This window comes from Coprococcus sp. AM97-35 (assembly GCF_027697525.1).
GTDB classification, from domain to species: Bacteria; Bacillota; Clostridia; order Lachnospirales; family Lachnospiraceae; genus Allocoprococcus; species Allocoprococcus comes.
Map to the genome: position 1 here is coordinate 1 of NZ_JAQESL010000022.1, position 48,091 is coordinate 48,091.

Here is a 48,091-nt window from a genome sequence, read left to right on the forward strand (position 1 = left end):
AACTTCTAAATCAACTGTTTTTTGAAAGGTCGTTTCATCAGATTCTTATAGCAATCCAGCAAATAATCTCATAAATAATTGTCCCAGTCGCAAATATGCACTTCGTCCGGTTTGATATTGGTCTGTCACATCACGACATTCTCCCATCGTTCTTATCAGATCATTTTTTATTTCCACAACTGCCTGACAATCTGCCATAAAACAGCCGTTTTCAAAATGGTGATATAAACTTCGATAATCCAGATTAATTGTTCCACAGGTTGCCATACAGTCATCTGCCACACTCATTTTTGCATGACAGAAACCAGGAGTCCACTCATAAACACGAACACCATGTTTAACCAATCCATGATAAAAAGAACGAGTTATATTATAAATGAATTTTTTATCAGGGATACCAGGTGTGATAATTCTTACGTCTACCCCTCGCTTAGCAGCCAGACATAACGCATGCGTCATTTCATCTGTTATGATTAGATATGGAGTCATAAACCAACAATATTTTTCAGCTTTATTTATCATACTGATATAAACTTCTTCTCCTACTTGCTCATTATCCATAGGGCTGTCTGCATAAGGTTGAACAAACCCAGTTTGCTGTGCCGCATAATCATAGTGGAAAAGGTATTTACTAAAATCAGAATCATTAGCATCCTTATCACTTACTGCATTCCACATTTCCAAAAATGTCACCGTAAGCGACTGAACAGCATCTCCTTCTAAACGAATACCTGTATCTTTCCACTGTCCATACGGGTGTGTGTAATTAAAATATTCGTTTGCTAGATTATATCCACCTGTAAATCCGACTTTTCCATCAATAACTGTTATTTTTCTATGATCACGATTGTTCAAAAACAGATTTAAACCTGGCATAAACGGATTGAATACACGGCAATGAATTCCTATTGCCTCCATCTTTTTCACAAAATCTGTGTTAATAAAGCCTATAGAACCCATATCATCGTAGAATACTCTAACTTTCACACCTGCTTTTACTCGCTCTTCCAGAACATCTTGAATCTTATGCCATGCTTCAGCGTCTTCTATCGCATGATATTCCATAAAGATAAACTTCTGTGCTTTCTCCAAATCCTTAAGCTGTGCCTCTAATCCTTTCACTGCTTCATCAAAATACACAATATCCGTATTCTGATAGATTGGATACTGCGAATTTCTTTGTATGTAACTTGCTATATTTCCTGCTTTCGGAATTGTTTCTTTTATTCTGCTCAAACACTCCTGACTGTCCGGAAGCATTGGTAACAATTTGCTATCAATTTCTGCATATCGCTCACGCATTTTATGTGTGCCACCATTCAAACCAATCAACAAATACAGGCCTACACCCATAATTGGGAAAATTAGAATTAAAATGACCCAAGGCATTTTCATAGAGGATGTCTTATTTGATGCGTACAATCCCAAAACCAAGATCCCACTCAAAATCCTTGTAAATAAATTTATAATTTCTGCATATTCATTCAAGCGTGTTACGATAGTAATAATAAAAATTACTTCCAGAAGAATGCAGACTATGGAAAAACACAGCCGTTTTACCCCATTTTTTGTTTTTGCTTTGCCCTCTAAAGTATCTTGCTTCATATATATTCCACCTTCCTACTTGCTCAGTTTTCTGCCTAAATTTCATGAAACATACCAATTTTGTCTTTTATTCTCTGCATTTCATTATCCGCTTCAATGATAGCTCTTGCAGAATGAAGTAATTCTTCACTTATCTCATCATAACCAGGCATTTCTTCAATTCCTTTTTTATAGCGAAGTTGATGTTCCAATGTTGCCCAGAAATCCATACCATTGGTTCGGATCTGTAATTCTACACGCATAGGTGTTTTACCCTTAGCAAAAAATACTGGTATTTCAACAATCATATGATAGCTTCGATAACCATTTGGTTTTGGATTTTTTATATAATCTTTTATTTCAATAACTTTAATATCATCCTGTTGGGTAATCAAATCTGATATCATATAAATATCGTCAATAAACGCACAAACTATTCGAACGCCTGCTACATCATTTAAATATGTCTGTATATTTTCTGTTGTAAAATCATGTCCCATTTTCTGCAATTTATTGTAAATACTATTGGGCTTCTTAATCCTTGTTTTTATAAAAGAAATAGGATTTCGATTGTTCTCAACTGAAAATTCATCATCCAAAACCTCAAGTTTAGTTTGTATCTCCCGAATAGCACAACGATACATCATCATTAAATTATAAAATTTTGTAGCATTATTTAAAAACTGTAGTGATTCCGGACTGTCCATCCAGAGTTTTTTTACTTCATCCTTTGTCATGGTACTTTCCTTTCTACTTCATCCCCGTATTCAAAACATTATTTATTTTGATAGTTGATTCGTTCTCCTTGAATTACTGGATAACAAGGCTATCTATATAATTTAGATATTTCTCTTTGGTCATGACTCTTTTACAATAGAAATTTCTCGATCGTATCTATCTTCTCCATTCCACTTTAAATGATTATTTAGAACAGCTACTTTGCTTGTTGTATGAAAATATGATGAATGATGCTCAAACTGGGAATATTACTGGTCATAATACAATTGCATCTGCTTTGACCAATATTGTTACTGGGAAGGAAGATGCAAATTTTTCATCACCAAATGGGAAATATAATTTCTTTACTTGCTCAAGTAATACATTGAAATGTGATGAATATGCGTTCAATGCTTCATCTATTTTGATAGCCGGCAATGGAGAGTTTAATGTTAAGCATTATACAGGAAAATTTAATGCTTATCAAAGAACATATGTGTTAATACCAGACCTAGAGTATTATGCTCTTCTGTATTTAGCAAGCATGTATCAAATAAAGTCATTTAAATCTGCAGCTTCAGGTTCGATTGTAAAATTCATTACCAAAGGAGATATTGAAAATATTCCAGTTTTTATTCCTGATAATAAAGCTATTTTAAACAAGTTTAATTGTTTGCTCATGCTTCAAGAACAATATCAGAAAGAAAGTGATGAATTAGCCTCAATAAGAGACTGGTTACTTCCAATGCTCATGAATGGTCAAGCTGCCATCGAAGATTGATATGATAAATAATCATTTATCTTATTATTAGTCCTTATCTTAGCGTCGATTTTTTCTAATACTGCAACCATTTTTTTCTGATTCTTCAATGAAATCACGGGAATAGTGTAATTTGGAAACTCCTCTACCGAAATACGATCAACAGTACTTCCTTTATCTGCCTTGTAGCTGGCAATAATCTCCGTCAGTTTTGCAATCTGTTGCGGAAAATTCCTTGCAATGTCATCTTCCAGGCGGTACTGGTTATTCATGTGATTAGCTTTTAAAAGCTTTAATTTTGCCACATCCACATCTAATGCCATCTTCTCTTTTACTGCCGGATTTCCGGTTGCAAGTGCTTTGACCTCTGCATAGGACAGCGCCGCTTCGTCCACATCTTCACAACTTCTGACCGGTGCTTTGCTCGTCATAATCTGGGAAATGAATTTCTGCTTGTTCTCGATCAACTGCCACATATAACTGTCGAAAGTGGATTCTGTTACATACCGGAAGATATGAACCTTTTTATTATGGTTTCCCTGACGGATAATACGTCCTTCCCTCTGTTCCAAGTCAGATGGTTTCCAACCAATATCCAAATGATGCAGGGCAATCAAACGGTCCTATAGTGATAGATAATCCTTTGATGTTATCGCCAGACTTTCCCCCACTTCACACCGGACATGAGAGTTTCCCCTCATCCGGCGTTCCATCATCAGTAACTTCTACTTTTTAACATCGTAACTTACAGTTCCTTATCAAGTGCTTTTATATATCAGTCGCCTTACTTCCATAACATTCCCGATAACCACATAATATACCACATAATTCCTCACATAAATCCGATAATATGGATACTCTCTCCTTTTTGCAGAACGATAAGGTTCAAACGCAAGAGGATTTTCCAGCCTTTTCAATATGGCACTTTCAATATCATCAACCAACCGATGTGCTGCATCTTCATTTTTCAAGACATTTGTAATGTAATTTACCGTACTTAGCAAATCAGTTTCAAATATTGGCAAGTAGCGAAGCTGATAAGATTTATTTTCCATGTATTGCACTCCTTGCATTTTTGAACACGCTTTCGTGAGAAAGTCTTTCATCGGTTCCCGCAGCCTGCCTGTCAGCTTCATCAAGCTTCATTTCAATATTATCTGTGAGACTTGCATACTCTTCTAAGCTTAGAACAACCATAGCGCCATATCCATTTTTAGTTAAATACACAGGATTTCCACTATTAACAAGAGTCTCAATTTCAGGAAATTTATTTCTAAGATCAGAAACTGGGCGAATTTGTATCATTTTCACCTCTCCTTTCGCATTTTACTATCTTTATTTTATCCTAATTTTATCGCAATTGCAATAAACAGCAACACATTTCTCATAAATTCTACCATCCGCTTATACTGCGTACTCATCAGTCATAACTATTTCTCTCAATATAATATTTTGCCGCTTCCTGTAAAGACATCCCTTTCTTTCTCGCTTTATCTCTCACACTGCTTACAGAGATACTTTTCATTCTGCAAAAGGAATTGATTGATTCATATACACTTCCATCCTCCCAGATAAATTGCCGATTTTCCGTAATCTTTCTAATATAATCAATTGCCTCATCGTAATCGCTGTCTTTATTCCGAAACCTATAAGAATGCACAGATTGAACATTAATATTGTATTTTTCACAGCACTCTTTCAAATTTTTATACTCATCACCTCTATAGTAAAATACATCCGTTTCCAGACTTTGCTTCCTTCTCAGACAATGTCGGAAAGCTTCTTGGATCGAACAGTTCTTTCGCCACGCTCTATTGCGTACTGCTTTTAATGACACATCAAATTTTGTACAGCATGCCGACAAAGACGAGTATAAAACCGACTCCCATTCAAAATAATCCTCCATCTTTTTATTATAGTAATATTCAACCGCCTCTACTTTACCCTTTTTCGTTCTCCACATATAACCATAAACGCTGCTGACATTTATACCAAGTTTGCGGCAGCAGTCACTCAAATCATGATAAATACTATCCCGGAATACAAATGTTCTGGAATCTATTTTTTGTCCTTCCTGCTTTTCAATACGATTGATATAAAATTTCAAAGCTTCTTCTCTGGATATTCCGTGCCGTTTTGCGTATGCCGACACATAAGATGCATTGCATCCAAATGCTCTGCAACATGATGTAAATGTAATATATTCCTGTCCGCAGAAATACATTTTTCGTTTATTATGATAATTCAGATAGCTGGCAAATGCATGCCGCAATAGAAAATGTTTTTTTCTCGCATATCTTCTGACGCAAACCGATTTAATATTGTAAGCCTCACAACAAGCTGCAAAACTATCATAAGTCACATGGTTATATGTAAAACGATTATATTTATAATACTGATAATAATGGCTGAGCGCCTCCTCTTTTGATATTTTATTTTTCTGCATATAAGTACATAGGGATTTATAGTTTATATTGTAATAATCGCAGCATTCTTTTAAATCTGTCCACCTCACTTTCCTCCTTTATTACAAAATATTACAAAATGTTATAGAATCAAAAAGTCCTTGCCGGACATCTCTGCCTGACAAGGATTTTTTTGATACTTTTTATTACTTCTTCTTTAAGAGGACATTTATTTGATTTATTTTTGAGAAATTTCCTACGCTTCTCTTTCCATTCCCATTCCTTCTGCAAGCTTCTTGCTGAAAGCGAGTACGACTGCACCAAGGATAGCTACAACTGCACCGATTCCGATGAAGAACGGCACTTCGCTTCCTTCTTTATAGAAGTTAACGAGGATCATGTTAAGAGCAGCTCCTACTGACTGAGACATTGACCATACTGTCATCATCTGTGTTACAAAGGCTTTTGGTGCTGCTACTGCTGTAATGGAGTAACCGATCGGGCATGTAAATCCTTCAGCAACCATCAGTACTGCATAGAACAACACGATCCACCATGCATTTACTTTTGCATCGCCTGGGTAGATGACATAAAGGAGTGCAATGATCATTGCGCCAAGTCCCCATAAAATCGTTCCGAATCCCATCTTTGTTGTTCCGAATGGCTGTTTCTTGCCAAGTTTTGTCCAAAGCATGGTAAGAAAACTACCGAAGCAAACCGCAAAGATTGCCGGGATTGTCTGGAATGAAGCTGCCGGAATTTCTACTCCGAAGATCACACGGTTTACTTTTTCTTCATAGAAGATAGCAAGGATTGAAATTGTCTGTGTCCAGATCAAAAGTGTAACGGCGTTACAGATAAATGGTGGAAGCAGACAAAGTACTTTCTTTTTCTCGTGCTTTTCTGTCTTCTTGCTGGAATAGATGAAGACAAGATAAGCAAGCGGGATAAAGATGGAAATAGTACTTACTACGTTTGCAAAGGAAGATATTTTCAGCTTTCCTGTTGCAAATGAAACTGCTAAAACTGTTCCTACGATAGCAACAACAATAAGCATTTTTACAACAAAAGAACGTTTCTTATCTGCCGGAAGCGGATCATCCGGTTCCAGACCGATATTTCCGAAGAATTTTTTGTAAGTAGCAATATAAGCAACAGTACCTAAGAATGAGAGAACTGCTGATAATGCGAATGCTGCGTGATATCCGCATTTCGCTGCGATTACACCTGCAAGGGCCGGAGCTGCTGCACCGATATTGGAAATTACGTAAGAAATTGTGAAAGCACTGTCACGTCTTCCATCGTTCTCATCGTAGAATTTACCGATCAGAGTTTCGATACATCTTCCTGCGAAGAGTGAACTGAATACCATACATCCCATAGCAGCTGCATATCCAACTACCCCAAGTGGAAATGCAAGCAAGGTATAACCGATAAATCCGGTAACTCTGGCTACAAGCAGTGACCTACGACATCCAAGAATACGGTCGCAGACATAGCTTCCGATGATGGTTGTCATTCCGACTACAGTTGCATATAAAGAAATCAACTGTGCTGCATCTGCTTTATCGAATCCAAGACCTGCAGGTGCATTTGCATACAGGTAATAGATCATTACGGCATTCATTGCATAGTTTGAAAAAGACGAACAAAGCTGTACAAAGCTGAGAGTCCCCACCCCCCTAGGCTGACCCAAAAACGCGGTCTCCTTTTTTAAGGCTTCATCATATTGATTCATTTTTAGTTTTCCTCCAAATAACATATACTTCTCATTCAATAAAAAACAGTTTATATTTTCCCCGATTTTTCCTGCTGCCCTCCTTTTTCCATGATTATACTCACTTGTTTTTTATCTTGAACCTTTCTTGTATCTTACTTAATTTTCCTAGAATTGTTAACATTTTACATTTAACAAAATGCATTTATGCTCATTTTTGTAACCATCCACAAAAAAAGATGAAAAGAGTTTGGTTTCCCACGACTCTTTTCATCTTAATTTCATCATTTTTCACATATAAAAAATGCTTAAGTCCCTTTTACAACACATGAAACTCCGGCTTTTCCTCCCCATATACGCCCCAGAGCACCACTCCTCCAAGCACGATCGCAAGACATAAAAGTCCTGAAAACATCACCATAAATGGCAGGCAGATCTGGCCACACAGCTGGAACGGCTGATCCCGGTAATCCCAGATCCCGATCTTCAGCCATTTATTACAGATAATCCCCGTCATAAATTCCAGGGATGTCAGGAAAAGCACTGCCCGGATAATCTGAATCCACATCGGCTCAGACCAGTGCATTACCTCGCCCTGAAAACTACAAAATGTCAATGCAACTCCCCCAAGCACAAACATGGTCCAATGAGAAAATCCACGAAACCAGATCTCGATCAGATAATAGGTGCTTCCCCCTGCTGCTATCAGAAAGACTATCTCACTTACCCTTTTACTCACTCTTTTCACCATAAAAAACGCCCTCACTATGCAAATCTCTTACATAGCATGAGCGTTTCTTTTGGATTTTATCACAAATCATTGGATTTATTTACAGAGTTCTCCCATATAATAGAAGCCTTTTGCCTCTTTTAAGTAAACTGTCACGATCTTACCGATCATGCTTTCATCTCCCGGGAAATGTACCAGGAGGTTGTTGCTCATTCGTCCTGTCACCAATGACGGATCATGATCGTTGACACTTTCTACCAGCACATCCTGTGTGGTTCCCTGATGTACAGAGCATACTTCCGCTGAAATCTGCTGCACCTCTTTTAAAAGGCGATCAAAACGGCCTTTTACCACGTCATCAGGAACCTGATCTTCCATTGCTGCCGCAGGGGTTCCTGTTCTCTTGGAATAGATAAAAGTAAAGGCACTGTCATAACGCACCTGTCTTACAATATCCAGAGTATCCTGGAAATCTTCCTCTGTCTCCCCAGGGAATCCGACGATAATATCCGTTGTAAGGGAAATATCCGGCACTGCTTCGCGGATCTTTCTTACCACCTCAAGATAATGCTCCTTGGTGTAATGGCGGTTCATCTTCTGCAGGATCCTGCTGCTTCCTGACTGAACCGGAAGATGCAGATGCTTGCAGATTTTCTTGGAATGTGCCATCACATCAATCAGTTCATCTGACAAATCCTTTGGATGGGAAGTCATAAAGCGGATTCTCTCCAGTCCTTCAATCTTCTCAATCTCCTGAAGAAGCTGTGCAAATGTCATCGGCTCTTCCAGATTCTTTCCATAAGAGTTTACATTCTGACCAAGGAGCATAACTTCTACCACACCATCTGCCACAAGTCCTTCAATCTCGCGAATGATATCTTTTGGATTACGGCTTCTCTCACGTCCACGCACATACGGTACGATACAGTAGCTGCAGAAATTGTTACATCCGAACATGATGTTAACACCGGATTTGAAGGAAAATTTACGTTCGCTTGGAAGATCCTCCACAATCTTATCGGTATCCTTCCAGATATCGATCACCATTCTCTCAGATTCAAATCTTGTCACGATCAGTTCTGCAAATTTATAAATATTGTGAGTTCCAAAGATCAGGTCAACAAACCGATAACTCTTCTTGATCTTCTCTACAACAGTCGGTTCCTGCATCATACATCCGCAGAGTCCGATGAACATATGCGGATTCTTTTTTTTCTTTGCACCAAGCTGTCCCAGACGTCCGTAAACACGCAGATTCGCATTTTCACGGACAGTACAGGTGTTGTAGATAACGAAGTCTGCTTTCTCTTCATCCGGCTCTTCCTTGTATCCGATCAGTTCCAGAACACCGACCAGCTTTTCGGAGTCACGAGCGTTCATCTGACAACCGAAAGTCGTCACGCAAAAAGTCAGATATCTTCCGATCTCCTGTGCTTTTTCGCTTACATACTTCCGCGCTTTGGCAATGTAATAGTACTGTCTCTCCGGCTCAGTGACCGGAGCTTCTTTGGTAAGATCTATTGCATCAAAATCAATATTATTCATATGTTATTAACCTCTCTATACAAACTGGTTCAGCCCTGCATCATATTCATAATCAATGGATGCCAGTTTCTCTGTCAGTTCTTTTTTCTCAATCTGCATCTCCTGGCAAAGAGTATCCAGATCTGTATAAAAATCTCGTAATTTTGTATTGACCACACTCAGAAGGATCATTGGATCCTTTGGTAAATCTGCCATGTTTTTATCCTCTTTTTCTAATAATCTCTCGTTTTCAACACGGTATTCCGGATATAATCAAAAGTTTTCTCTTCCCCGTCTGCCGCGAGCATATAGAGAAGTTCTTCCAGAAGTGCCCTGGTATCCTTATGCATCCAGTCCCCTGCAATACCGTGAAGATAATATTCAAGCGGTGACGTATCCGTATATTTATCTTTCATATAAATCTTGGATGCTGCGATCCGGTCCATTAACATCTCGACCACATACTTTTTGGGCATCTTCATCCCGGTAAGCATTGGTTCCCCTTCCAGTCCGTAGTCAATCCAGTATTCATAATGATGTTTATTGCGCCCTTTATGGTGCAGCCATGCCGAAGAATAGCCCTTTTCTTCTCTTTCTGCGTTATTCGGGCTCCGGTTTCCCTGGAAATACCTGCACCCAACCCAGAACTCCGCCGGAGAGTACTTCGACATATCATGCAAAAGTCCCTGTCTGTAAAGTCCTACCTTAAAGCAGTTCTTCATAACCAGATATTTGTGATGTGTTATGGTGCAAAAATGTTTCCAGATTTTCATTCTTTAGCCTGCCTTCCAACAAAAACTTTGATCGTTCGCTCCTCCAGCTGAACCTTCTTATCTTTTACCGGAACTGCTTCTTTTTCACCCAGGACTCCTTCTTTTGTCCCTGCTATGCACACCCATTCCATTCCTTTTGGAAGGGAAGGAAGTGCAAATGAATGAGAAAGCCAGTGCATATTATATGCAATATAAAAGTCCTTCTCTGTACTTTCTTCATGATAGAATACACCAAGCTGTCTGCTTGCACGCCCTGCCGGCATCTGCCACGCATCCTCCCCATGATAGGAAATCTGAGGGATTCCGCTTCTGCCCATCGTGTCTTCTGATTTTTTCGCTATCTGCTTCATACAGGCTTTGCGAAGTGCAATCAGTCGACATACAAATGTATATAATTCTTCCTGTCTGGAAAGCTGGTTCCAGTCAAGCCATGATATCAGATTATCCTGACAGTATGCATTATTATTCCCTTTCTGGGTATTCATAAATTCATCCCCGGAAAGGATACACGGCATTCCCTGTGCAAATAAAAGTAAAAAGAACGCATTAAATATCTGATTCTTCCGCAACTCGTTAACCGCCTTTTTCCGGCTGTTCCCTTCTGCCCCACAGTTCCAGCTGTAATTGTAATCCGGACCATCCAGATTATTCTCACCATTTGCTTCGTTGTGCTTTCCGTCATAGGAAACTACATCACAGAGCGTAAATCCGTTGTGGCTTGCAATATAATTATACAGCTGTGTATCCTGATTCTTCAGCTGGCAGATCACATCCCGGATCATGCCCTCATCTCCCTTTAAGAAACGGCGCATCACATTCTGGAATCCGTCTTCTTTTTTGAGGATCTTACTTTTCGCAAGCACAGGATCCTTTGCAAGTTCATCCGGATTGCAGATATATGGATTCACAATAAATCCATCCACATGATACTGCATCACCCAGTAACGCAGACAATCTAAAATCAGAGAAAACGTAGTTCCCTCTGTGAAAGGCATCTCAAGAATAACTTCAATCCCTGCAAGATGCATCTGACGAACAAGTGACTTCATCTCATTCACCGGATCTCCTGCCGCATATGATGCTTTTGGTGCAAAGAAATATGCTTTTCCATATCCCCAGTAATTCACATGCCTCTGATTCTCATCAAATTCATAAACCGGCATCAGATGGATCTGGTTAATCCCCAATTTTTGAAGATAGGGCAGTTTCTCCGTAACTCCGTCAAACGTTCCTTTGTGTGCGACTCCGGACGAACTGTGTTTTGTAAATCCACGGACATGAAGACTGTAGGCGATCACATCTTCCTTTTTCAGATGTGGAAATTGCGACTTTCCCCAGTCAAATGTATCTGTTACGATCCGGGTACGCAGTTTTCTCTTTTCCTTTCCCTTTGACACAGACCAGTGTTCTCTGCCTGAAAATGCTTTTCCATATGGATCCGGAACTATCTTTCCACCGATTTTATAACAATATTCATAATCTTCCGGTTGTTCCAGCACCACGGAGAGAAAGTGCAGATTTCCTGCCACATCAGAGTATGGCATCTCCTGTGAAAATGCTGAAGCCCTGGCACCTTTTTTATAAATGATCAGTTCACATGTCTGTCCTTCCGGAACTGCTACCGAAAAATTCGCTGTCTGTCCTTCCACAGTACATCCCTGTGGAAACGGAAATCCCACTGCTGTCTTCATATCCACTGTTCCCCCTGTTACTGCCATCCGTCAACTCCATACATATCTACATTCGAGGCATCAATAAAAAATACATCCAGATACGTTGTCTTTTCATAATCATCCCCGTTTAAAATAGCAAAACCAATTTTGGCCGATTCTTTTCCGAGTTTAATCGGTGATTGCGCACTTGTTCCGCGAATCAGGGAATCCGTCTTCTGAAGTTCTTTTTTCAGATCTGGAGAACCATCTACCCCGTAAATCTTTACATCAGTAAGACCGGCTGTTCTTGCTGCAACCAGTGCCCCAAGCGCAATCTGGTCGTTCCCGCACATTACTGCCGTAACATCCTTATTCTCTGCAAAAATCTTGTTAGCTGCTTCTCTTGCCTCGTTCAAATCTCCACTGACATCTGCTCTTCCTACAATCTCAAATCCCTTTCCGGCAATTGCTTCCTCAAAGCCTGTAATTCTCTCTACAATAGAATTCTGTGTAAGACCTTCAAGAATTACAATCTTTCCACCATCCGGACTCTGCTGTATCAGATCTTCTCCACAAAGCTGTCCGGCAGCTTTATTATCCGAACCAATAAAAGCTTCAATATAATCCGTATCCTTAACTTCCGTATCAATATTGATGATCTTAACATCGGCTTCCTTAAGCTCTTCCAGAGCAGGTGTGATCGCATCTCTTGATACCGGACACAGAAAAATGGCATCCAGTCCGTCTTTGATCATCTGATGGATCTGCTCGATCTGGGTGTCTACATTCAGTGCCGGATCTTTTGTCACCAGCGTACTTCCCTGTGCTTCGACTGCTTCTCTCAGTGCCTGCTCAAGTGTAATATAGTATGGATTTTCCATGGTAATACAACTAAATCCAAAACGATAGCTTTTTGCCTCTTCCTTGCTGTCATCGTCCTCTTCTGCTATTGCATTGTCCTGGCTTGTCCCAACATTCTTCTTACAGCCTGCAGTCATGCCAATACAGAGAACCATCACAAGAAAGATAGAAAAAATCTTTTTCTTCATATAGATAAACCTCCCTGAAACCTTTCTTTTATTGTATCTTTTTTACCGCTAATGTCAATACTTTTCCCCTTGCAAATATCCTCATACTCTGTTAGAGTGATAGTATCAGATTGAAAGGAGAACTGAACAATGGAAAAGGAACATAATCTGCTTGAATCCGATGTTGTCACACTGACACTTGATGACGATGTGGAAATCGAATGCGCCATTATCACAACTTTTAATATGGATTCTACCGAATACATTGCACTTCTTCCGCTTGATGAAGACGGTGGAAATGAGGACGGAGACGTATGGATCTATCGCTTTATCCGTGATACCACAGGCGGCTCCGATCATGATCTTCAGAATATCGAAGATGATGATGAGTATGACCGCGCTGCGGATAAGTTTGATGAATGGCTTGATACACAGGAATTTGAAGGCTTTGATATTGAAGAATAATTATTTTATTCTCTGACCTAAAAGCTCTTCCACAAAACGGGACGGTTTGATACTGTTCCCGTTTTTTTGTGTAATATAGGAAATACAGAGATTATTCTTCGCACGGGTTAATGCTACATAAAAAAGTCTTCTCTCTTCTTCAATCTCGTCTTTCTTTTCTGCCTTCTGATGCGGAATCTCACCCTCATTGGCATGGATCACAAATACATCCTCAAATTCCAGTCCTTTCGCTGAATGGATCGTCATCAGCTGTACCTTATTCTCCCGCTCTCCTTTGATCTTCCTTGCCTTTGCCTGCTGTTCTTCCAGCTCCTGCGTATATTTTGCAATATGGATTTCCCATTCATCATAGGATTTGAAGTTTTTACTCCTCTCCTCAAGCTCTGCCATCACATCCATCAGCTGCTTCCACGAAATCTGATGTTTTTCGGCATATTCTTTCAGGAAATCATCATATCCGATCTTTTTTCGGATATACTGGATTGCCGCATAAGGTGCCATATTCTTCATCATACGGACATCCACATCAAACTGGTCAATAATATCCAGCATCCAGTCCTTATCGCAATAAAATTTACGCAAATCCTCAAAATTTACCTGCCGGTTCTCCATACTATTCCGTGCCAGATACCTGAGTGGTCGGTTACAGATTGTCAGGAAAAGCGACCTGTCCCGCTTTCCTGCTGCCAACTGCAGATATGCCATCATATCTTTTACAATAAAATGCCTGTAAAAATTGGTCACATAATCTCGCATTTCAAACGGGATACGGTGTTCGCTTAATATTTCCGAAATCATTCGCGCCTGGACTGCTGCCCGGAAAAGTACAGCAATTTCTCCCGGCTTTATTCCCTGGTCCAGTTTTTTCTGGATCTCTTCCGTTACATACTGCGCCTCTTCCTGTTCATCCAAGACTTCCTGCACATGAACATTCTGTCCTCTTCCCCGAAATGACTGTACACGCTTGTAAAAACGGGTATCATTATGCAAAATCACTCTTGCCGCTGCTCCGGTAATAAATTCGGTAGAACGATAATTCACCGTCAGCGAAATGGTCCGAAGTGACGGGAATTCCTGCTTCATATAAAGCATCAGCTCCGGCTTTGCTCCACGAAATCCATAAATGGACTGATCATCATCCCCGACTACAAACAAATTGTACCTCGGTGCTGCAAGCATCCGGATCACTTCATACTGCACACGGTTGATATCCTGGAATTCATCGATCAGGATATACTGGAAACGCTTCTGCCATCCTTGCAGAATCTCCGGCTTTTTCCGGAAAAGTGCATAACACTGTACCAGCATATCATCAAAATCAAATTTTTTCAGTTCTTTTTTCTGATGCTCATAGCTGCGGAACACTTCTGCAAACTCATCTTGTGTAAGATACTTACTGTGAAAATCTTTCAGATGACAAAGTCCGTTCTTTACCATGCCGACTTCCCGCAGAAGTTCTCTCACCAGTTCCTCTTCATCTTCTACCTCAGGTGTTGATTCGATATCGGTCTGATCTAAGACCTCCTGTAAAAGTACAGAGGACTCTTTTTCAGACATCAGATTATTCGCACCAATCCCATAGGCACATTTTAGAATCCCATAAAAAATACTGTGAAAGGTCCCAAACGTTACCGGATAATTTTTTCCGGCAGTCAGCCTTTCAAAACGTTCTTTCATTTCACGTGCTGCATATCTTGTAAAAGTAATTACAAGAATCTGATCCGGGCGTACTCCGCTCTCCTCAATCAGATAACGGGTACGTTCTGTGACAATAAGCGTCTTTCCCGAACCCGGAGGTGCCAGCACCATACACGGTCCATTCCCGTGCTTTATCGCTTCATCCTGTCCTCTGTTTAGTTTCATGAACTCCCCTTCTCATATGTAATACAACAGAACGGATTCCTCTTCCGCATTACGCGAAAAAAGAAATCCGTCCCCCATGCATACTTTTATATCTGTATATTATCTGCTTAATAATTCTATTGCATTCTTGATTCTTTCTACAGATTCTGCCTTACCAAGAACTTCCATGATCTCAGTTGCTCCACCCGGAGTATTCTGCTTTCCTGAAACTGCAGTTCTTACCGGCCACATCACATATCCGTTCTTATAACCTTTTTCTTCTGCAAATCCCTTCAGCAGCCCGAATAATGCGTCATTACTGTAATCATCCCATGCTTCCAGTCTTGGAAGAATTTCTTTTAATACTTCCAGAGAAGTCTCTTCGTTAGTCTTCATCTTCTTATGGCAATACATTGCAGTATCATATTCCGGAACAGCTTCAAAGAAATCAATCTGGTCTTTGATATCCGGAAGGATTTCGATACGGCTCTTGATCAGAGACGCAACCTTTTTCAAATCATAATCCTTTGTGATCACTTTCTTGATATACGGCTCTGCAAGTTCATAGAATTTATCAAAATCCATAGCCTTCAGATATTCCCCGTTCATCCACTTCAGCTTATTGATATCAAATACAGCCGGTGATTTGCTCATATGATGATAGTCAAATGCTTCAACAAGTTCCGGCAGTGAGAAGATCTCTCTGTTATCCTGCGGACACCATCCAAGAAGTGCCACATAATTTACAATTGCTTCACTTACAAATCCCTGATCCAGAAGATCTTCGTAAGAAGAATGTCCACATCTCTTGCTGAGCTTTTTGTGGTTCTCATCTGTAATCAGCGGGCAATGTACATAGACCGGTACTTCCCATCCAAATGCTTCGTAAAGACGGTTGTACTTCGGTGCTGAAGAAAGATATTCATTTCCTCGGACAACGTGTGTAATATTCATCAAATGATCATCAATAACGTTCGCAAAATTATAGGTCGGATATCCATCTGATTTGATCAGGATCATATCATCCAGTTCCGCATTCGGGACGGTAATATCTCCATAAATTTCATCATGGAAAGTTGTGGTTCCCTCTGTCGGCATATTGATACGGACAACATATGGCTTTCCGGCTGCAAGGTTTGCTTCTATCTCTTCTTTACTCAGATGCAGACAATGCTTGTCATAATTCACAATCTGTGTTCCATCCTCTGATACAGAAGTCTTCAAAGATTCCAGACGTTCTTTATCACAGAAACAGTAGTATGCATCTCCCTGTTCAATTAACTGCTTAGCATACTTCATGTAAATTCCTGAAGCCTGTCTTTCACTCTGAACGTATGGTCCGACACCGCCATCTTTATCTGGGCCTTCATCATGAACAAGGCCTGTCTTCTCCAGTGTTCTGTAAATAATATCCAATGCACCTTCTACATATCTTTCCTGATCTGTATCTTCAATACGGAGCATAAAATCTCCGCCTTCATGTTTTGCGATCAGGTATGCATATAATGCAGTACGCAAATTACCGACATGCATTCTACCTGTCGGACTCGGTGCAAATCTTGTTCTGACTTTTTTCATTTTAGTGTTCCTCTCTTTAACTTCTGTTTTATTTTCACTGTGAAAATAAACTATTCACAGTTCTCTATGACATTCAAATATATGTTCATCTTTATTATACTAACACATTCCCTTTTTTACTTCAAGCATTCCGAAGCCACTATTTTCCCCGTTTTTCTGTATTTTGCGGTTCCTCAGCTCCAGGAACGATCTTTCGGACATACTTCATGGAATTCTGCTTCCACTCACTCTTCTGAAAAGCCTGGAAAAAGGTATCCACGACAAAAATTGCAAGAGAGATCACGCCTGCGATCTCTAATGTCTGGATCAGATAAAATTCGGACATCGCCTCGTTCCCGTCGATCAGATAATGAACCGTCTGGTACATCCCGTTTCCGGGAACAGTCGGAAGAACCCCGGCAATCAGAAACAACGTAACCGGTGTCTTATAAACTCTCGCAAAAATATGCGAAACAACTGCAGCTGCAACTGCTGAATATAAAGATGCCATCAAATCTCCTCTGCCAAAATGTATTGCAAGCAGATAAACAAATCCACCAATTGCTCCTACAATACCAGCCTGAAGAACAAAGCGGCGCGGAACCTGAAGGAGAACCGCAAAACTGTAAATAGATAAAAACGCTCCAAATACCCGGATGATCATTTCAAAAACAGTACTGTTCATTTTTTGCTCTCCTTCCTGCTAAAAAATCTTTGCGCAAAGCGCCAGCCCAATACCAATTCCAATTGCAATCCCAAGTGCTTTTAAGAAAGCTTCCATCACTCTTGCACCACCGGAAAGATAATCCCCCCGCAAGGTATCCCTGACAGCATTGGTGATTGCCATTCCCGGTACAAGAGGCATGAAACTTCCGATCATAACAGTATCCATATTCATCTGATCACCCAGACCTTCTTTTAGAAGGCAGCAGGCAAATGCAACACCAAATCCTGCGAAAATATCCTGAATAAATGGGTGAAATTTCAGATCCTGTCCCGCTGATACAAAGGCAACAAGAAAAAGTCCTACAACGATGGCTGCCCCGGTATCTGCAATGGATCCACCAAAAAAAATTGTAAATCCCACACCAACCCCCATCATTGCCAGGTTGGTTGTCTTGCGGCTGAACTCGAACTGTTTTAACGTCGAAAGCTTCTCATATGCCTGCTCTAGTGTCAGATCATCTCCACAATACTGCCTGGAAATCTCATTAACATCTACGACGAGCTTTAGATTGGTATCCCGTTCTTCTACTCTCTTTGTAACAGTAACTGCCTTTTCGTTCTCCAGTTTGATCGTCGCGGAAATTCCGGTCATGATCACCAGAACTTCTGCCATCTCGATGTGATCCGCCGTCTTCAGTATATGATGCATGGTATCTTCCACACGATACGTTTCCGCTCCGCTTCGCAGCATTATTTCACCGGCAAGCATCGCCGTTTTCAGTAATAATTGCGTATCCATGACTTTCTCCCTCTCACTTTTTCGGATTTATAACTGTCATGATACTATTTCCTATTCTAAAAATCAACCAAAAATTTTTCGTACACAAAACAGTACAATCATTACTGTTCACAGTATCTGTGACAAATAATGTATAATCTTTCTGCAAAAACAGTTTTTCGCAAGGAAAAAGGCTTCCCGGTCTTATGACCGGAAAGCCCATCTTCCTGAATTAGAGTGAGAGTGTTTATAAAAAGGCAGATTTTATTAGTTAATATATCCGCTCTTTTTCAGTTCTTCCTCAGCTTTTGCGAGGTTTGCGTCTGATACACGGATGATTGGTCCTGTGCATCCCATTCCGCTTTCTGCGTAAATGCCGAGTTTCCACAGTACTTTAACTGCGTCTTCCAGATCCATAACTTCAATTCCAGGGATCTGTGCTGTTACGATTTCCTTCGGTGGCTCTTTAACTTCTTCTTCAGCCGCTGCCGGTTTCTGAGAAGCTTTGTGCTCATCAAGGATTTCTTTTAATCCAGCTTTCTTAACAGCTGCAAATTCTTCTTTCGCTACTTCAAATACTTTTCCTCTTACCAGCTGTGCTGCGTAACGGATCGCATTTGCGATAACCGGTGCTCCGGATGCTCTGGATACGATCATAACAAGCTGTTCATATCCTTCTCCGATTCCAGGTCCGTATCCGAATCCTGTTGCTTCAAAGCTTCCACCTGTTGTGAAAGAAGAAAGCATCTTCACCATGATATTTCCGGTAAGGGAATCTGTTACCATGATGTCCGGGGATGCCTGAAGGACGTCATTTCCTCTCATAACGCATCCGCCATCTGCTCTTCCTGATTCTGCAAATTCGATCGGATACCCGTTCTCCTGCAGTTTCTTCAGAGCTTTCTCTGTCTGACGTGCACCGTCTACATTCAGGATACCAACGGTCGGATTCTTCTTGCCACAAGCTTTTGCAGCGATGATTCCGTAGATCGCATTTTTGATCATTCCTTCAATACGGTCTGTGCTGGATGTTCCTGTTGTATTAGCGATGAACATTTCTTTTGCAGTTGCCGGTGTTACACAGCGTCCTACTGTAGATACACCGATCGGGAATGGGAAGTGCATGGTTACTGCTGCATCTACTTCTCCATTCTTCAGCATTTCTTCCATCTTATCATGACCTTCTTCATCGTTAGCCACTTTAACAGTTGTAACGCCTTCTGCTTCTAATGTTCCGATATAATATACATCAATTCCGTCTTTTGCCGCTTCAATTGCCGCTGCCATAGAGTTTTCTTCTCCATGTTCGCTTCCCATTCCGGTCAGTGCAACTTTCGGGCGCTTTCCGAAGCTTCCTGTCTCCAGTCCCTGCGCCATCTCCATAAAGGTGTCGGCAATCATTCTTTCAATACTATTTGCCATTTTGTTTGTCCACCTTTCTTATTCTTCTGTTGCCATGAGTGATGCTGCAAAATCTTTCATTGCTTTTGCAATCAGTCCTTTTACTTCTTCTTCTGATACACCACTGTTATCTTCTGCACCGGTATTTGCCTGGATTACGAAAGATACACCATCGAAGAGGTTGGTCATACGTCCAAGGAACAGACTTCCTTTTCCGATGATCATGACTTTATTGATCTTTCCAGCAAGGATATCTTCTCTTGCAAATCCGATGTACGGTACACCTGAAGGAATATGTCCCTGAGTCGGAGCCCATCCTGTCAGTCCGTGTTCTCCTGCGAAGCTTGCAAGTTCTTTTCTGTCAAGTTCGCCTCTCTTAACTGCGAGAGCTGCGATCATCTTGTAGTTAGCAAGCGGTACATCTCCGGCTCCTGCCGGTTTTGTGATATCCGGGTTCTGCATTTCCGGAGAGAATTTATCGATATCTGTGATCTTAAGTCCTGCTCTTTCCAGTGGATCAGCTACAAGGCTTCCGATTACGTTCTGCGGAGCACTTCCTGTTCCTACTGTATGGCGTCCAAGGATATCCAGGTTGATTTCCGGGTTTACACCATCGTTTTCTGCGATGATTACACAGAATCCGCCAAGGCAGTCTTCCAGGATCGGAAGACCTTTCTTTACATGGTCTTTACCGTTCATACCAAGTTTTGCTGTACAACCACCAGCTGTTACAGCTACACATTTGTATGCGCCTGATTTTACGAGAGCTGCTGCTTCGATCAGTGCGTGAGATGGTCCGGCACAGAATCCACGGGAGTCAGAACCTGTTGCGTTCAAAAGTCCTGCAACTTCAGCTGCTGCTTTCGCAAAGTTACCACCACCACGCTGGTTCATATCACCACAAGCTTCTTCTGCACAGTCGATGACATACTCAACGTCTGTCTTTTCGATTCCTGCGTTTCTTACACCATAGAGGAGGGCGAGCACGCTGGATGCCTTACTCATAATGTTTTCATGCATAACATGAGCTGAAAGGTTTGCATCAATGTCATGCGCTCTCTTTACACAGCCTACCAGTTTGTTTTCATGATACAGACCTTCAGCATGCTCTTCATTTACAAAGTGTTCGATTTCTGAGATTTCAAATCCCTCGATTACTTTTTCTACGATATCATCTGTGATGATCGGATCTGCTGCAAATTTTTCTTTTGTAGCTGCTACAAATCCTTTTTCAAGCATAACAACTTCGAACATGTCGCATGCCTGAGCTAAAAGAAGGAATTCGTCTTCCGGCATGATTTCACCGTATTTTCCGTAACGCTCTGCACCTTCTTTTACTTTATCGTAGTAAGGAAATTCAACCTGGGCAAGGTCGTCCGGTGTTGCATTTCCGATATATACCTGATTCGGCCAATAATTTACACATGTATCATATGACCGAAGATGATCTCTAAGTTCTTTTAAATATTCTGATTCCGGATTAACAACTCTTTCTGTTGTCTGTGTTGTTCCGTTGTAAACTACCATTTCCGGGGTATGTACGAGTACATATCCTGCTCCTTTAATTACACTGTTCATCGCTGGTTTCCACCTTTCCTGACATTCTCTTTTTACGAATGTCACCATCATTCATTTCTCCGTGATATGCGCGTATAATCTACCTGTCCTGATTTAAAAGATTTTGGGCAGAATGCGCTAAACAAGCTTTTATCAGAAGCGCATCACTGGCACGCTTCCGAGATGCTAGGCAATTCACTAATGCAATACCAGCATGTTCCCGATATGCCTGGCAATAAAACAGGCGACAGGAAGAATCCTGCCGCCTGTACCTCTATCTCAGATATTCCGCTTTGAAGGTATACCCCCTCTTTATCTTAGAGGTATTTGCAATATTCGTCGCGGATTGCTGACATTTCGTCTACGATATCATCAACATCAAGGACCATTTCCATCATGCCTACCTGTTCATCGTAAACAGCCGGGTCAAATTCTTCTTTTAACTCTGGTTCACATACGTGATATGTCGTGAGTCCAAGCTGGACCCCTGTCAACGGACCTGCGAATGTCGGGTCTCCTGCTGTAACGGTTTCTGCAGCAAGTCCTGCTGCTTCTCCTTCAGCTGCGCCTACGATTACGACTACGTTTTCCGGGCCGTACTCCTCAGCAAATTCTTTTACCCTTTTCTGATTCTCCAGATCCATTGCGCCTGCGCTAGTTCAGACGAAACATTCTGTTGAAGAAAAAACTACATCTCCGCCAGCTGTCTTTACGCATTCTGCGATTGCTGGTCCCGGTACACCGTCACGGTCACCGATAATAACAACTTTTTTATCTTTTAAAATTGCCATGATGTCTTTTCCTCCTTCCTTTCTTTTAAAATTTTGTTTTGTTAATAGTTTTACACGCTTTACGCGATTATATATTGTGAGCACACAGACAGCTCTTTGCCGCCTGTGCGCGGCTCACCGAATTAAATTGGTTTAATGATTAGATATATTTCTTAATCATTGCTTCGATGCTTTCCTGTGTAGCATCATCTTTTACTACTTCTTCTACTTTTTCGCCATCTTTGTAAATAGCCATAACCGGAAGACCAAGGATCTTCTGTCCGATAGCAAGACGACGAGCTTTTGTTGTATTCAGAGATGTGAATTTGATCTTATCTCCGTATTTGTCTGCCATTTCATGTACGAACGGCATCAGAGCCTGGCATGGAACGCATCCATCACCAAAGAAATCTACGAATACATAACCTTCTGCTTTTAAGACTTCGTCTTCAAATGTTTTCTTATCTACTTCTAACATGTCAAATGTCCTCCTCACTCTATTAAAAAGTGTTTATTATTTTAACTCGTTAATATACTTTTCTGCCTGTGTAGCTGCGATTGCTCCATCAGCTGCAGCTGTAACAACCTGTCTTAAGCTCTTAACGCGGATATCGCCTGCTGCGAATACGCCTGGGATATTAGTGTGCATATCTGCATCTGTCGGAATATATCCTCTTTCATCCATCTCAAGACCTGTTCCTTCATAGATCTTTGAGTTTGGAAGTGTTCCGATAAATCCGAATACACCAAACATTCCGTCATCTTCATCAGCTACGATCTTAGTGAGTTCACCTGTTTTAACATTCTTAACAGTCATCTCAGAAAGGATTCCGTCACCGCCAACTTCTTCTACAACCGTATCCCACATAAAGTGAAGTTTTTCGTTCTTGAAAGCTTTTTCCTGGATGGATTTTGCTGCACGAAGCTCATCACGTCTGTGAATAATGGTAACTTTTCTTGCAAATTTTGTAAGGTACATAGCTTCTTCTACAGCAGAGTCTCCTCCACCTACTACGTATACTTCAAAATCTTCAAAGAAGTTTGCATCACAGGTAGCGCAGTAAGAAACGCCCTTACCCATGAATTCTTTTTCGCCTTTGCATCCGATCGGTCTTGCAAAAGCTCCGGTTGCGATGATAACCGTCTTTGACTGATATTCAGCCTTCGCACTCTTCAGTACTTTGATATCGCCGTCCAGGTGTACTTCGTTAATTACATCTGACGCTCTCTCAACGCCGAATTTTTCACACTGCTGTGTCATTCTTGCGATAAGAGAAGGACCGCTTTCCCCTTCTACGATCTGTCCAGGATAATTTTCGATGTCATCTGTGATTGCGATCTGTCCGCCATCTTTACCTTTCTCAATAACCAGTGTTGAAAGACGGCTTCTTCCTGCGTACAGACCTGCAGCTAAGCCTGCAGGTCCCGCACCCAGGACGATCACGTCATAAACTTTGCTCATAACGTTCTCTCCTTTTTTAATAAAATTACATGACCTTCTAACTATGATTTAGTTGTCAAAGATTGTCTGTCCGTCTACTTCTGTTGTAAGAGCTTTCAGAGCTTTTTCAACAAGACCCTTACGAAGAGCATACTCTTCATCTTTTTCAAGAGCCGGATTTCCAAGTGGATGAGGAATAGCAATCGTAGGAACGATTCTGTTCGCACCAACTGTCATGGAAATCGGAGTTACTGTACACATATGAACTACCGGGAGTCCAGCTGCTTCAATTGCTTTTACCATTGTTGCACCGCAACGTGTACAGGTACCTCAAGTAGAGGTCATGATAACTGCGTCAACACCGTCTGCTATAAGTTTCTGAGCATATTCCTCAGCGAAAGCTTTTGCAGAAGCTACGGCTGTACCGTTACCAACTGTTGTATAGAATTTGTTGTGAAGTTTTCCGATAACGCCTTCTTTTTCGAATTCACGCATAACGTCTACAGGAAGTACACGGTCTGCATCTTCGTTAGCGTATACCGGGTCATATCCACCATGAGCTGTTTCGTATGTTTCTTCTGTAAGATCCATAACACCTGTGATGTCATATTCTCCGTAATGTGAGGCATTTGAACTTTCGATGTGGTCCGGATTTCCTTTCGGAACGATTCCACCTGAAGTACAAAGTGCGATTGTAGCCTTGCTAAGATCTTTGATAGCTGGCTGTGGATCAACACGGTCGAATGTTGGCATTGGATACTCTGTCTCAAACGGCTTGTCTGCCAGTTTCTTAAGGAGCATCTTAACAGCTCTCTTAGATCCACGTTCTTTTTCGAAGAAGTTTACACGAACTCCGTTCGGCATGTAACCTTCCTGGCAAGAAGCACCGATTTTTTCGCCTTTAGCGATCTTAAGAGCAAGAGGAGCAAGTTTCTTAACTGCGTCTCTCATACCAGCTGCGCTGTTCTTTGTAGATACTGTGTAAACTTTGTTCTTGAACATATCAGCACCTGGGTTTTCAACGTACATACCAGTTACTGCCGGGATTCCGAGTTCTTCCTGTACTGCATCACAGATAGTTCCGCATGCAACACCGTAACGTCCAGCATTGAAAGCAGGTCCAGCGATGAAGATATCAGGATTCTGGCTCTTAACCATTTCAAGAATATCAGCTTTTGCTTTGTCAAGGTTTTCATTGAAGTAAGAGTCACCGCAAACGATTGTAGCTATGATCTCTGCTTCTTCTCCAAACTGCTGTGTCAGAGCCTGTCCAGGTCCAACGATTTCGCCTACGCGAAGTTCAGCAGGATAATCAGCTTTTTCTTCTCCACCAATCTGAGCGAAGAACTGATTGATATAATGTACAACTTTAATTTTACTCATTATCTTTACGTCCTCCATTCCTAGCGTGCACTCAGATATCCAAATCCGGTTTCATTTGTAGCACCGGTAATGGCCTGAATTTCAACTTCGATTGTTCCATCTTCACGATGAGAATGTTCATTACCACCAGCAATGATTGTAACAAAATCTTCTGTTCCGATTACTTTATCCATCTTAGGAAGTACGATTACCTGGTTAGCATTTCCACCGGTTACAACTGCGTCTGCAGCCGGATCAGCATCTGCCAGTGACTGAGATTTTCCGTCACGTCCGGCATATTCGTCTGTAATGATTACAGTCTTAACGCCTTCAGCTTCGATCTTCTTGCAGTTCATGATAAGGTCAGTATCCGGGTTACCGAATCCTTCCTGAGATACGATAACTGCATCAAGGTCTAACAGACGGCACATCTTAGCTGTCCAGTCAGATGAACGCATCTTATCAGCAAGGTATACGTTTTCGTTTGTAAGGATCTGGCAAACGAAGTTGATTGTTTTTCCGTGTTCTTCGAACAGGTCATGTACAACCGGGTTGTTTTCATGAACATATGTTGGGTTCTTATCGCAAGCGGATACACAGTTACCAGATACGATAGCTCCGTCCATAACTTCTGTCGGGTTCATGATTGTAGAGAGTGTTCTCTTAGCATCAACACCGTATACATATGTGTCATGGAGAAGTCCCTGGCTCTGAAGCATCTGTACATAAGCAACTCTCGGAAGGTTCGGGAATTTTTCTTTTCCTTCCATGATTCCGTATGTCTCATATGTCTTTGTCTCGTCTGGTGTGAGTTCACGAGCAAGTTCTCCAAGGTAAACTGCTACTCTGAATCCAGCAAGACGAACAGCTTTTTCATATTCATGCTGTTTGATTCCTTCAACTGGTTCGCAAACAACTACTAAGTTGTTAAGTTTAGAGAATGGTGTATATTCTGCACCCGGGCCAGACATATCGATGATACCTTCCTGGAATCCCACGATCTTACCAGCTGTTACAACAGCCATTCCTTTTAATGCATATGTCTTACCACTACCTACAGTGTCAACTTTTGCGATAACGCCTGGGAAGACTCCCCCTCTTCCTTCAACTTTAACACGTGGTTCAATAACATCTTTAACCGGTGTGATACGAACACTTTCACCTGGTTTTGCGATATCAAATTTAACACCTTTGATTTTTTCGTCCTCAAGAACGATTGCCTTTACAGCTTCTTCGTCAACATAAAGAACACCATTTTCGATCTTTGATTCAGATGCGAACTGAATGTCGTTAATAAAAATGTGACCTACTTCTAATTTCACTGTAAATTCCCTCCTTTTTTGAATGTGTTTGTTGTATGCTCAAAAGTACACTAAACCGCATGTACTTCTACAGCCTTTTTTTAGCGCCAGCTTTCCGCTGACGGCAGAGCACTTGAGATCAATGTGTAATCTACAAGCTGAAAGTCTGCATAAACCTGAGGTTTATAAAGATCAGACTTAAACTGAAATTTACCGCACGCCTGAATGGCGCTTGCAATGATCTGCATCGCCTGTGCATCCAGACCTTCCGGCGTTTCTGAGAGCATAACCGACTTATATGGAGTCTCATTCGGTTTTACGCTTCCGGACAGCGGATGTGTCAAAAGTCGGTATCCCTGGAAGATCATCTTCTGAACTTTTTTAAGTGTGTCCTCATAAGAAAGTTCTTCGTATTCCACATGATAATCTTCCCCAAGTTTTTCTTTTACCAGTGGATTATTTGTGATAATCATAAATCCAGTATTCATAGCTGCTTCTTCCTTTCGTCCCCTGTCCGTTTATGCGGTCTTTTTTGACTCCCTGTGTCTGAAATACTCCAGATATTTTTTTAACATATATCTGGTATCAAAAAAGGACGCCAAAACAACTTCTCTGTTTTAAACGTCCTTTCTGTCTCCTTGTAAATTCGGTAATTCCGGATTCAGAGTGTAGTACCTTTCCCGATCCTTTTGCCTGAAAGTTTCACCATTCAACGAGCTTTACTGCTCTACGGTTTGCATCTTCGGCGACCATTTATCAAATATCTTTATAAATGATTCTCTCGCAGGAAATATCAACCTACTATCTAATTGACTGCATCTTTTTATTCATTTTGCAGCATCTTTCATGCTGACATGATTACTATAACACACATTTATACAAAATGCTAGTCTTTTTATAGATTTTTTTGTATATTTCTTATTGTTTTTTTCTATAACTATTTTTCAGTTATTATACAAATTATCTATTTGCCTCTTTTCTGATTTGGCAGGAAATTATTATAGTAATCGTCATGCGTCTTCTTAACAAGACCACTGAGTGCTACCAGTGCAATCGCATTCGGGATAACCATCATACTGTTAAAGCAGTCTGCCATATTCCATACAAGGTCTACTTCCTGAAGTGATCCGAGTGCTACGCAGATACACACAATGATTGAGTAAATTTTAACAGCTTTTGCCCCAAACAGGTAACGGATGTTTGCTTCACCGAAGAAATACCATCCGATGATCGTTGAGAATGCAAAGAATAACATACAGATCGCGATAAAGATCTCACCGAACTTACCATATAATGTAGAGAATGCATACTGGCTCAGCTGTGCACCCGTAAGACCAGTCGTTCTTGAACCGGTTGTGATAATAACAAGTGCTGTCAGGTTAAGAATTACGAATGTATCAATGAACACACCGATCATAGCTACAAAGCCCTGTTCAACCGGATGTTTTACTTTTGCTACTGCATGTGCGTGTGGTGTAGAACCCATACCAGCTTCATTGGAGAAGAGACCTCTTGCCACACCTTTCTGTACTGCAAGCTTCAAGGTTGCGCCCATTGCACCACCTGCTACTGCTGCCGGTTTAAACGCACCGACAATAATGTCATGGAATGCTGCCGGGATTGCTGTAACGTTTGCAAAAATTACGATCAAAGAACCTACTATATAAAATGCTGCCATGATCGGCACGATCAGTTCAGTAACTTTTGCGATTCGCTTCATACCACCTGTGAATACAAACAGAGAAACAACTGCTACAAAAATACCCATTGCAATCTTCGGAATTCCGAATGCAGTGTTCCATGATGCTGCGATTGAGTTAGACTGAACTGCATTGCCCATGAATCCAAGTGCAAAGATGATCAGCACTGCAAAAATAGCTGCCAGAACTTTTCCGAACGTTCCTTTAAATGCTCCTCGTATGTAATATACCGGACCACCGGTTACGGTTCCGTCATCACTGACCTGCTTGAACTTCTGAGCCATAACCGCTTCTGCGAAGATCGTTGACATTCCGAGGAATGCGCTGATCCACATCCAGAAGATTGCTCCCGGACCACCGACTGCAATTGCAGTTGCAGCTCCGGCGATATTACCGGTACCAACCTGAGCAGCAATCGCTGTTGCAAGTGCTTGGAAAGAAGACATTCCGTCTTTTCCGGCATCCCCTTTCTTGCTAAAAAGTCCGCCAAAAGTTCTGTTCCATCCATCTTTAAAACCACGGATTTGGATAAATCCAAGCTTAAATGTGAACAGCAAGCCAATACCTACAAGTGCTATGATCAGCACCGATCCTGTTAGGACATCATTTACCTTTAATACTAAATCGTTAATACTCATACAGTAACCCTCCTTTTTAATAGACATCCCTTATAGTTTTTATCTGTTGAATCTATAATAACCTATTTATAGTTTTTATGCAATATTTTCAGTTAATTTATTTATTTTTTGTATATTATCACCATGTTATTGCGATAACATAATAAATTTGCTCTAAATAAGCGCGGTTTTTCGCGCTTTTCTGTGTTTGTCAAAAACTCAGTTTTCATATTTTTCGTCAATTTGTCTAATTAATGACGATTTAATATCTATACATTTCCATGGGATTTATAGATTTTTTCAGATGAACGCGTTAATTCTTTACTATATTGATATTTCAAAGAAGTCATTTTCAGACCATGAAACATAAATAAAAAGCAGGAAACAATCTTCCGTCTTACCCGGAAATCTGCTTCCTGCTCTTCCATTCTGTTTATTCAGATATTCTATACATTGATCTCTGCTTTTACACCAAGCAGCTCTTTATTTTCATCCAGGATCGGCCGGATCACATTCTTAAGGAATGCTTCGACCTGTTCTTTGGAACGTCCTACGTATTTGGATGGATCCATTGTTTTCTGAAGATCTTCCAGACTCAGATTAAATGCATCATCTGCCGCGATCAGTTCAAGAAGGTTGTTGTCCAGACCTTTTTCTTTAACATTCTTTCCTGCTTCCATCGAAAGTTCACGAATTCGTTCATGCAGTTCCTGACGGTCTCCACCAGCCTTTACTGCATCCATCATAATATTCTCTGTTGCCATGAACGGAAGTTCAGACATCAGGCGTTTTTCAATTACTTTTGGATATACAACCAGTCCGTCAACGACATTCAGGCACAGATCCAGAATACCGTCAATCGCAAGAAAACCTTCCGGTACACTCAGTCGCTTATTCGCAGAGTCATCCAGAGTACGTTCAAACCACTGTGTAGCAGAAGTGATCGCCGGATTCAGTGCATCAATCATCACATAACGGGACAGAGACGCGATTCGTTCGCTTCTCATTGGATTTCTCTTGTATGCCATTGCAGAAGATCCGATCTGTGTCTTTTCAAACGGCTCTTCCACTTCTTTCAGATGCTGGAGAAGACGGATGTCATTGGAGAATTTGTGTGCGCTTGCTGCAATTCCGGCAAGAACATTCACAACTCTTGTATCCACTTTACGGGAATAAGTCTGTCCGGATACCGGATAGCATGCTTCAAATCCCATCTTCTTAGCAATCATTGGATCGATCTTATCAATGGTCTCCTGATCTCCCTCAAACAGTTCCAGGAAGCTTGCCTGTGTACCGGTTGTTCCTTTTGATCCAAGAAGTTTCAGGCTTCCAAGCACATAATCAAGATCCGCAAGATCCATAGAAAATTCCTGCATCCACAGAGTTGCTCTCTTTCCAACCGTTGTCGGTTGTGCTGGCTGGAAATGAGTAAATGCAAGTGTCGGAAGATCTTTATACTGATCTGCGAACTTTGAAAGTTCATCCAGAACATTAACCAGCTTTTTCTTAACAAGTTTCAGAGCCTCTGCCATGATAATGATATCAGTATTATCACCTACATAACAGGAAGTTGCTCCCAGATGAATGATCCCTTTTGCTTTCGGGCACTGCTGTCCATATGCATATACATGAGACATCACATCATGGCGCACTACTTTTTCACGTGCTTTTGCGACATCGTAATTGATATCCTCTGCATGCTCTTTCAGTTCTGCGATCTGTTCATCTGTAATATTGAGCCCCAGCTCTTTTTCTGTCTCTGCAAGTGCGATCCAGAGTTTTCTCCATGTCTTAAATTTCATGTCCGGAGAAAAAATATACTGCATCTCCTTGCTGGCATACCGCTCTGAAAGCGGACTTACATACTTGTCGTATCCCATAGTCTTATCCTCCCTATTCTTCTGACTCAAACGCGTGGGAAATATCTTTTCCCGGAACGCGCATCGGGTAATTTCCTGTAAAACATGCATCGCAGTATCCAAGATCTCCAACCATGTCTTTCAGCTTATCTATTTCCATATATCCAAGAGAATCTGCTCCGATCATTTCACGGATCTGCTCCGTTGTATGTGAATGAGCAATGAGCTGATCATTCGACGGTACATCTGTACCAAAATAACAAGGATGTAAAAACGGTGGCGAACTGATTCTTACATGAACTTCTTTTGCTCCTGCTTTTTTGAGCATCTTGATGATATTTGCACAGGTCGTTCCACGGACGATGGAATCATCTACCATAACAATACGCTTGCCCCGTACAACCTCTTCAATAACATTCAGTTTGATCTTCACACTGGACTCTCTCTGACTCTGTTTCGGCTTGATAAAGGTTCTTCCTACATAACTGTTCTTGTGGAATGCCATACCGTAAGGGATTCCGGAATATTCCGAATATCCTTTTGCCGCAACCAGTCCGGAATCCGGCACACCGACAACAAGATCAGCCTCTACCGGATAAGACTGTGCAAGAGCCTTTCCTGCAACAATCCTTGCATGATATACATTGATGTTGTCGATCACGCTGTCCATACGTGCAAAATAAATGTACTCAAAAATACAACGTGCCTGCTTTTCAGGTGGAATCTGCATACTTTTGTCCGAAGATACTCCATGCTTTGTAAAGCTGACAATCTCTCCCGGTTCCACGTCACGGATAAAGTCTGCACCAACTGCTGCAAGGGCACAGCTTTCCGATGCCAGGAACCAGGTATTATCTCGCTTGCCGATACAGAGTGGTTTGAGACCAAATGGATCTCTCGCTCCGATCATCTTACGCGGGCTTGATACAACCAGTGCATATGCGCCTTCAATTTTCTTCATTGCATTCCTGACCGCATCCTCTGCCTTTGAAACCTTCAGACGCTCTCTTGCAATATGATAGGCAATCACTTCCGAATCAATCGTTGTCTGGAAGATTGCTCCGGTATATTCCAGTTCATGACGAAGCTCGATCGCATTCGTCAGATTACCATTATGGGCAATCACCAATGTACCTTTCACATAATTCAGAACCAGTGGCTGTGCATTTTCCGCACGGGTTCCCCCTGCTGTCGAATACCGCACATGTCCGACGCCAAGGTTTCCCTTTAATTTGCCAAGTTCTTCCTCATCGAATACTTCATTGACAAGTCCTAGTCCCTTTCTGAAATGAACTTTCCGCTTGCCATAGGTATCTGTCACTGCAATTCCGCAGCTTTCCTGCCCTCTGTGCTGAAGGGCAAACAAACCATAGTACACTGACGGCGCAACATCGCCACCATCCATATCATAGGCACCGAATACACCACATTCTTCACCTAAACCAGTCTCTACTCTTTCAAGTTCGCTCATCGTTTTGTCTTCTCCTATTTGTTGTATCCGCTTAATTTTTACATAGAGAGTATAATACATGATTTTCCGAAAATCAATACACAGCCTTGAACTTTCTCCCGTACACTATGCTCTTCTGTACTCTTTTTTCCATTCTTCAAACAATTCCTTTGACGGTTCGATGTTGATATTTTCTCTCACTTTTTCTATCTTTTCTGTAAGTTTGTTGTCAATTTCCAAAAGGATTTCATTGCCCATGACCATCTTCTGATATTCATCCTGCGGCATGTATCTGGAACTTGCATACAGATAACCTTCGAGCATTTTATTATCTTCACAGATCTTATACGCCTTCTCATACATTCTCGCCGACTCTTCATACAGAAATGCTCTCCCATATGCTCCGGCAAGGCACGCAGACACGCGACCATAAAAACGCTTATCTACCGAATCATCCTTTTCTCCGTTGACGATCGACATGTAAACCAGGATTGCCGATTCCAGTTCTCCACTTTCCATCAGCTTATCTGCTTTGTATTTCTGACGTTCTACTTCTTTCTGGTTCTTGAGTTTCTCCAGAACATTCTGGATGTGTGCCATTTCACCCGGTGTGTAGATTCTGGATTCATGTAGCACAAGAACCACAAATTTCTCCACGGAACCATGATTCCGGATCAGTTCCACCAGCTTTACTGCAAGATCCTGCATTTCCAGTTCATCTGCGATCCATCTGCAGAGCTGCTCATTCATGATCGTATAATCGATCAGATACAGATTGTTGCACAGATAATAACACAGCTCTTCCAGTGTACTGATCCTTGTATGGATCCTCGAAATTTCATAGGGATGTTTTGCCTTTTTCTTATGACAAAGAATTAAACTGCCCATTGCTGCCTCCTAATTCAATGATCTTCTCCAACCGGAATCCTGATGGCGCAAAAAATTCGCCAAATCCCATATCTTCAAAAATAATATGACAGGTCTTTTCATCCGAGAAGAATGTACTAATTTTCAGACGAAGCGCATAGTTTTTCCGGTCCGGCAAACCTTTCAGAGAAACCGACTCCACAAGATGCCTGCCGGTCACCAGAGAATCTACATGGATCTCAATATCCTCTGTATCACCAAGAAGCACCTCGAGCTGTCTGTCTGATTCGTACCAGTGATTGCCCCAGGATACCAGTGGGTACCAGCCTTCTTCTCCATTCACGCGCATCCGCACGGAAATCTGCTCGGTCAGTTTTGTCTCATCCAGGTAGACTGGCGCATCTGACTGTTCCTCTTTTCTGCGCTGCGCTGTATAACACGCTCCTTTACTGTACAGATTATTTCCCATAAACGCACGGCGTCCGTTACAGAGAACGCGCAGAGAATTCGGATACCAGTTATTTTCAAATCCATCTCCTGTCAAAAAGACAGAAGAGATCATCTTCTTGTTGAATACACTCTGGATAAAACGTTTAAAATGCTCATCTGCCGCTTTTGCCTTCTCAACATGCAGCACCGGATAAACTGCTTCCAGTTCTTCCATACGTGCATCTGCCACCTTGTCCACCGTCACAAAGCTTTCTCTGCTTTTCTGCGAACTGTTCTTCAGTTCCCGCAACATATATGCCCGGATCACATCCTCGTCACAGTAAAAAAGTGCCGCTTCATACTGCCATAATTCTTTCGGCTGGTTAAACATATAATGACAGAAGCTTTCCTTGTAGTCCTGAACATAAATATTTTCCTTTGCCACTCCGAGTTTCTGTCCGATTCCCTTCAGCAGGACGCGGATGTCTTCGTTTTTCTCCGGGACTGTAAACGTGATGCTTTCAATTTCTTCAAATCCGTTCAACGTGTACTTTACAAAATCCGCCAGCAGCTGGACGCCTTCATATTCCTGTCCGTCTACCTCAATTTTCCTATTGCCAAGCGCACAATCCCAGATCCCTTCCACGCAGATACTGTCCCTTACCGTAGACATCCTTCTTGCCTGTCTTCCGTAAGTCCAGGTCTCTTTATAATAGTTCATCACCAGAGGAATCTGATTGTTCTCTTTTTCAATTCCGGTATCCACCGTCTCCGGTTCCTGTGTTTTTTCATTATAATAACTGATCTGACACATCTTTGCATTGATGTCATATCCTATAATACTTCCATGTGTCATGAAGTATTTCCTCCTTTAGTAAGCAACAAAAATATCCTCAGCAAGCTGTTTTTCTGTTGCAAATTCCTTCATCGCGATTGCCAGTGCTTCATTCTTCAGTGATGTCATATCATTCAGTCTTCCAAATTTTCCGATTGGTCTCACCTCACGCGGCTTATAGTCACTTTTTTCCGTAACCGTCACCTTATCCTTATTCGTCTCTGTAAAATAATAACGCAGAGATTCATCACCAAACAAAATAAAGCTCTTGATATAAGTGTCTTCATATGCCGGAAGCAGTATTTCTTCCTGATAATTCATATTATCACTTTCGCCTTTCCGTATCTGGTAGGAAATTGCCACTTTGCTTCCAGGTTTTGCGTGATATTCGATCATCGTCTTATCATAAAGCTGCACTTCTCTGAGCCAGTTCTCCGGATACTTCAAATAGAAAGAAAAATACAGCTGTTTTTCACACATTTCGCGCAGGAATTCCCGTAGCATCGGTTCCAGTTCCTGATGCACTTCCCTGCTGGAATAATATTTTAGCAGGGCGATCTTACAGATATCCGGAAGATCTTCCTCTTTGCGGTATTCATTTGCGATGATTACAAAAATACATCCTTTTACCTGGCGTCCGTTCACCACATATTCTCTTGAAACATAAGCAAGATATGCTCTCTTTAAACGGAAATACGTTCTTCCTTCATAATAATCCGCAAAAATTTCTTCCTCACCAAACATAGTTTCCGAGAAAAGCATCTGCGTAATGATTCTTTCTGAAAGTTTGTAGGTTGTAATATCATAATCTCTTGCCACATGCCAGAGTTTCTTCATATTACGGGTCGATCCACAATAATACTCAGCAAGATAAGACAGCGTCTGCTTATCATACTGATCTTTCAGAAACAGTTCAAAGCATAATGCCAGAAGAAAATCATCCTCCTCCGTACCTTCTTCACGCAGGCGCATACTGCACATTTTAAACACTTCTTTTTCATCTGCCATCTCCAGCCCGTGCTCTCTAAGCATATCCCAGGTCAGTTCTTTTTTCTCTTTCTTCCGTTCCTCTTCCTCATGCTCTTCCTGATATTTTTTGCAGATTTCCATATACCGGTTCTCATAGAACATCCTCATAGTCTCATATGGAATGGAATCAATGTAATGGCGGCCGTCTTTTGATTCCCAGACAATCCGTGCGTCTTTATTGTATAAATATACAATCACTCCATCCGCACTGTACTGTACTTTCTGACTGATCGTTCCGTCAGGCTCGATCACCATGACAAACGCCATGTTCTTTACCGTTGTCTTAATCTCATAAGCATGGCAGATATCATAAACTGCCCGGATTCTTTCCGGTGTCATATCCCGCTCAGTACAGCAGCGTTTGTAAATAATATGCAGAATATCATTGATCCTTCGATTCTCAAGCTGCATCCAGGCAAACCGCTCCATCTGCTCTCTGTAAGCACTGTAAAGCTCACTGCTTTCTTCCTCACAGTTAATCAGATTTGCATACAACACCGCTGCTTTTTTATATTCCAGTGTATTTCCATGCCGGAAGTAAAGTAATACGGATTTTGGAAACTGTCTGTCCAGATATTTGTCATCCACAGTCATCATATAATATTCAAAAAGCTGCGCAATCTTCAGATCTTCTTTTACTGCCAAGGCATACCACTTGAAGCATTCCGGTGTTGTCCGATTGCCACGGATCAGATGGGTACAAATTGCTGTCAGAATCTGTGGATCCGGGAAAATCCGATAAACCTTCTGCATCACAACATCCAGATTCTTATCATAAGTCCGCTGTTGGGATGCAAGGTTCGCCATATAAAGCGCAATTTCCTTTGTCAGAACTCCGTGCTTCTGCGCAAAATTGAGAATCTGTACTTCAAATGCCGAGAGCTTTTTCAGACAGGTTGGCTTCTCCAGAAAACACCGGTATGCCTGCCAGTACAGAATTACCTGGTTCGCACCGTTGCTGCAGTGGCGTTCCAGAACCTGTAATTTTTTGCTGTAGTTTTTATATTCCGGATCAATGTCAATCAGCATACACACAAGCTCCCATGAAGTTGGTTCTTTCATATATGCCTTATTCAGTTCTTCAATTGCTTTGTTAACCTGGCTGCCTGATTTTCTCAAAAGCGCAGTCAGATACAGATAATACGATGAAATGACCGAATCCTTATTCACTGAGAAACGGCTGTAATTGTAATCATCCAGAATACCACTGGCCTTGTCCGGCTCCTTACAGAGCAGGTTAAGATGTGCATCAAACAGTGGATAAACATCTCCGTCTTCTGAATATATATCCAGTCCCTTCAGTTTTTCTCTTGTTGCGTCCGCCCAGGCTGTCAGATCCTTTCCTTCCGCATTACACGCAAGAAAATCCTTTATGATTGATGCAATCGTCTTATCTGCCACACGTCTGTTCTCTGCATGATCCTTGTGATTGGCCAACATTACCTCATAGGTCAGCGATTCATACGGACTTTCAAAAACAATCTGTCCATAATTATTTCCCGCATGAGCCTTTTCCGGATGAATGATATAACTGAAATCAAACAGATTTCCCACAAAATCGTCCGTTGTAAAGTTATCCCTTCCAATCTGGATAAAATCACCGCTCACATGCACCTTCACCGGCATAAATCCCCAAGTATTCTTTGTAAAATGAATAATCTCACGGGTTGCTTCTTTTAAATTGCGGAAAGTTCTCTGATTCCGTCCCATTGTCAGGAAAATACATTCTTTCTGTTTGATTCCGACCAGAAATTCTTCCATCGCCTGCTCACCGAGAGACCATTTCCTAATATTATCATAAAGTGCCTTTATCCTTGGCTCTTCATACTTTATCACGTCATAAAAATCGCGTGATCTGAAAAGACGGTGTGCCTCGATAAAGTTCTCCATCGCCAGCCTTTTAAAATCACGGATATTCTGTACTCTTCCACAGGAAGTCTCGACTGATGGTTTTTCAATGATCGCAGTAAAGTTTACCTCAAATTCTCCACCATTACATACAATCGTAAACTTTCCCTGTTCAACATGCCCGGGAGCAAGTCCGCTTCCATCATAAGTAAAACGGAGCTCCACCGGGTTGCCCTCAAATCCCTGTTCTTCTAAATGTATACGAAAAGAAGAAGAATATACAAGTCCTCTGATATCTCCTTCTTTCCTGTTCTTCAAAATGAAACTTCCCTGGCAGGACTCTCCTTCCCCGATCGTCATCTCAAGATTCGTTACCGGCAGTACAATCTCCGGATGAACAGTTCGAAAATCTCCTTTGGAAAATTTTTTTATTTTATTCTTCAAGCTTGCCACCTACTTCTGCATTGCATTTTTTCAAAAAGACATTATAATAAATTATAACATTATTCTGCATATCAGGCAATGCGGAATACCCGTTTTTTTTAATTCACAGATTTTTGTTATACACAAAGGAGAATACTATTTATGGAAGCAAAACCGCAGTTTCATGGAAGTGACACCGTTGCTGTCGCCGCATTTTATCATGTACCGGTGGACGAGATCGTCTGCTTTGGAGCCAATGTCAACCCACTTGGATTATCCAAAAACCTGAAAAAAGATCTTGCTGCACATCTGGATCTTCTCAGTAGTTATCCGGACCGAAATTACACTACTTTGAAGAAAGTGATTGCCGATTACTGCCAGATTTTACCGGAACATGTAATCGTCGGAAATGGTTCTACAGAGCTGATCTCTCTCCTGATCCAGACACGGAAACCACAAAAAACGCTGGTTCTTGGACCAACTTATTCCGAGTATGGACGTGAACTGGATCTGGTGGGAAGTTCCATCCATACTTACCTGTTAAAAGAGTCAGATCAGTTCCATCTTGATATCCATGCCTTCTGCGAAGAAATCAGGAAGGGCTATGATCTGGTGATATTATGTAACCCGAACAATCCGACTTCGTCCGCTCTCAAAATGCCTGAGATCCAGACCATTCTGGACTGCTGCCGGGAGGCTGGCTCTTTCTTGATGATCGATGAGACTTACGTTGAATTTGCACCGGATATTAATGAAATTTCTTCCATGTCTCTGATCAGCAGTTTTGATAATCTGATGATTCTCCGTGGCGTATCCAAATTTTATGCCGCACCTGGTCTCCGCCTCGGCTACGGTGCAACCAGTAACAGCCAGTTTCTTCAGGATCTTCTGCTGATGCAGAACCCATGGAGTCTGAACAGCCTCGGCGCTTACGCTGGTGAGAAAATGCTCCAGGATCAGGAGTATATCCGGAAAACACGGGATCTGATCCTCTTCGAGCGAAACAAAATGTGCACTGAAATCTCCAAAATCAATGTGCTGACTGTGTATCCTGCTTATGCGAATTTTGTACTAGTAAAGATTGAAAAAGAGGGAGTTACTTCTGCGGATGTGTTTGAATTTCTGATCAAGCAGGGTCTGATGGTGAGAGACTGCTCCAGCTTCAAAGAACTGGGCGGGGAATACTTCCGGTTCTGCATTATGGCTCCGGAAGATAATAAGAGACTGCTTCAAGGAATACAGGATTTCTTTGCATAATGTTTCCTATCCCCACAAGAAGACCATTCACTAAATCGCCAACTCTTATTTCTAAAAATTTTGAGCAGCACAGGATCCCGGCGCAAATGATATTGAATCGTTGCGGCTAAGAGCGCAAAAAAATAGGGGTGGTGTCCGTGTTCACACGAACATCATCCCCTTTTTTGTACAAGCTTCGGAGTTGCCATGCATCCGTATGAAACTGCCAGTGACAGTTTCATAGGTGACGATCAATATCATTTGCGCCGGGATCCGTCCCTCTTCACACTATTCTTTCAAAATAAGCGCCACAAACACAAGATCTTCTTCCCCCGCATTCTTGATGCCATGTCCATTTCCGTCTGCGCAGAAAGTCACATCACCAACTTCTACCGGATATTCTTTGCCATTATCATTGTAAATGCCTGCCCCTTTTGTCAGATAGTAAGTCTCAGTCTCTCCATGATGCTCATGATATCCGATCTCACATCCAGGTTTTAACGTTACTTCATTGAACATCTTGCAGTACGCACCGAGCTGTTCACCTTTGATCAGTTCTTCCTTCAGGATATAGCCTGCGCCACCCGCTACATTTTCTGCTTTGATTGGTTGTCTTTCTGATTTCTTTGTCATGACTCTTTTCCTCCTGTCTGATCAGATTTCTTTATCTGTCATTGTGACACGATTATTGAATTGCGTCAAGTGCCGCAGAAATATCTGCGATCAGATCCTCTTTATCTTCAAGTCCCAGACTGATGCGAATCAGTTCTGCCGGAACCCCTGCTTCTTTTAACTGCTCATCATTCATCTGGCGATGTGTGGATGTTGCCGGGTTCAGGCAACAGGTTCTCGCATCTGCCACATGGGTTTCAATCGCTCCAAGCTTCAGATTCTGCATGAATACGGAAGCAGCTTCTCTTCCACCTTTCAATCCGAAAGATACCACTCCACAGCCCCCGTCTGGCATGTATTTCTTTGCTCTTTCATAGTATTTGTTAGATGGAAGTCCCGGATAATTGACATAAGCAACCTTTGGGTGCTGCTCCAGAAATTCTGCGACAGCCTGTCCGTTCTCCACATGTCTTGGCATACGCACATGAAGAGATTCCAGTCCGAGATTCAGGATAAATGCATTCTGTGGTGCCTGGATCGATCCGAGATCACGCATCAACTGAGAAGTACATTTTGTGATAAATGCGCCTTCTTTTCCGAATTTCTCAGCATAGGTAATTCCATGATAGCTTTCATCCGGTGTGCAAAGTCCGGGATATTTATCTGCATGAGCCATCCAGTCAAATTTACCACTGTCTACGATTGCTCCACCGACTGCTGCTCCATGTCCGTCCATATATTTTGTAGTCGAATGTGTCACAATATCTGCTCCCCATTCGATCGGACGACAGTTGACCGGTGTCGGGAAGGTATTATCCACGATCAGCGGTACACTATGCGCATGCGCAACCTTTGCAAAAAGCTCAATATCCAGAACAGTAAGTGCCGGATTGGCAATCGTCTCACCAAACATCAGCTTTGTATTTGGCTGGAATGCCGCATTTAATTCTTCTTCTGTTGCATCCGGAGAAACAAATGTTGCGTCAATTCCCATTTTCTTCATTGTCACACTGATCAGATTGAAGGTTCCACCATAAATCGAAGAGGAAGCCACAATATGATCTCCTGCTTCACAGATATTGAACATAGCAAAGAAATTCGCTGCCTGTCCGGAAGAAGTCAACATTGCAGCTGTTCCGCCTTCCATCGCCGCGATCTTTGCCGCTACGTGGTCGTTAGTCGGATTCTGCAGACGGGTGTAGAAATATCCGGATGCCTCCAGATCAAATAATTTTCCCATATCTTCACTTGTATTGTATTTGAATGTCGTAGACTGAATGATCGGAACCTGTCTCGGCTCTCCATTTCCAGGTGTATATCCTCCCTGCACGCATTTTGTTCCCATATGATAAGTATTCATGAGAAAGTTCCTCCTTTTTCTTTTACACATTTCCTCTAATGTATATTCATTAAGTATGTTTTCTATTATAGCAGAAAACGGGAGATTTTGTTTAAAAATCTCCCGTTTGTTTTATATTTTTTGCAGAATATGCAGTTTTTCTTTTATTTTCCTCTTACGGTTTACATCTCCCACACGGGATATACCCCTCTTTAATCAGTTCTTCTCTTGAACCTGTAAATGTTTTTTTATTTCCTTCTTTGATATCTTTTACTCCTGAGCACTCCGGCGTATGGAACTTCTTTGTATTTTCATTCAACACATACATCTTTTTCTCTGTATTTCCACTGGTTTTTCCCGTACCCGCTGACGCATCCGTATCGGAAAGCACTGCCTTTCCCGTTGAATAATCAATCGTAATTCCCGGCTGTACATTATAGACATACACATTAAATTTCACACCTTCTCCATGATCCTCCACTGATTCTGCTTCCATTAAAACTCCGGATGCAACCAGATTCTCCCCTTCAAATACCGGTGTGACACGATACATTACATGATTATCTGTCTCTTTGATGTAGTCGGCAACCATATTTTCAAATGGCAGCATCCCATCCACATTCATATAGCGGGTTCCTGTAATCAGATTCTTTTCGTTTGCATTTTCTGCCGTCAGCTGATAGCCTATCAGATGACAACGGTTGTAAAGATATTTTCCATCCACATTGTCAAATTTTATTGTCTGCCACCCGGACGGTTTCACCTGTCCAATCTTTCCTCTTTTCCCGCTCGGCATCAGATCTGTCCCAATATTGGACGAGGCAACGCCGCATCGTCCCAGCTCATCCAGATCACTGTAGCTTTCATAAGACTGATCTGTCAGCTCATCTTCGGTAAAATCCGGTTCATTATCGTCAATCACTACATACGGTGTTCCGCTGTATGCCGGAATATTATCCAATGTAGCGCTCACCGGATCCTGGCTGCCACCCGCTGTCGATTCATTTTCTCCGCTACCTGACTGCCTTTCAACTACTGCTGCCTGACTGTTTCCATATGATGCACTTTGCGCATCTGCTCCACCTGTGCCACACGCTGTCAGAAACAATGCAAACGTCAGAAGCAGCACACCTCTCATTTTCCCAATTTTCTTCTTCATAACAATCCCTGCCTGTTGTAAATTTCTTTTGTAATCTTCTCATGGGAGTAACCGGAAAAATCTTTTCTCTCTTCCAGTCTCCACTTGCTTAAATCTACCTCAAAAAATACATCTGCCGGATAATCCCGGTTCCATTTATACAGAACAATCTCTGTAATCTTCCCCTCATATCCAGCCAGATTCTCCCTCTCAACAAAACAGAAATCCTCTTCTTCTGCCTTTTCCAGAAAATCCCGGTCAACCTTCCACATTTTTTCATCCTCCAGTCGCCCTGCGTCCTGTATTTTCTTCCCAGTCCCAGTTTCCCGGCATACCTCTTCTTTTGCTTTAAAGACTTCTTTAAAAAGCTTATCTGTCTCCGGCGCCATCCAGAGCACATTCCCTCTCGTCATCTCAAGAATATCCTCTGACACCATCCGGTCCCGGCTCACTCTCCTGCCATTAAAGCATATCCCCATCCGGTTATCCACACATACAATAGTTTTCACACTACAAAACTCCTTCCCCGCAATTCCGGCCAATATCCGAAATTCTCTACACAGATTCACATTCTTTTGCCACTGTAGCGTCCGTCTCGTCCCTGCATTTTCCATAACACAAACAGGCAGAGAATCCAATCCCTGCCTGTCCGTATTCATAACATCTTATTCAACTTTCGCAATATCAATCAGTGTAAGCTGACGGATATCTGTATTTTCCAGACTTGTCACAAGTGCTCTTGCCGTATCCATAGCTGTCAGTACATTGACACCTGTCTCGATTGCATTACGACGGATTACAAATCCATCTCGTGCATGATCTGCTCCCTGCGGAGGAGTATCAATTACAAGGTCGATCTCGTGTCCAAGGATCAGATCCATCAGATTCGGTGATTCCTGCTCAATCTTATTGACCGGAATTGCTTTTACGCCGCCTTCTTTTAATGCATCAGCTGTACCGCGTGTTGCAAAGATACGATAGCCGAGTGCATCAAATCTGCGTCCGATCTCAACAGCCTCTCCCTTATCCTCATCACGAACAGTCATGATCATGTTCTTATATTTTGGAAGGTTGATTCCAGCTCCAAGGAACGCTTTGTAAAGTGCCTCGTTAAATGTAGTTGCAATTCCCAGGCACTCACCTGTAGACTTCATTTCCGGTCCAAGGCTGATATCTGCACCACGGATCTTCTCAAATGAGAATACCGGCATCTTGATTGCAATATAATCAGCTTCTTTCTGAAGTCCCGGTGTGTAACCCATTTCTCTGATCTTATGTCCGATGATCGCTCTTGTAGCAAGCGGAACGATCGGAATACCTGTTACCTTACTGATATAAGGAACGGTACGACTTGAACGTGGGTTTACTTCGATGACATAAACATCTTCGCCACATACGATGAACTGGATGTTGATCATACCAATTACGTGAAGGGCTTTTGCAAGACGCTTTGTATATTCTTCAATTTTACGCTTTGTCACTTCAGAAATGCTCTGCGCAGGATATACAGAAATACTGTCACCAGAATGGATTCCGGCACGCTCAATATGTTCCATAATACCAGGGATCAGAATGTCTGTTCCGTCACATACTGCATCGACCTCAATTTCTTTACCGACCAGATATTTATCAACCAGAATCGGGTGATCCTGTGCAATACGGTTGATGATTCCGATAAATTCATCAATATCATGATCGTTGATTGCAATCTGCATTCCCTGTCCGCCAAGTACATAAGAAGGACGAACCAGTACCGGATATCCGAGACGGTTGGCAACCTCTTTTGCTTCTTCAGCGGTAAATACTGTATCTCCCTTCGGACGTGGAATATTGCACTGTGCAAGGATCTCGTCAAAGAGCTCTCTGTCCTCTGCGGCATCTACATCTTCTGCGGAAGTTCCAAGAATCGGCACTCCCATCTTCATCAGGGATTCTGTTAATTTGATCGCAGTCTGTCCACCAAACTGAACAACTGCTCCGTCCGGTTTTTCCAGGTCTACAATGCTCTCTACATCTTCCGGAGTAAGTGGTTCGAAATACAGCTTATCTGCGATATCGAAATCGGTACTTACAGTTTCCGGGTTGTTATTTACGATAATAGTCTCGTATCCTTCTTTTGCAAATGCCCATGTACAATGTACAGAACAGAAGTCGAACTCGATACCCTGTCCGATACGGATCGGTCCTGATCCAAGTACTAGAACTTTCTTTTTGCCAGAAGTCTCTTCTACTTCGTTCTGGCTTCCGAATACAGAATAATAATATGGGGTCTCTGCCGCGAACTCAGCCGCACAGGTATCAACCATCTTGTATGCTGCAACGATTCCGTTTGCATGACGCATATCGTGGATTTCTCTCTCATCTTTTCCGGTCAGTCGTGCAATAACATTATCCGGGAATTCAATACGTTTTGCTTCTTTCAGAAGTTCCGGTGTGAGTTCCTGTGTCTTCAGAGCCTGTTCCATCTCAACAAGGATTGCGATCTTGTCGATGAACCATTTGTCGATCTTTGTGATCGCATGGATCTCGTCATAAGAGATTCCTTTGCGGAGTGCTTCTGCGATCATCCAGATTCTGCGGTCATCTACGATTTCCAGTTTTTCCAGAATTTCTTCTTTGGAAAGTGCTGAGAAATCATAAGAAAGCAGGCAGTCTACATGCTGCTCCAGAGAACGGATTGCTTTCATAAGAGCTCCTTCAAAGTTATCGCAAATACTCATAACTTCTCCGGTAGCTTTCATCTGTGTCGTCAACGTTCTCTTTGCACTGATAAATTTATCGAACGGAAGTCTCGGCATCTTAACAACACAGTAGTCAAGCATTGGCTCGAAGCTTGCATAAGTTTTCTTTGTAACTGCATTCTTGATCTCGTCCAGTGTATATCCAAGGGCAATCTTTGCAGCAACTTTTGCGATCGGGTATCCTGTCGCTTTGGAAGCCAGTGCAGAAGAACGGCTTACACGCGGGTTTACCTCAATTACACAATATTCAAAAGAGTCTGGATGTAATGCATATTGTACGTTACATCCACCAGTAATATTCAGTTCTGTAATGATATTCAGTGCCGAAGTACGCAGCATCTGATATTCTTTATCTCCAAGAGTCTGGGAAGGTGCAACAACGATACTGTCACCGGTATGAACTCCGACCGGATCGATATTTTCCATATTACATACAGTAATACAGTTTCCAGCACTGTCTCGCATTACTTCGTACTCGATTTCTTTCCATCCTGCAATGCAGCGTTCTACAAGAACCTGTCCTACACGTGACAAACGGAGTCCATTCTCAAGGATTTCTTCCAATTGTTCCTGATCATGTGCGATACCACCACCGCTTCCGCCGAGGGTATATGCCGGACGAAGAACAACAGGATATCCGATCTTATCTGCAAACGCGACACCATCTTCTATATTTTCAACGACCAGTGAAGCTGCAACCGGCTCACCGATCTTTTCCATGGTATCTTTAAATTCCAGACGGTCTTCTGCTTTCTTGATGGTTTCCGCCGTTGTACCGATCAGTCTCACATTATGTTCCTTAAGGAATCCTGCTTCTTCCAGCTCCATTGCAAGGTTCAGTCCGGCCTGGCCTCCAAGGGTAGGAAGTACGCTGTCCGGTTTTTCTTTAAGGATCAGCTGTTCTACAACTTCTACCGTAAGTGGTTCGATATAAACGCGGTCTGCAATATCTTTGTCTGTCATGATCGTTGCCGGATTCGAATTCAGAAGTACAACTTCAAGTCCTTCTTCTTTCAGTGAACGGCATGCCTGTGTTCCGGCATAGTCAAATTCTGCTGCCTGTCCGATTACGATTGGACCGGAACCAATAACTAATACTTTCTTTATGTCTTTATTTCTTGGCATTATTTTGTTCCTCCCATCATATCCATAAATCTGTCAAACAAGTAACCAGAATCCTGTGGCCCCGGGCAAGCTTCCGGATGGAACTGTACTGTAAAAATATTCTTTCCAACGTATGACATTCCTTCGTTTGTCTTGTCATTGACGTTCACAAATGCAGGTACTGCAACGCTTTCTGGAATACTATCAGCATCTACAGCATACCCATGGTTCTGGGAAGAAATATAAACTCTTCCTGTCTGCAGATCTTTTACCGGATGGTTTCCGCCCCTGTGTCCGTATTTCAACTTATAGGTCTTACCACCGTTGGCGAGTGCCATCAGCTGATGTCCCAGACAGATTGCAAAGATCGGGATATCTGAGTCGTATAATTTTCTGATTTCTTTAATAATGGAAGTGCAATCCGCCGGATCGCCAGGTCCGTTCGACAGCATGATACCGTCCGGATTTGCGGAAATGATCTCTTCTGCAGGTGTATTTGCCGGGTAAACGGTAACTTCACATCCACGATCATTTAAAGATCTTGCAATGTTGTTCTTAGCACCAAAGTCCATCAATGCAACTTTTGGTCCATTGCCTTCTAATACATATTTTTCACTGCAAGTTACTTTGGAAACTACATCTCCTACTTTGTATGCATGAAGTTTCGGAAGTACCTCGTCCAGATTATAATTTTCATTCGTTGTGATCATACCATTCATTGTACCCTTTTCGCGGAGGATTTTGGTAAGTGCTCTGGTATCAATTCCTGCAATTCCCGGAATATCCTGTTCTTTCAGGAAATCCTGAATTGTACCTTCACAACGGAAGTTGCTTGGCATTCTGGACAATTCTCTTACAATATAACCATCCGGCCACGCCTTCTTGGACTCCATATCCGGTGTAATACCATAGTTTCCGATCAGCGGATATGTCATGACAACGGCCTGTCCGGCGTAAGAAGGGTCTGTCAGCACCTCTAAGTATCCAGTCATTGAAGTATTGAATACAATCTCACTAATCATATCTTTTGTTGAGCCGATGCTTGTGCCTTCAAACACAGTTCCGTCTTCTAAAATTAGAAACGCTTTCATATGTTCACCTTATCCCTTCGTAATACTCTTTTATTCTCAAAAAAGGGGCACTCTTGGAGTCTTTTCAATTCCAGAGCGCCCACACTTTCTCAAATTGTAAAAAGTTTACCATATCTGGTTACAGATTTCAATACCTATTTTTTATGTTTATTTTAAAGTGTAATTTTTTTAAAAAAGAGTTGCTTTTATTCAAAAATTTGATATAATATAATTCGTGACTGCGAAAGCAGTACGAATGCTGGAATAGCTCAGTCGGTAGAGCACTTCACTCGTAATGAAGGGGTCGTCGGTTCAAGTCCGATTTCCAGCTTAGTGATCAGAGAAAAAGGGAGTGCCTGTTTATCAGACATTCCCTTTTTGTATCCGGCAGAAATGCCTGTGATACCTTCACTGACTGTCCCTATCGACCGGACATCTGTTTTTCCTGTTCTTCGATCATTTTCTTGACCATATAACCTCCGACAGATCCGTTCTGTCTTGAAGTTAAGTCTCCGTTGTACCCGTCTGATAACGGTACTCCCAGTTCGCTTGCAACCTCGTATTTAAATTTGTCCAGTGCACCTTTTGCTTCTGGCACGGCTGCTCTGTTTGATGAACGACTTGCCATATTCATTTCCTCCTTTTTTGTAACATTTTGTTTTGTGTTACGCTTCTAGTATATGGAGAATAAATTCAGATTACACTGGGAGGTTTTGTTAATTTTAGCATTTTTTATTTTGCAGTAATCTGCACCAGATGAGTATGAAACATTTTAAACTGAAGCATGACACATTTGGTATTCTTTGCATAAAAGCAGACTTTGGGAGAAAACTTAGATCATAATATAAAATCCAAGTCAGGACAATTCTGCAATTCTGGATACACCTACATAAATTTCGGAAATTTTATACCATGTACGGTAATCAACAGTTCCGGTTACCGGAAGCCCGAACACCGACTGGAATTTTCTGACGGACGATGCTGTTGCCGGACCATAAATACCGTCAACTGTGATTTTCGGAATTGCCGGGTATGCACCGGCAATGACATTTAGCTGTTCCTGCATTTGCCGGACTTTTGTACCAGAAGAGCCCTGGGAAAGGGTATACCCTGGCCATGAAGACGGAATGCCTGAAATTTCTTCAGCGGTATTGATGTAAATATCATCTCCGTAATAATAGCGGAGGATTTCTGACGGAGAATACCCCTGATCACCAAGTGCTTTAGAACCCCATTGGGTCAACCATTTTGTCACAACCTATAAAGTTATTTCTTCTTATTTTAAGGGAATTATAAGTCCTCATGTTTGGCGCTGTCAACCGTGATTTATTTCACCCGCAGCCTCTGACCAACATAGATCAAATTAGGGTTGGATAGCCCATTAAGCTGCGCAACCTTCTGGTAGGACGTGCCGTATTTAGCTGCAATACCGGAAAGCGTATCTCCAGACTGGACAGTGTAATACTGTGCGGATGAAACACCTGACTTACCGTTCACGATATTCTGAATCGTATTGTAGTCATATCCGGCAGCTGATAGACGATTCTTTCTGTCGTTTCCATTGCCCCATTTACCGGCAAGAACTTCCTGTGCGATCTGCTCATTTGATTTTCTGGCAGACGCAGCGTTGATCTTGTTCTGCACTTCCGTATAACGACTACCGAGAACAACCTTTCTTGTGTCACCGTTACCATATTTACCAGCTTTCACTTCGTTCACCAGTGTATCTACGGATGCAGAATAGATATGGTCGATGAAGCTCTG

The 48,091-nt window shown here is 41.9% G+C and carries 42 protein-coding genes, 1 tRNA gene, 2 pseudogenes and 1 riboswitch; of the genes and pseudogenes, 4 read left to right on the top strand and 41 right to left on the bottom strand.

Going from position 1 to position 48,091, the window contains the following annotated elements; genetic code table 11:
- Positions 1-45 precede the first annotated feature (45 nt).
- Entirely contained in the window at positions 46-1,605 is a 1,560-nt protein-coding gene (gene cls / locus PG840_RS12780; protein ID WP_270613699.1) for a cardiolipin synthase, read from the bottom strand.
- Positions 1,606-1,640: 35 nt separating this feature from the next.
- Complete coding sequence (locus PG840_RS12785; protein ID WP_009203863.1) at positions 1,641-2,321, bottom strand: GTP pyrophosphokinase; 681 nt, start codon at positions 2,319-2,321, stop codon at positions 1,641-1,643.
- Between the two features lie 221 nt (positions 2,322-2,542).
- On the opposite strand from PG840_RS12785, the gene PG840_RS12790 reads away from it, so the two are divergent.
- Entirely contained in the window at positions 2,543-3,082 is a 540-nt protein-coding gene (locus PG840_RS12790) for a restriction endonuclease subunit S (protein ID WP_117558176.1), read from the top strand.
- On the opposite strand, the gene PG840_RS12795 is transcribed toward PG840_RS12790, so the two are convergent.
- From PG840_RS12795 to PG840_RS12850, 12 genes and pseudogenes are all read right to left on the bottom strand, one after another.
- Positions 3,061-3,261, bottom strand: coding sequence for a restriction endonuclease subunit S (locus tag PG840_RS12795; RefSeq protein WP_242854881.1), 201 nt, complete (start codon positions 3,259-3,261; stop codon positions 3,061-3,063). The two genes, PG840_RS12790 and PG840_RS12795, sit on opposite strands and share 22 nt — an antisense overlap.
- Positions 3,238-3,684: pseudogene (locus PG840_RS12800) on the bottom strand (helicase); the annotation flags it as partial. The pseudogene PG840_RS12800 and the gene PG840_RS12795, both read right to left, overlap by 24 nt.
- Positions 3,685-3,819: 135 nt before the next feature.
- Positions 3,820-4,116, bottom strand: coding sequence for a type II toxin-antitoxin system RelE/ParE family toxin (locus tag PG840_RS12805; protein WP_008375511.1), 297 nt, complete (start codon positions 4,114-4,116; stop codon positions 3,820-3,822).
- The gene (locus PG840_RS12810; protein ID WP_044999282.1) at positions 4,106-4,366 is read right to left on the bottom strand and encodes a type II toxin-antitoxin system Phd/YefM family antitoxin; all 261 of its coding nucleotides are present in this window, start codon (positions 4,364-4,366) and stop codon (positions 4,106-4,108) included. The genes PG840_RS12805 and PG840_RS12810 overlap by 11 nt, the downstream gene beginning before the upstream one ends.
- Before the next feature lie 115 nt (positions 4,367-4,481).
- Positions 4,482-5,576: a hypothetical protein gene (locus PG840_RS12815; RefSeq protein ID WP_270613700.1), complete on the bottom strand. Its 1,095-nt coding sequence runs from the start codon at positions 5,574-5,576 to the stop codon at positions 4,482-4,484.
- A 146-nt stretch (positions 5,577-5,722) separates the two neighbouring features.
- Positions 5,723-7,162 (bottom strand): peptide MFS transporter, encoded by a 1,440-nt coding sequence (locus PG840_RS12820; RefSeq protein WP_270613701.1) that lies wholly within the window; start codon positions 7,160-7,162, stop codon positions 5,723-5,725.
- A 340-nt stretch (positions 7,163-7,502) separates the two neighbouring features.
- On the bottom strand, positions 7,503-7,934 hold the full coding sequence (locus tag PG840_RS12825; RefSeq protein WP_008375501.1) for a putative ABC transporter permease: 432 nt from the start codon (positions 7,932-7,934) through the stop codon (positions 7,503-7,505).
- Positions 7,935-8,009: 75 nt separating this feature from the next.
- Positions 8,010-9,458: a tRNA (N6-isopentenyl adenosine(37)-C2)-methylthiotransferase MiaB gene (gene miaB / locus PG840_RS12830; RefSeq protein WP_270613702.1), complete on the bottom strand. Its 1,449-nt coding sequence runs from the start codon at positions 9,456-9,458 to the stop codon at positions 8,010-8,012.
- Between the two features lie 15 nt (positions 9,459-9,473).
- Complete coding sequence (locus PG840_RS12835) at positions 9,474-9,653, bottom strand: DUF4250 domain-containing protein (protein ID WP_022220898.1); 180 nt, start codon at positions 9,651-9,653, stop codon at positions 9,474-9,476.
- Positions 9,654-9,670: 17 nt separating this feature from the next.
- Positions 9,671-10,210 (bottom strand): DUF5662 family protein, encoded by a 540-nt coding sequence (locus PG840_RS12840; protein ID WP_008375346.1) that lies wholly within the window; start codon positions 10,208-10,210, stop codon positions 9,671-9,673.
- Positions 10,207-11,928, bottom strand: a complete 1,722-nt coding sequence (locus PG840_RS12845; protein WP_270613703.1) for an alpha-amylase family glycosyl hydrolase — start codon at positions 11,926-11,928, stop codon at positions 10,207-10,209. Before PG840_RS12845 ends, PG840_RS12840 begins: the two co-directional genes overlap by 4 nt.
- The gene (locus PG840_RS12850; protein ID WP_117558217.1) at positions 11,919-12,911 is read right to left on the bottom strand and encodes a sugar ABC transporter substrate-binding protein; all 993 of its coding nucleotides are present in this window, start codon (positions 12,909-12,911) and stop codon (positions 11,919-11,921) included. The genes PG840_RS12845 and PG840_RS12850 overlap by 10 nt, the downstream gene beginning before the upstream one ends.
- A gap of 129 nt (positions 12,912-13,040) precedes the next feature.
- Here PG840_RS12850 and PG840_RS12855 point away from each other — a divergent pair, with 129 nt between their 5' ends.
- Positions 13,041-13,355: a DUF1292 domain-containing protein gene (locus tag PG840_RS12855; RefSeq protein ID WP_008375343.1), complete on the top strand. Its 315-nt coding sequence runs from the start codon at positions 13,041-13,043 to the stop codon at positions 13,353-13,355.
- Here the strand turns inward: PG840_RS12855 and PG840_RS12860 are convergent, their stop codons facing one another.
- The 18 genes from PG840_RS12860 to PG840_RS12945 all read right to left on the bottom strand — a co-directional run bounded on the left by PG840_RS12860 (position 13,356) and on the right by PG840_RS12945 (position 37,117).
- Complete coding sequence (locus PG840_RS12860; protein ID WP_117558219.1) at positions 13,356-15,218, bottom strand: ATP-dependent helicase; 1,863 nt, start codon at positions 15,216-15,218, stop codon at positions 13,356-13,358.
- 99 nt (positions 15,219-15,317) lie between these two features.
- Positions 15,318-16,775: a glutamate--tRNA ligase gene (gene gltX, locus PG840_RS12865; protein ID WP_055297036.1), complete on the bottom strand. Its 1,458-nt coding sequence runs from the start codon at positions 16,773-16,775 to the stop codon at positions 15,318-15,320.
- Between the two features lie 139 nt (positions 16,776-16,914).
- Positions 16,915-17,439: a threonine/serine exporter family protein gene (locus PG840_RS12870; protein ID WP_243034355.1), complete on the bottom strand. Its 525-nt coding sequence runs from the start codon at positions 17,437-17,439 to the stop codon at positions 16,915-16,917.
- Positions 17,440-17,457: 18 nt separating this feature from the next.
- Entirely contained in the window at positions 17,458-18,219 is a 762-nt protein-coding gene (locus PG840_RS12875) for a threonine/serine exporter family protein (RefSeq protein ID WP_055297034.1), read from the bottom strand.
- Between the two features lie 246 nt (positions 18,220-18,465).
- Positions 18,466-19,620, bottom strand: a complete 1,155-nt coding sequence (gene grdD / locus PG840_RS12880; RefSeq protein ID WP_055247352.1) for a glycine/sarcosine/betaine reductase complex component C subunit alpha — start codon at positions 19,618-19,620, stop codon at positions 18,466-18,468.
- An 18-nt stretch (positions 19,621-19,638) separates the two neighbouring features.
- On the bottom strand, positions 19,639-21,177 hold the full coding sequence (gene grdC / locus PG840_RS12885) for a glycine/sarcosine/betaine reductase complex component C subunit beta (RefSeq protein ID WP_055247420.1): 1,539 nt from the start codon (positions 21,175-21,177) through the stop codon (positions 19,639-19,641).
- A 296-nt stretch (positions 21,178-21,473) separates the two neighbouring features.
- Entirely contained in the window at positions 21,474-21,947 is a 474-nt protein-coding gene (grdA, locus tag PG840_RS12890; RefSeq protein ID WP_117558227.1) for a glycine/sarcosine/betaine reductase complex selenoprotein A, read from the bottom strand.
- A gap of 139 nt (positions 21,948-22,086) precedes the next feature.
- A complete protein-coding gene (gene trxA, locus PG840_RS12895; RefSeq protein WP_008375313.1) occupies positions 22,087-22,404 on the bottom strand; it encodes a thioredoxin TrxA in 318 nt (105 codons plus the stop codon).
- Between the two features lie 36 nt (positions 22,405-22,440).
- Positions 22,441-23,388: a thioredoxin-disulfide reductase gene (gene trxB / locus PG840_RS12900; protein ID WP_008375312.1), complete on the bottom strand. Its 948-nt coding sequence runs from the start codon at positions 23,386-23,388 to the stop codon at positions 22,441-22,443.
- 48 nt (positions 23,389-23,436) lie between these two features.
- Positions 23,437-24,750 carry a glycine reductase complex selenoprotein B gene (gene grdB, locus PG840_RS12905; protein ID WP_117834180.1) on the bottom strand — a complete coding sequence of 438 codons (1,314 nt, stop codon included), beginning with the start codon at positions 24,748-24,750 and terminating at the stop codon, positions 23,437-23,439.
- A 20-nt stretch (positions 24,751-24,770) separates the two neighbouring features.
- Positions 24,771-26,051, bottom strand: coding sequence for a glycine/sarcosine/betaine reductase component B subunit (locus PG840_RS12910; RefSeq protein ID WP_117834178.1), 1,281 nt, complete (start codon positions 26,049-26,051; stop codon positions 24,771-24,773).
- 80 nt (positions 26,052-26,131) lie between these two features.
- The gene (locus PG840_RS12915; protein WP_022220909.1) at positions 26,132-26,518 is read right to left on the bottom strand and encodes a GrdX family protein; all 387 of its coding nucleotides are present in this window, start codon (positions 26,516-26,518) and stop codon (positions 26,132-26,134) included.
- A 183-nt stretch (positions 26,519-26,701) separates the two neighbouring features.
- Positions 26,702-26,826: riboswitch (glycine riboswitch) on the bottom strand.
- Positions 26,827-26,994: 168 nt separating this feature from the next.
- Positions 26,995-28,368: an alanine/glycine:cation symporter family protein gene (locus tag PG840_RS12920; RefSeq protein WP_270613705.1), complete on the bottom strand. Its 1,374-nt coding sequence runs from the start codon at positions 28,366-28,368 to the stop codon at positions 26,995-26,997.
- A 425-nt stretch (positions 28,369-28,793) separates the two neighbouring features.
- A complete protein-coding gene (purB, locus tag PG840_RS12925) occupies positions 28,794-30,227 on the bottom strand; it encodes an adenylosuccinate lyase (RefSeq protein WP_118217892.1) in 1,434 nt (477 codons plus the stop codon).
- 13 nt (positions 30,228-30,240) lie between these two features.
- Positions 30,241-31,677 carry an amidophosphoribosyltransferase gene (gene purF, locus PG840_RS12930; RefSeq protein WP_044999256.1) on the bottom strand — a complete coding sequence of 479 codons (1,437 nt, stop codon included), beginning with the start codon at positions 31,675-31,677 and terminating at the stop codon, positions 30,241-30,243.
- 105 nt (positions 31,678-31,782) lie between these two features.
- Positions 31,783-32,544, bottom strand: coding sequence for a hypothetical protein (locus PG840_RS12935; RefSeq protein ID WP_008375292.1), 762 nt, complete (start codon positions 32,542-32,544; stop codon positions 31,783-31,785).
- Entirely contained in the window at positions 32,519-33,808 is a 1,290-nt protein-coding gene (locus PG840_RS12940) for a DUF5716 family protein (protein ID WP_270613706.1), read from the bottom strand. Before PG840_RS12940 ends, PG840_RS12935 begins: the two co-directional genes overlap by 26 nt.
- A gap of 15 nt (positions 33,809-33,823) precedes the next feature.
- Positions 33,824-37,117: a DUF5717 family protein gene (locus PG840_RS12945; protein WP_242856238.1), complete on the bottom strand. Its 3,294-nt coding sequence runs from the start codon at positions 37,115-37,117 to the stop codon at positions 33,824-33,826.
- Positions 37,118-37,249: 132 nt separating this feature from the next.
- On the opposite strand from PG840_RS12945, the gene PG840_RS12950 reads away from it, so the two are divergent.
- A complete protein-coding gene (locus tag PG840_RS12950; protein WP_270206000.1) occupies positions 37,250-38,344 on the top strand; it encodes a pyridoxal phosphate-dependent aminotransferase in 1,095 nt (364 codons plus the stop codon).
- Between the two features lie 267 nt (positions 38,345-38,611).
- Here the strand turns inward: PG840_RS12950 and PG840_RS12955 are convergent, their stop codons facing one another.
- The 6 genes from PG840_RS12955 to PG840_RS12980 form a co-directional block, all read right to left on the bottom strand.
- Positions 38,612-38,956: a cupin domain-containing protein gene (locus PG840_RS12955; RefSeq protein WP_008375282.1), complete on the bottom strand. Its 345-nt coding sequence runs from the start codon at positions 38,954-38,956 to the stop codon at positions 38,612-38,614.
- Between the two features lie 52 nt (positions 38,957-39,008).
- Positions 39,009-40,295 (bottom strand): O-acetylhomoserine aminocarboxypropyltransferase/cysteine synthase family protein, encoded by a 1,287-nt coding sequence (locus tag PG840_RS12960; protein ID WP_008375280.1) that lies wholly within the window; start codon positions 40,293-40,295, stop codon positions 39,009-39,011.
- Between the two features lie 154 nt (positions 40,296-40,449).
- Positions 40,450-41,433 carry a DNA/RNA non-specific endonuclease gene (locus PG840_RS12965; RefSeq protein WP_270205999.1) on the bottom strand — a complete coding sequence of 328 codons (984 nt, stop codon included), beginning with the start codon at positions 41,431-41,433 and terminating at the stop codon, positions 40,450-40,452.
- On the bottom strand, positions 41,430-41,921 hold the full coding sequence (locus PG840_RS12970; protein ID WP_055247340.1) for a hypothetical protein: 492 nt from the start codon (positions 41,919-41,921) through the stop codon (positions 41,430-41,432). The genes PG840_RS12965 and PG840_RS12970 overlap by 4 nt, the downstream gene beginning before the upstream one ends.
- Before the next feature lie 156 nt (positions 41,922-42,077).
- Positions 42,078-45,278: a carbamoyl-phosphate synthase large subunit gene (carB, locus tag PG840_RS12975; protein WP_117834170.1), complete on the bottom strand. Its 3,201-nt coding sequence runs from the start codon at positions 45,276-45,278 to the stop codon at positions 42,078-42,080.
- The gene (locus tag PG840_RS12980) at positions 45,278-46,348 is read right to left on the bottom strand and encodes a carbamoyl phosphate synthase small subunit (RefSeq protein WP_055157847.1); all 1,071 of its coding nucleotides are present in this window, start codon (positions 46,346-46,348) and stop codon (positions 45,278-45,280) included. Before PG840_RS12980 ends, carB begins: the two co-directional genes overlap by 1 nt.
- 237 nt (positions 46,349-46,585) lie before the next feature.
- Here PG840_RS12980 and PG840_RS12985 point away from each other — a divergent pair.
- Positions 46,586-46,658: transfer RNA gene (locus tag PG840_RS12985), tRNA-Thr, on the top strand.
- 90 nt (positions 46,659-46,748) lie between these two features.
- Here PG840_RS12985 and PG840_RS12990 read toward each other — a convergent pair.
- From PG840_RS12990 to PG840_RS13000, 3 genes and pseudogenes are all read right to left on the bottom strand, one after another.
- Positions 46,749-46,955: an alpha/beta-type small acid-soluble spore protein gene (locus PG840_RS12990; RefSeq protein WP_022220917.1), complete on the bottom strand. Its 207-nt coding sequence runs from the start codon at positions 46,953-46,955 to the stop codon at positions 46,749-46,751.
- Between the two features lie 228 nt (positions 46,956-47,183).
- Positions 47,184-47,573, bottom strand: a pseudogene (locus PG840_RS12995) (peptidoglycan-binding protein); the annotation flags it as partial.
- 80 nt (positions 47,574-47,653) lie between these two features.
- Positions 47,654-48,091: LysM peptidoglycan-binding domain-containing protein (locus tag PG840_RS13000; RefSeq protein WP_270613707.1), on the bottom strand; the 438-nt coding region annotated here is incomplete at its 5' end.

Coding starts and splice junctions, on each gene's coding strand:
- PG840_RS12870 (WP_243034355.1), bottom strand. CDS start 17,439: ATGAACAGTACTGTTTTTGAAATGATCATCCGGGTATTTGGAGCGTTT.
- PG840_RS12960 (WP_008375280.1), bottom strand. CDS start 40,295: ATGAATACTTATCATATGGGAACAAAATGCGTGCAGGGAGGATATACA.
- cls (WP_270613699.1), bottom strand. CDS start 1,605: ATGAAGCAAGATACTTTAGAGGGCAAAGCAAAAACAAAAAATGGGGTA.
- purF (WP_044999256.1), bottom strand. CDS start 31,677: ATGAGCGAACTTGAAAGAGTAGAGACTGGTTTAGGTGAAGAATGTGGT.
- PG840_RS12965 (WP_270205999.1), bottom strand. CDS start 41,433: ATGAAGAAGAAAATTGGGAAAATGAGAGGTGTGCTGCTTCTGACGTTT.
- PG840_RS12840 (WP_008375346.1), bottom strand. CDS start 10,210: ATGAAAATCTGGAAACATTTTTGCACCATAACACATCACAAATATCTG.
- gltX (WP_055297036.1), bottom strand. CDS start 16,775: ATGAAAAAAGTCAGAACAAGATTTGCACCGAGTCCGACAGGTAGAATG.
- PG840_RS12825 (WP_008375501.1), bottom strand. CDS start 7,934: ATGGTGAAAAGAGTGAGTAAAAGGGTAAGTGAGATAGTCTTTCTGATA.
- PG840_RS12980 (WP_055157847.1), bottom strand. CDS start 46,348: ATGAAAGCGTTTCTAATTTTAGAAGACGGAACTGTGTTTGAAGGCACA.
- PG840_RS12805 (WP_008375511.1), bottom strand. CDS start 4,116: ATGGAAAATAAATCTTATCAGCTTCGCTACTTGCCAATATTTGAAACT.
- PG840_RS12990 (WP_022220917.1), bottom strand. CDS start 46,955: ATGGCAAGTCGTTCATCAAACAGAGCAGCCGTGCCAGAAGCAAAAGGT.
- PG840_RS12860 (WP_117558219.1), bottom strand. CDS start 15,218: ATGAAACTAAACAGAGGACAGGATGAAGCGATAAAGCACGGGAATGGA.
- PG840_RS12790 (WP_117558176.1), top strand. CDS start 2,543: ATGATGAATGATGCTCAAACTGGGAATATTACTGGTCATAATACAATT.
- PG840_RS12850 (WP_117558217.1), bottom strand. CDS start 12,911: ATGAAGAAAAAGATTTTTTCTATCTTTCTTGTGATGGTTCTCTGTATT.
- PG840_RS12955 (WP_008375282.1), bottom strand. CDS start 38,956: ATGACAAAGAAATCAGAAAGACAACCAATCAAAGCAGAAAATGTAGCG.
- grdD (WP_055247352.1), bottom strand. CDS start 19,620: ATGGCAAATAGTATTGAAAGAATGATTGCCGACACCTTTATGGAGATG.
- PG840_RS12940 (WP_270613706.1), bottom strand. CDS start 33,808: ATGACACATGGAAGTATTATAGGATATGACATCAATGCAAAGATGTGT.
- grdC (WP_055247420.1), bottom strand. CDS start 21,177: ATGAACAGTGTAATTAAAGGAGCAGGATATGTACTCGTACATACCCCG.
- miaB (WP_270613702.1), bottom strand. CDS start 9,458: ATGAATAATATTGATTTTGATGCAATAGATCTTACCAAAGAAGCTCCG.
- PG840_RS12920 (WP_270613705.1), bottom strand. CDS start 28,368: ATGAGTATTAACGATTTAGTATTAAAGGTAAATGATGTCCTAACAGGA.
- PG840_RS12950 (WP_270206000.1), top strand. CDS start 37,250: ATGGAAGCAAAACCGCAGTTTCATGGAAGTGACACCGTTGCTGTCGCC.
- PG840_RS12915 (WP_022220909.1), bottom strand. CDS start 26,518: ATGAATACTGGATTTATGATTATCACAAATAATCCACTGGTAAAAGAA.
- purB (WP_118217892.1), bottom strand. CDS start 30,227: ATGGGATACGACAAGTATGTAAGTCCGCTTTCAGAGCGGTATGCCAGC.
- PG840_RS12785 (WP_009203863.1), bottom strand. CDS start 2,321: ATGACAAAGGATGAAGTAAAAAAACTCTGGATGGACAGTCCGGAATCA.
- PG840_RS12845 (WP_270613703.1), bottom strand. CDS start 11,928: ATGGCAGTAACAGGGGGAACAGTGGATATGAAGACAGCAGTGGGATTT.
- trxB (WP_008375312.1), bottom strand. CDS start 23,388: ATGAGCAAAGTTTATGACGTGATCGTCCTGGGTGCGGGACCTGCAGGC.
- carB (WP_117834170.1), bottom strand. CDS start 45,278: ATGCCAAGAAATAAAGACATAAAGAAAGTATTAGTTATTGGTTCCGGT.
- PG840_RS12935 (WP_008375292.1), bottom strand. CDS start 32,544: ATGGGCAGTTTAATTCTTTGTCATAAGAAAAAGGCAAAACATCCCTAT.
- PG840_RS12810 (WP_044999282.1), bottom strand. CDS start 4,366: ATGATACAAATTCGCCCAGTTTCTGATCTTAGAAATAAATTTCCTGAA.
- PG840_RS12835 (WP_022220898.1), bottom strand. CDS start 9,653: ATGGCAGATTTACCAAAGGATCCAATGATCCTTCTGAGTGTGGTCAAT.
- trxA (WP_008375313.1), bottom strand. CDS start 22,404: ATGTTAGAAGTAGATAAGAAAACATTTGAAGACGAAGTCTTAAAAGCA.
- PG840_RS12855 (WP_008375343.1), top strand. CDS start 13,041: ATGGAAAAGGAACATAATCTGCTTGAATCCGATGTTGTCACACTGACA.
- PG840_RS12875 (WP_055297034.1), bottom strand. CDS start 18,219: ATGGATACGCAATTATTACTGAAAACGGCGATGCTTGCCGGTGAAATA.